At 64.8% G+C, this 57,671-nt stretch carries 42 protein-coding genes and 2 pseudogenes (2 of these 44 cut by a window edge); 17 read left to right on the forward strand and 27 right to left on the reverse strand.

From position 1 onward, the window contains the following. The 14 genes and pseudogenes from LOY22_RS14990 to LOY22_RS15055 form a co-directional block, all read right to left on the reverse strand. Window positions 1-3,680, reverse strand: partial view of an NEL-type E3 ubiquitin ligase domain-containing protein gene (locus LOY22_RS14990; protein WP_258593738.1) — the 5' portion only. 850 nt of this gene lie to the left of the window's left edge; only the first 3,680 of its 4,530 coding nucleotides appear in the window; the start codon lies at window positions 3,678-3,680; the stop codon falls past the left edge of the window. Next, on the reverse strand, window positions 3,677-7,933 hold the full coding sequence (locus LOY22_RS14995; protein WP_258593740.1) for an NEL-type E3 ubiquitin ligase domain-containing protein: 4,257 nt from the start codon (window positions 7,931-7,933) through the stop codon (window positions 3,677-3,679). The genes LOY22_RS14990 and LOY22_RS14995 overlap by 4 nt, the downstream gene beginning before the upstream one ends. 59 nt (window positions 7,934-7,992) lie before the next feature. Next, a complete protein-coding gene (locus LOY22_RS15000) occupies window positions 7,993-8,214 on the reverse strand; it encodes a DUF3079 domain-containing protein (RefSeq protein WP_258593742.1) in 222 nt (73 codons plus the stop codon). Between the two features lie 95 nt (window positions 8,215-8,309). Next, window positions 8,310-9,929 (reverse strand): methyl-accepting chemotaxis protein, encoded by a 1,620-nt coding sequence (locus tag LOY22_RS15005; protein ID WP_093381887.1) that lies wholly within the window; start codon window positions 9,927-9,929, stop codon window positions 8,310-8,312. A gap of 12 nt (window positions 9,930-9,941) precedes the next feature. Next, window positions 9,942-10,637 carry an anaerobic ribonucleoside-triphosphate reductase activating protein gene (locus tag LOY22_RS15010; protein ID WP_195884337.1) on the reverse strand — a complete coding sequence of 232 codons (696 nt, stop codon included), beginning with the start codon at window positions 10,635-10,637 and terminating at the stop codon, window positions 9,942-9,944. Further along, window positions 10,634-12,847, reverse strand: a pseudogene (locus LOY22_RS15015) (ribonucleoside triphosphate reductase). The gene LOY22_RS15010 and the pseudogene LOY22_RS15015 overlap by 4 nt, the downstream one beginning before the upstream one ends. Before the next feature lie 226 nt (window positions 12,848-13,073). Next, a complete protein-coding gene (gene moaA, locus LOY22_RS15020) occupies window positions 13,074-14,066 on the reverse strand; it encodes a GTP 3',8-cyclase MoaA (RefSeq protein WP_258593746.1) in 993 nt (330 codons plus the stop codon). Window positions 14,067-14,076: 10 nt separating this feature from the next. Further along, complete coding sequence (locus LOY22_RS15025) at window positions 14,077-14,901, reverse strand: peptidylprolyl isomerase (RefSeq protein ID WP_213604193.1); 825 nt, start codon at window positions 14,899-14,901, stop codon at window positions 14,077-14,079. A gap of 10 nt (window positions 14,902-14,911) precedes the next feature. Beyond that, window positions 14,912-15,592: a respiratory nitrate reductase subunit gamma gene (gene narI, locus LOY22_RS15030; protein ID WP_195884341.1), complete on the reverse strand. Its 681-nt coding sequence runs from the start codon at window positions 15,590-15,592 to the stop codon at window positions 14,912-14,914. After that, window positions 15,585-16,340: a nitrate reductase molybdenum cofactor assembly chaperone gene (gene narJ / locus LOY22_RS15035; protein WP_045198015.1), complete on the reverse strand. Its 756-nt coding sequence runs from the start codon at window positions 16,338-16,340 to the stop codon at window positions 15,585-15,587. Before narJ ends, narI begins: the two co-directional genes overlap by 8 nt. Window positions 16,341-16,342: 2 nt before the next feature. After that, complete coding sequence (narH, locus tag LOY22_RS15040) at window positions 16,343-17,881, reverse strand: nitrate reductase subunit beta (RefSeq protein ID WP_258593748.1); 1,539 nt, start codon at window positions 17,879-17,881, stop codon at window positions 16,343-16,345. Window positions 17,882-17,892: 11 nt separating this feature from the next. Then, on the reverse strand, window positions 17,893-21,660 hold the full coding sequence (locus LOY22_RS15045) for a nitrate reductase subunit alpha (RefSeq protein WP_258593750.1): 3,768 nt from the start codon (window positions 21,658-21,660) through the stop codon (window positions 17,893-17,895). A gap of 73 nt (window positions 21,661-21,733) precedes the next feature. Continuing rightward, window positions 21,734-23,131 (reverse strand): NarK family nitrate/nitrite MFS transporter, encoded by a 1,398-nt coding sequence (locus tag LOY22_RS15050; RefSeq protein ID WP_258593752.1) that lies wholly within the window; start codon window positions 23,129-23,131, stop codon window positions 21,734-21,736. Beyond that, window positions 23,118-24,413, reverse strand: a complete 1,296-nt coding sequence (locus tag LOY22_RS15055) for a nitrate/nitrite transporter (RefSeq protein ID WP_258593754.1) — start codon at window positions 24,411-24,413, stop codon at window positions 23,118-23,120. Before LOY22_RS15055 ends, LOY22_RS15050 begins: the two co-directional genes overlap by 14 nt. Window positions 24,414-24,728: 315 nt before the next feature. On the opposite strand from LOY22_RS15055, the gene LOY22_RS15060 reads away from it, so the two are divergent. The 3 genes from LOY22_RS15060 (at window position 24,729) to LOY22_RS15070 (ending at window position 27,942) form a co-directional block, all read left to right on the forward strand. Continuing rightward, a complete protein-coding gene (locus tag LOY22_RS15060; protein ID WP_258593756.1) occupies window positions 24,729-26,531 on the forward strand; it encodes a HAMP domain-containing protein in 1,803 nt (600 codons plus the stop codon). After that, window positions 26,528-27,175, forward strand: a complete 648-nt coding sequence (gene narL / locus LOY22_RS15065) for a two-component system response regulator NarL (RefSeq protein WP_093381868.1) — start codon at window positions 26,528-26,530, stop codon at window positions 27,173-27,175. Before LOY22_RS15060 ends, narL begins: the two co-directional genes overlap by 4 nt. Window positions 27,176-27,264: 89 nt before the next feature. Beyond that, window positions 27,265-27,942 carry a Crp/Fnr family transcriptional regulator gene (locus LOY22_RS15070; RefSeq protein WP_258593757.1) on the forward strand — a complete coding sequence of 226 codons (678 nt, stop codon included), beginning with the start codon at window positions 27,265-27,267 and terminating at the stop codon, window positions 27,940-27,942. On the opposite strand, the gene LOY22_RS15075 is transcribed toward LOY22_RS15070, so the two are convergent. The 7 genes from LOY22_RS15075 to norR all read right to left on the reverse strand — a co-directional run bounded on the left by LOY22_RS15075 (window position 27,939) and on the right by norR (window position 34,576). Next, entirely contained in the window at window positions 27,939-28,433 is a 495-nt protein-coding gene (locus tag LOY22_RS15075; protein WP_258593758.1) for an SCP2 domain-containing protein, read from the reverse strand. The two genes, LOY22_RS15070 and LOY22_RS15075, sit on opposite strands and share 4 nt — an antisense overlap. Continuing rightward, a complete protein-coding gene (locus LOY22_RS15080; protein WP_045197999.1) occupies window positions 28,427-29,317 on the reverse strand; it encodes a U32 family peptidase in 891 nt (296 codons plus the stop codon). Before LOY22_RS15080 ends, LOY22_RS15075 begins: the two co-directional genes overlap by 7 nt. 10 nt (window positions 29,318-29,327) lie before the next feature. After that, complete coding sequence (locus LOY22_RS15085; protein WP_093381865.1) at window positions 29,328-30,323, reverse strand: peptidase U32 family protein; 996 nt, start codon at window positions 30,321-30,323, stop codon at window positions 29,328-29,330. A 127-nt stretch (window positions 30,324-30,450) separates the two neighbouring features. Further along, complete coding sequence (gene glp / locus LOY22_RS15090; protein WP_258593759.1) at window positions 30,451-31,686, reverse strand: gephyrin-like molybdotransferase Glp; 1,236 nt, start codon at window positions 31,684-31,686, stop codon at window positions 30,451-30,453. After that, a complete protein-coding gene (gene moaB, locus LOY22_RS15095; RefSeq protein ID WP_093381863.1) occupies window positions 31,683-32,237 on the reverse strand; it encodes a molybdenum cofactor biosynthesis protein B in 555 nt (184 codons plus the stop codon). The genes glp and moaB overlap by 4 nt, the downstream gene beginning before the upstream one ends. Before the next feature lie 89 nt (window positions 32,238-32,326). Further along, window positions 32,327-32,974: a pyridoxamine 5'-phosphate oxidase gene (gene pdxH / locus LOY22_RS15100; protein ID WP_093381862.1), complete on the reverse strand. Its 648-nt coding sequence runs from the start codon at window positions 32,972-32,974 to the stop codon at window positions 32,327-32,329. An 81-nt stretch (window positions 32,975-33,055) separates the two neighbouring features. Then, window positions 33,056-34,576, reverse strand: a complete 1,521-nt coding sequence (norR, locus tag LOY22_RS15105) for a nitric oxide reductase transcriptional regulator NorR (protein ID WP_258593760.1) — start codon at window positions 34,574-34,576, stop codon at window positions 33,056-33,058. Window positions 34,577-34,743: 167 nt separating this feature from the next. Between norR and LOY22_RS15110 the strand changes: the two are divergent. Continuing rightward, window positions 34,744-35,178, forward strand: a pseudogene (locus LOY22_RS15110) (hemerythrin domain-containing protein); the annotation flags it as partial. 138 nt (window positions 35,179-35,316) lie between these two features. On the opposite strand, the gene LOY22_RS15115 reads toward LOY22_RS15110, so the two are convergent. The 6 genes from LOY22_RS15115 to vasI form a co-directional block, all read right to left on the reverse strand. Further along, complete coding sequence (locus LOY22_RS15115) at window positions 35,317-35,754, reverse strand: hypothetical protein (RefSeq protein ID WP_093381857.1); 438 nt, start codon at window positions 35,752-35,754, stop codon at window positions 35,317-35,319. A 17-nt stretch (window positions 35,755-35,771) separates the two neighbouring features. Then, window positions 35,772-36,962, reverse strand: a complete 1,191-nt coding sequence (locus tag LOY22_RS15120) for an NnrS family protein (RefSeq protein WP_258593761.1) — start codon at window positions 36,960-36,962, stop codon at window positions 35,772-35,774. A 203-nt stretch (window positions 36,963-37,165) separates the two neighbouring features. Continuing rightward, window positions 37,166-38,476, reverse strand: a complete 1,311-nt coding sequence (locus LOY22_RS15125) for a coproporphyrinogen III oxidase (RefSeq protein WP_258593763.1) — start codon at window positions 38,474-38,476, stop codon at window positions 37,166-37,168. 92 nt (window positions 38,477-38,568) lie between these two features. Further along, a complete protein-coding gene (gene tssM, locus LOY22_RS15130; RefSeq protein WP_258593765.1) occupies window positions 38,569-42,177 on the reverse strand; it encodes a type VI secretion system membrane subunit TssM in 3,609 nt (1,202 codons plus the stop codon). A gap of 7 nt (window positions 42,178-42,184) precedes the next feature. After that, window positions 42,185-43,615, reverse strand: coding sequence for a type VI secretion system protein TssA (gene tssA, locus LOY22_RS15135; RefSeq protein ID WP_258593767.1), 1,431 nt, complete (start codon window positions 43,613-43,615; stop codon window positions 42,185-42,187). After that, entirely contained in the window at window positions 43,603-44,277 is a 675-nt protein-coding gene (gene vasI, locus LOY22_RS15140) for a type VI secretion system-associated protein VasI (protein WP_249744425.1), read from the reverse strand. Before vasI ends, tssA begins: the two co-directional genes overlap by 13 nt. A gap of 298 nt (window positions 44,278-44,575) precedes the next feature. Between vasI and tssB the strand changes: the two genes are divergently transcribed. From tssB to LOY22_RS15205, 13 genes are all read left to right on the forward strand, one after another. Next, window positions 44,576-45,091 carry a type VI secretion system contractile sheath small subunit gene (tssB, locus tag LOY22_RS15145; RefSeq protein WP_045197973.1) on the forward strand — a complete coding sequence of 172 codons (516 nt, stop codon included), beginning with the start codon at window positions 44,576-44,578 and terminating at the stop codon, window positions 45,089-45,091. A 63-nt stretch (window positions 45,092-45,154) separates the two neighbouring features. Next, the gene (gene tssC, locus LOY22_RS15150) at window positions 45,155-46,633 is read left to right on the forward strand and encodes a type VI secretion system contractile sheath large subunit (protein ID WP_045197971.1); all 1,479 of its coding nucleotides are present in this window, start codon (window positions 45,155-45,157) and stop codon (window positions 46,631-46,633) included. Continuing rightward, the gene (gene tssE, locus LOY22_RS15155) at window positions 46,634-47,050 is read left to right on the forward strand and encodes a type VI secretion system baseplate subunit TssE (RefSeq protein ID WP_258593768.1); all 417 of its coding nucleotides are present in this window, start codon (window positions 46,634-46,636) and stop codon (window positions 47,048-47,050) included. A 7-nt stretch (window positions 47,051-47,057) separates the two neighbouring features. Further along, window positions 47,058-48,824, forward strand: coding sequence for a type VI secretion system baseplate subunit TssF (gene tssF / locus LOY22_RS15160; protein WP_093381841.1), 1,767 nt, complete (start codon window positions 47,058-47,060; stop codon window positions 48,822-48,824). Next, a complete protein-coding gene (gene tssG / locus LOY22_RS15165) occupies window positions 48,788-49,813 on the forward strand; it encodes a type VI secretion system baseplate subunit TssG (protein WP_093381839.1) in 1,026 nt (341 codons plus the stop codon). Before tssF ends, tssG begins: the two co-directional genes overlap by 37 nt. Further along, window positions 49,810-51,219 carry a type VI secretion system lipoprotein TssJ gene (tssJ, locus tag LOY22_RS15170; RefSeq protein WP_258593769.1) on the forward strand — a complete coding sequence of 470 codons (1,410 nt, stop codon included), beginning with the start codon at window positions 49,810-49,812 and terminating at the stop codon, window positions 51,217-51,219. Before tssG ends, tssJ begins: the two co-directional genes overlap by 4 nt. Window positions 51,220-51,256: 37 nt before the next feature. Then, entirely contained in the window at window positions 51,257-52,603 is a 1,347-nt protein-coding gene (tssK, locus tag LOY22_RS15175; RefSeq protein WP_258593770.1) for a type VI secretion system baseplate subunit TssK, read from the forward strand. Continuing rightward, on the forward strand, window positions 52,596-53,402 hold the full coding sequence (gene icmH / locus LOY22_RS15180) for a type IVB secretion system protein IcmH/DotU (RefSeq protein WP_093381832.1): 807 nt from the start codon (window positions 52,596-52,598) through the stop codon (window positions 53,400-53,402). Before tssK ends, icmH begins: the two co-directional genes overlap by 8 nt. 120 nt (window positions 53,403-53,522) lie before the next feature. Then, on the forward strand, window positions 53,523-54,035 hold the full coding sequence (locus LOY22_RS15185; RefSeq protein ID WP_045197961.1) for an Hcp family type VI secretion system effector: 513 nt from the start codon (window positions 53,523-53,525) through the stop codon (window positions 54,033-54,035). A gap of 75 nt (window positions 54,036-54,110) precedes the next feature. Beyond that, a complete protein-coding gene (locus tag LOY22_RS15190) occupies window positions 54,111-54,368 on the forward strand; it encodes a PAAR domain-containing protein (RefSeq protein WP_093381831.1) in 258 nt (85 codons plus the stop codon). Between the two features lie 18 nt (window positions 54,369-54,386). Continuing rightward, on the forward strand, window positions 54,387-56,753 hold the full coding sequence (locus LOY22_RS15195) for a type VI secretion system Vgr family protein (protein WP_258593773.1): 2,367 nt from the start codon (window positions 54,387-54,389) through the stop codon (window positions 56,751-56,753). After that, window positions 56,753-57,622, forward strand: a complete 870-nt coding sequence (locus LOY22_RS15200) for a hypothetical protein (RefSeq protein WP_045193994.1) — start codon at window positions 56,753-56,755, stop codon at window positions 57,620-57,622. Before LOY22_RS15195 ends, LOY22_RS15200 begins: the two co-directional genes overlap by 1 nt. Window positions 57,623-57,624: 2 nt before the next feature. Next, window positions 57,625-57,671 carry the 5' end (the start) of a DUF3396 domain-containing protein gene (locus LOY22_RS15205; protein ID WP_258593775.1) on the forward strand. It continues 1,510 nt past the right edge of the window, so only the first 47 of its 1,557 coding nucleotides appear in the window; the start codon lies at window positions 57,625-57,627; its stop codon lies beyond the right edge, outside the window.

The following is a 57,671-nucleotide window of genomic DNA, read 5'->3' on the forward strand; positions in this document are numbered from 1 at the left end:
AGCCACAGGCGCCGCGCCTTGCTCACTGGCGACTGATGACTACGGCGGCTGGCCAGGCGAATACCGGTGCGCTGCTGGTACTGCTCAAGCTGTTCAAAGGTTGCCTGCGACAGCGGGTTGTCATGCAGCGCCAGCCCGCGGTTGATCCAGCCCGGGGCGTCAAGCACCGCTTGCGGCAGGCTGTCGATCTGGTTGTTGCGCAGGTCCAGGCGGTAGCCGTGATAGCGGTTCAACAGCCCGTGCGGCCAGGCTTGCAGCCCGGTGTTGCGCAGTTGCACCTCCTCCAGGCGCGACAAACGTTCAAGGTCCAGCAAGGGCCCCACAGGATTGTCATTGAGGTTGAGGATGCGCAGTTGCGACAGCCCGGCCAGTTGCCGGGCCGCCTGCTGGTCGAGTTCGATGTGATTACCCGGCGCCAACAAGCGCGTCAGCGCCGGCATAGCACTCAGGGCGTCGGGCAAACGGGTCAGGGCGTTGTTGCCCAGATTCAGCTCGCGCAAGCGCTTGAAGGGCAGCAGGAAAGCCGCCGAGGCGTCGCCCAGGCCCATGTTGTGCAACTGTAGATCGACCACATGGTCAAAATTGACCTCGGCCGGCCAGCCAGGCAAGTCGCCGGTGTACAGCCCTTCAAGGCTCAGGCTGTAACCGATGACGCTGTGGTTGGACCAACGTTTGGGCGACAGCTTGCGCCAGGCACGGCGGATCAGCAGCGCCGCCTGCTGACGGCTGCGGCGCAGGGCCTGGCCCGCTTCATCGGCGGCTACTGACTGGCTCCAGGCCCGCAAGGTGCCGTCGAGCAACTGGTATTCACGCTGATAGGCTGTGATGCGCGCCGCGACGTCGACACCATTGCGCTGCAGTGCGTCGACAAAGGCATCGGCGTCGGTATCCGAGAGCCCCGGGTACAGCTGGCGGATATCCCGCACCTGGGCCGCGCGGCGCCCACCGAACAGGCCGCGACCACTCAAGGGATAGCCGATACGCCCATCGGCCAAGCGCTGTGGCGGGTTGAACCAGGGGCGTTGCCTGGGCGTCGGTTGCAGCCACTGCCCAACCTTGCCGCGGTGCAGGTGCAACAGCTCGCCAAGGCGGCTGCGCAGCGGCGTGTCCAGCGCCGCCTGTTCCGAGGCAGACAGCGCGTTGCTCAAGGCACTGAACAGATCAAGGTAAAACTCGCCCGCGTGCTCCCCAGCCTGGCGATACAGCTGGTATCCCGACTCCAGCCTGACGATCTGTACGCGACGGCTGCCGGTCGCTGCCGCGGCCGGGACGAGTCTGGGCCCTGACAGGCTGCCTTCGAACACCTCGATAGCCAACGCCTGCGGCCAGCCGGGCAGTTGCCCAAGCAGGGCCAGGATCAACCTGTCGCTGTCGCGGCTGCGCACCGATTGCAGGTACAGCCCTTCGACGGCGCGGCTGATCCGTACATCGTGCAACGGCGCCCGTATGCGGTTGGCCATCGCCAGAGGCACCCGCCATTGCTCCACCAGGCGTCCTAGCTCAACGTCACTGGCCGCCTCGAGCAGATCACCGACGAGGCTGCTGGGCAGCTCGGGAAAATCCACCTGGACCACGGACTCGGCAATGCCCGCCAGGCGCGTACGCAGGCCATAGCAATGGCTGAACAGCGCCTGGCGCAGCATGCTTGCGTGCCGGGCCAGCACCCCGGGCGCAGGGCTGCCGGTAGTGTCAGCGGGCAGGCGTGACACCAGGTAGTCACGCATCTGCGCCTCTGTGGTGTTCAGCGGTGCCCCAGCCGCAAGCTGTTCGATAAAACGCTCGATGTCCTGATCCAGACGCCAGCGCAACAGGCAGTCGCGCAGCAGGCCCGGAGACGCCAGGTTGTCCAGGTGCAAGCGGCGTAACTGCCCGCCATCAAGGCCGCTTATGGTCAGAATCTGTTCTTGCGCAGGCTCCGCCAACGTTGCCAGCTCAGGTAGCAGGCGCTTGAGCATGAACCGCGTGTCTTGCCACTGCAGCGGGTTCTCCCCGCCATGGCGCCACCCTCCCCGAGCGTTACCCTGCAGGAGCGGCGAATAGCGTTCGCCCCCCTCGGGATGGACGATGCGCCATTGCCCCAGCGCGCTGTCGTGCTGCACTGCGTAAACCCGGTCGTCCAGGGTGAGATAAGGGCCCGGGTCGCCGCCAATGAACCCTTGGACATCAGCCGTACCCGGTTCGATCCGGGCCTGGTAACCCGCCAGGTCGGGCTTCCACAAACGCGCCTGGCCTTGCCGGTTACTGACCGGTACCAGCGCCTCGATGAAGGCTGCGTGGCGCAGGGCTTTACTCACCAGGTGCACGCCGGCGCCGGCGACCGCAAGCAACGCCAGGTTCTCGACCACGTCGGTCAGGTGTTCGAGCGCCTTGTCGCTGTCGCCCTGAAGCCAGTCCTCAAAGCCTTCGAACAACTGCGAGGCCAATTGCGCAGCAGCCACGCCGAGCACTGCCGCACCCAGTACCGGCACAAACAAACCGGCAACATTGAGAAACAACAGGCCGGCGTTCTCGTAGGCATGCAGGCGTTCCACCCGCTGTTTTTCATCTTCGTCATCGGTAGGCACGGCCAGGGTGCGCGCATCGTTGCGGATCTTCGCCAACTGTTGGCTGGCAAGGGTACTGAACAACGGCCCGGCGAAGGCCGACAAGCCCATGCTTATTGCCAGCGGCGCGCCCGGCGCAGCGCGCTGGCGTTGTTCACCCAGGCTCGCGGCAAATGCCAGTTGCTCGGCCTGGGGCACGAAGCGCGTGAACCAGCGCGCGTAGCCGGGCGATTTCAAGCGCCCCCCCAGCTCACCCAGCATATCCTCCCGGGCACTGAACTGAACCAACGGACGTTGGGGGTCACCGGGGATGTACAATAGCCAGTTCAGTTGGCCAAGGCGCACCACGCCCGGCGATGTATCGAAGGCCGACTCCGGCAGTAGCTCGAAGACCACCATGCCTTTGAGCCTCACCCCACCCAAACGCACCTGCAGGGGGCGGATGACCGGGTCATCGCCCGGCTGCAGAAAATCTGCATGAATATGCTGCAGGAGTGCCGTGAAGCCGTACTCATCGAGCGCGCCACTGAGTACCGCGAGCAACGCGGCGACTTCCAGGTCGTGGTAGTGGCTGCGCCGCAGCATTTGCGTGAACTCGTCCGTCAGCACCTGATCCAGATGCAGCTGGTAGCGGCCACCCAGGTCGAGTGTGCGGCACAAGCCGGCGAAGGATTCGGGGGTCAATTGCGCCGAAGTTGCCAGCGGTCGCGCGAACTGCAGCCGGGCCTTGCCCGCAAGCCCGCCACTGGCCGCCTCGGCCGCGCTGAAGTTCTGTAGCGCCGCTTGTAACAGGCTGTGGCTGGAGACCACGGCGGTTGAACCCTGGCGCGGCAGCGACAGCAAGGTCGAGGTCCGGCTCAGGTGCCGGGTGTGGACCAGCTGGTTGTGCTCGACGTCAAGGTCCGCGCCGGTTTGCCTGCGCAATTGTTGCCGCAGCAAGGTGCGGGCGAAACCGTCGAGTGGTTGAATGTTCGACAGTACGCCAGCGACCCGGGTACGTTGCTGCTGGCTCAACTGCATTGCGCGGCTCAGGGCCAGCAGGCGCCCGGCCGGCGCCTGCAGCAACCATTGAGGCAGGTAGTCGTGGACCTGGCTGTCGTTCACTGGCACCAGCGCCTGCGGGCCTGGCATGTTCATAGCCCCTCCTCGCTCATGACGCCGGCGCTGGCCGCGGGGTGGAGCCCAAGGGCAAGGGTGGTCAACTGCAGGACCAGTTCGCCACGCGCCGCTTCCCGGGCGGCACCGATGCCATTGCTGCGCTGCAGGTACTGCTGGTCGGTAAGCTCGGCCTGCATCGCCTGCAGCGATTCCAGTTGCTGGAAGAACGCCTGGTCGAGCGCATCGAACGCCGCCTGCTGATGCGCCTCGATAAACCTGACCCAGAATCCCCGGGCCGCCACCGATGCCGCCAGGCGTGGCGTGCGCTCGGCCATGCGGACCTGGTCGCGCATGGTGTTCAAGGCATGCCGATCGACGCCGGCGACAAAGCGGTAGGCCATGTTCCGCGGCTGCCCGACCAGCTCCAGCTCGTCGGCAAGCCCGGTGCGAAAAGCCAGCAGGACTTCGATTTCGTCCGGGGCCATGCCCATCGCGCGGCGCAGCTGGATTTCCTCGGCGCTCAGGCGGTCCACTTCATCCAGGCGAAACAGCGAACGGGCCAGGTTCAGCAACGGTTGCTGGCGACTGGCTCCGCTAAGGCCACGGGTCGCGGTGAGTTCATGGGCGCGCACCTCCAGGGCGCTGAAGTTCAGGGCGACGCTGTCCGAGCAGCTTCGCGGCGCGCGGGCCAGGGCGAACAGTGCTCTGCGCAAGCGGGTATCGTCATAACAGCCCTCAAGCACCTCCCAGACACGGCGCGTGAGGTCCTGGCGCCGACGCCTGAAGTCAGCCGTCTCACGCAGGTCACCGAGCAGGCGAAACAGGTCAGCCGAGCCTTCCTCGCCCTGCAGTACCCGCCATTGCTCGGCGCGCTGCACGCGTACCTCATCTTGCGACCCAGACAGCCACTCCTCCTGCAGGTTGTCGAAGCGCGCGTGACTGAAGCCGGCGACCGCCGGCAGCAACCCGGCGCGTTCGAACGCCAGCAAGCGTTCACGGCTCTCGGCGTTGAGCGGGTTGTCGTGGAAGTTGATGCGTTCGAGGATGCGCCGCGGGGCGTTGAACAAGCCCTCCTGCAACACCACGATGGGGTTTTCGCGCAGGTCGGCGCTCTCCAGCGCCGGGCGGCTGAGCAAGCCGGCCGGGACCGTGGTGATGGCGGTACTGCGCAGGCGCAACAAGCGCAAGCGCGACAGCGCGGTCACATCCGGCGGGGACGCCAGCGGATTGTGATCCAGGTCGAGCACCTCCAGGCGGCCCAGCGATGCCAGCAGTTGATTGTCGGCCGGGGTCCAGGCAATCCGGTTGTGACTGAGGTTCAGCCAGGTCAGATGATTCAACCCGTCAATGCCTTCAGGCACTCGGGCGAGATCACCGTGCACCACATCAAGCCAGCGCAATGCGCTAAAGCGCTGGAGAAAGCCTGGCGGCAAATCGGTGATCTGCAAGTCATTGAGGGTAATCTCCGCCACATGAGCGAAGCTGATGCTCTCGGGAAGCTGCGGCAATGCACCTATCGGCTCGTGCTCGAGCAGCAGGCGATAGTCGGCGCCGCGATTGCGCACCCGCGCCGTCTGCCGGCGCCAGCAGCGACGCAAGCGCGCGGCGACCCGTTCACGGGCAGCGCCGCGGATCGGGTCGGCCGCTTGCCAGCTGTAGAGGGTTTCGTTGAGGGTCGCCAGCTCCTGATGCAGCGCCTGCAAGCCGCTCCACAACTCGCGGCCAGACACCCGCAACTCGGTGAGGAATTCGCCAATCTCGGCGTCGCTGAACGTGGGGTACAACTCACGCACGGCGCGATTGACTGCCTGCCGCCCGCCCACCCCACGCCCGCTCAAGGGGTAACCAATGCGCCCGTCGGCCAGGCGCTGCGGCGGGTGAAACCACTGCCCCGGCTCGCTCAGGCCGATAATGCCAGCCACCTCCTCGCGTTGCGCACCGCTCAGGGCCGCCAGCGTAGCGCTGCTGACCCGGCCCGGGCTCTGCAGGTGGACAGCTTCCAGGGCGCGATTGATGCGCACTTCGCGCATCAACAGGCGAGCCTCTTCCAGCATCGCCAAGGGCACTTTCGAGGTGTCCAGCAGGCTCTGCAGGTGATCGGCCCGGGCGTGGCTGCAGATCTCTTCAGCGACCACCAGCGGCAGCCCGGGAAAGTTGCGCTGGAGGATCTGCGCCCCGGCGCTCGGCTCCTGGCGCGAATGGGCATAGAGGAAGTCGAAGGCCTCGGCACGGCGCTGTTCAAGGTGCCTGGACAAGCGCGCGAGCAGTTGCTGGCGCTCGCTCAGGCCCTCGCCCGGGCTTGTCAGCAACGCCAGCTTGTCGGTCTCCTCCAGCGCCAGCAGAACCTGGTCCAGCCAGTCGCCACTGGCCGAAGGCACAGGGCTCAATTCGATGGTGCGCGGCAACGTCTGCGTTGCCTGGCCGAAGCGCTCCTCGCCCAGGGTCACCAGCACCTGTTCAGGCCAGCCTTCCAGGGCGGTCAACGCCCGCAGCAGCACAGGCGCCGGCTGGCCGACGTTACCCACGCTCAGGCTACTGAGCGTTGAAGCAAGCTGATGATCGAGCCGAACTCGCTCAAGGGCATCGACCAACGTCGCCGGTGGCGCTTCACCGTGCACCTGCCACTGCCTGATCTGTGCTTGCTGGGTGCCGGTGATTGCCAGCACGCGCTGCAGTTGCGCGTCCGAGGCCTGCTGCCATTGCCCGCCGAAGCGCTTGAGCATTGCCTCACTGCCCTGCCAGTGCTGCGGGCTGTCCCAGGCCGGGCGCCAGCCCGTGGCGCCGACCGTCTCCAGGCGATGGGCGAAGGCATTGTCCCGGTACGTCTGCAGGTCGGGGTTCCACAGGCGCTGACGCTGGTCAGCCAGTTCGACCGGCACCAGGCCATCGACAAAACCCGACCGCTGCAGCGCCTTGGCCAGCACCTTGCCGCCCGCCAGCAGCAAGGCGTTGGCCGCGAGGTTTTCCGCCACCCCGAGCATGTGGTTCATGGCGCCTTCACGGTCGCCCTGCTGCCAGTCTTCATAGCCGTGATAAACCTCGCCCAGCAGCTGCGCGACGGCTACCCCGAGCATCACTTCCCCGAGCCCGGGGACAAAAAAGCCTGCCAGGTTGGCCAGGGTCAGGCCAATCTCCTGGTACTCCTGCAGGCGCTGGCTGCGCTCTGTGCGGTCTTCATCATCGGTGGGCACTGCCAATACCCGGGCGTCATCCTCGATCTTGGCGATGCGCGCAGCAGACAGCGTGGCCAGCAGTGGCCCGGCAAAGGCAAAGTGACGACCATCAAGCTCGATCGCCGAGCCCGTTGAGCCTTGCGTGAGCAGCCGCCTCAGGGTCGTCAAGAAGGCACCGCGATCACGCTCACTGACAAAGCGGTGAAAGAAGCGTGCATAGCCGGCCTGAGCAAAGCGTGCAGCGAGCGCCGAATAGGCCGCGTCCCACGAGGTGTATTGCTTGAGCGGCTTGAGCGGGTCATCGGGTATGTACAACACCACGCTCAACACATCGGAGTAACCGTTGGGTTCGAACAACTGCTCGCGCAACTCGAAAGCCACCACGCCGACCAGGCGCTTACCCAGCAGGTTGAGGTGATGGGCAAAGCTGCTCAGGGTGGCATTGGGCACCAGCGGCCTGAGCGCCAGGGTGCGCAACAGGCATTGGTGGCTGGCGTCATCGAGATCGCCCTTGATCCAGGCCTGATTGAGCGCCACGGCCAGACCACTGCGCCAGCTCTGTTCGAGGGTCTTGTTGACCTGCCGGGCGCCCTCGGCGGCCGGGTTGAACACCGATTTAATGTGGGCCTGGTACTTGCCGCCCACATCCAGCTCCCGGCACAGGCGGGCGAAAGCCGCCACCGACAGCGGCTGGACCGTGCCGTGCTCGTCGATGATCGCGGTCTGTTGATCATGACTGCCTTCGACGGCTTCTTCAGCGGAAAAGTTGTGCAGCGCGGCATGCAACAGGCTCTGGTAGCGGGTCTGCACGCGAAAAACCGGCGGCAGTGACGCTTGCGGCAGGCCGTCGATAATGCGCCGCACCAGGCGCAAGCGCCAGGTGCGCACATTTACCCGCTGGGCAAAGCGCGCACTCAGCGCTGCGCTCAACAGTGGCGCGGCAAAATCTTCAGGAGACTGCAGCGAGTCCAGCAATGCCTGCATCGGCACCTGGGCGCGCTGACTATCGCCCATGCTCTGCTGCAAGGCTTGCACCGCGGCCAACGGCGCATCCCGTAACCAGCCTGGCAGGCGCTGGGCGATAAAGCTGTCGATCGAGGCATCGTCGTGGTCGTTCATGCTGACTTCCTGGTGTTGGAAAAGTCAGCAGCAGACCCTGGCCAAGGTCTGCGCGGGTGCTATTTAAGTAGTGTGGCCCGCTGCGCTGCGCCTTCGTTGTCGGCCGGCGACGCCAACCCGTAGTCACCCTGCTCGTTCCAGTCGTCACCGAACATCTCTGCCGGGTGCATGGTACGGTCGGCGCCGTTGCCGCAAGCCAGGGCGTTGGCCGCGCAGTAGCGATCGCAGCCCCAGCAGATGCGCTCGGGGTGCTTGGGGCTGACAGGAAAGGGCTTGGCCATGAAGTGCCTCAGGCGGCAATGGGCGAGCGTTCACGCTAGCGCCCAGTGCCGGGCTTGCCCTTGATACAGATCAAGGGCGCTGATCCAGACGGGCATCAAACCTTGAAGCGCGCCACGGTCTGGCTCAGGCTGCCGGCCATCTGCGCCAGGTCCTGGCCGGCGCTGTCGGTGTGTTGCGCCCCCAGCAGCACCTGTTCGGAGAGGTTGCGAATGCCCACCAGGTTGCGGTCCACCTCGCGGGCTACCAGGGCCTGCTCTTCGGTGGCGCTGGCGATCATCAGGTTGCGCTCGTTGATCTGCGAAATCGACCGGGTGATCGCCTCCAGCGCTTCGCCGGCACGCTGGGCCACATCCAGGGTGGTGTGCACCAACTCGCTGCTGCTGAGCATGGCGGTCACCGCTTCGCTGGTGTCCTGCCGGATGTTGCCTATCATCTGCTCGATCTCCTGGGTCGACACCTGGGTACGATGGGCCAGGGCCCGCACCTCGTCGGCGACCACGGCAAAGCCGCGCCCGGCATCACCGGCGCGGGCTGCTTCGATGGCGGCGTTGAGCGCCAGCAGGTTGGTCTGTTCGGCGATGCTGCGGATCACATCCAGCACCGTGCTGATGTCCTGCACACGCCCGGCCAGTTGCTGGATGCGCGCGGAGGTATCGCTGACGCCGTCGGCCAGGGTGCTGATCGAGGCGACCGTCTCGCGCACCTGTTCACGGCCACGCTGGGCGGTTTGTTCGGAGACCTTCGAGGCTTCGCTGGTACTCACCGCATTGCGCGCTACTTCGTCCACCGCGGCGGTCATCTCGTTGACCGCGGCTGCTGCCTGTTCGATTTCCAGGCCCTGCAGCTGCAGGCTGCTGCTGGTCTGGCTGCTGACCGCGCTGAGTTCCTCGGAAGAACTGGCGACCCGCTCCACCGAAGCTGCGATGTGCTTGACCATGCTGTTCAGGCTCTGCTGCATCTGCTGCATGTTGAGCATCACGCTGCCGTCGGCACTGCCATGGGTCGGCACGGCGATGGTCAGGTCGCCCTCGGCGATCCGGCTGAGCACCCGCGCGGCGGTATCCGGCTCGCCGCCCAGCGGCCGGGTGACGCTGCGGGTCACCAGCAGCGCAGCGGCGATCACCGCCAGCAGGCACAGCACGACCAGGCCGAGCATGTTCAGCCGGGCGTCGTTGTACAGGGCCTGGGCGGCCTGTTCGCGCTCGACGAAGATCTGCCCCTGCAAGGCCATCAGGCTTTCCAGGTGCTGGTATACCTCGTGCTCGGCGGGTACTACGTTTTGCTTGAGCTGGGTCATTGCCGCCTGCGCGTCACCCTGGCGGATCAGTGTCTGTACCTGGGTAAACGCCGCGACATAGGTTTCGCGGCTGGCTTTCAGCGCAGCGTAGGCGGCCTTGCCCTCGGGCAGGTGGAACAGCGGCTCAAGCGTTGCCAGGGCCTGGCTGATGCGCTGCTTGGTGGTGTCGATGGCCTGCTGCACCTGCAGGTTGTCCTTGTCGAGCAACAGATCGCGGGTGTTGCGTGCGTTGTCGCGCACCCCGGTGGCGATGACCATGATCGGTTCGATCTTCGGCCAGTCCTGTTTGACGATCACCACCGCCTGCTCTTTGAGCGTGGCCAGGTCATGCAATGCATAAAAGGCCAGGCCCAGAAGCGCCAGGGGCGCGATGGCAAAACCAATGAGGATACGTTGTGCTGTGGTCAATCTGGTCATTTCAAAGCCTTACTAGTCGCGTACTTCAAACGCGGGAAACAGCGTGTGGAGGGTGTCCCACAGCTCGGGTAGCAATCTGTGTGCCGAAGCACCGGGCAGCTGCGGGTCGAGCATGCGTGCCGTGCGTACCCGCTGCACGACGAAGCGTTGGACCCCAAGCGCATTCAAGCGCCGGGCCAGGGTGAGGAGTCGCGGTGGATCGATCAGGTGCCAGTGCACCGTGGTGCGGCATTCGTAGTCGACGCCGCTGGCCAGCAGGTATTCAAGACTGCGCCAGTTGGCCTGGCCACTGCCGCGCACGCCGGTAACCAACTGGCAATCTTCGGCCAGCGCCTTGACGTCAAAGCCGACCCAGTCGGCCCCAGGCAATGCCCGGGCAAACGCCTCGGGCTTGATCCCGGCACTGTGCAGGCCGATGGCAAAGCCCATGGCCCGCACCTGGGCCATGGCCTCTGGCAGACTGTCCTGCAGGGTTGCCTCACCGCCGCTGAACACCACGGCATCGAGCAGGCCGCGGCGACGCTGCAAAAACGCCAGCACCTGCGCCCAGGGCAGTTCATCACGGCCCCGGGGCGGGATCAGTTGCGGGTTGTGGCAGTAACGGCAGCGCCAGGCGCAGCCCTGGCAGAACAGCACACAGGCGAGCTTGCCGGGGTAATCGAGGGTGGTCAGGGGCACCATGCCCCCGACCCGCAGCGCTCGGCTCATGGATGCCCGGCCGTTGCCGCGCCCTCATTGAAGTGCAGCCGCTCGTGGTGCTCGGACTGTTTGCCGGGGTTGAACGCCGACACCGGGCGGTGATAACCCATGACCCGGGTCCAGACTTCGCACCGTTGGCGTTGCGCCGTCGGCAGGGTTTGCTGTGCAGTCATGATGAAGCTCCTTGCTGTTGAGGGTAAAACGGGTCAATGCACGCTGCCCTGCTGCTGGGCCAGCAGCAGCGCTTCGTCGCATTTGGGGCAGAACTCATGTTCGCCATCCAGGTAGCCATGCACCGGGCAGATGGAAAACGTCGGGGTGATGGTCAGGTACGGCAGCCGGAAGCGCTCCAGGGCCCTGCGCACCAGTTGCTTGCAGGCCTGGGCCGAGGAGATCCGCTCAGCCATGTACAGGTGCAGCACGGTGCCGCCGGTGTACTTGCATTGCAGCTCGTCCTGCAGTTCCAGGGCCTCGAACGGATCGTCGGTATAGCCCACCGGCAGTTGCGAGGAGTTGGTGTAGTACGGCGCCTGGCTGCAGCCGGCCTGGAGGATGTCGGGGAAGCGCTTGAGGTCTTCCTTGGCGAAGCGGTAGGTGGTGCCCTCGGCCGGGGTGGCTTCGAGGTTGTACAGGTGGCCGGTTTCTTCCTGAAAGCGCACCAGGGTGGCGCGCACATGGTCCAGCAGGTTCAGGGCGAAGCGCCGGCCCTGGGCGGTGTGCAGGCCCATCTGCTCGTCGCTGAAGTTGCGCAGCATCTCATGCAGGCCGTTGACGCCGATGGTCGAGAAGTGATTGCGCAGGGTGCCCAGGTAGCGCTTGGTATAGGGGTACAAGCCCGCATCCATGTGGTGCTGGATCACCTTACGCTTGACCTCCAGGCTCTCCATGGCCAGCTCCATCAGCGCATCCAGACGCTGCAACAGGCCGCTGATGTCGCCCTTGTACAGGTAGCCCAGGCGCGCGCAGTTGATGGTCACCACCCCCAGCGAGCCGGTCTGCTCGGCCGAGCCGAACAGGCCGCCGCCACGTTTGAGCAGTTCGCGCACATCCAGTTGCAGGCGACAGCACATCGAGCGCACCTGGTTGGGCTGCATGTCCGAGTTGAGGAAGTTCTGGAAGTACGGCAGGCCATAGCGCGCGGTCATGGCGAACAGGCGCTCGGCGTTGTCGCTGTCCCAGGGAAAGTCGTGGGTGATGTTGTAGGTCGGGATCGGGAAAGTGAATACCCGGCCCTTGGCGTCGCCGGCCTGCATCACTTCGATGTAGGCACGGTTGAGCAGGTCCATCTCCGCTTGCAGCTCGCCGTAGGCAAAGGGCATTTCTTCACCGCCGATCACCGGGATCTGCTCGCGCAGGTCCTGCGGGCAGACCCAGTCGAAGGTCAGGTTGGTAAACGGCGTTTGCGTGCCCCAGCGCGACGGCACATTGAGGTTGTAGATGAACTCCTGGAGGGCCTGGCGCACCTCTTCATAGCTCAGCCGGTCCTTGCGCACGTAGGGCGCCAGGTAAGTGTCGAAGGAGCTGAAGGCCTGGGCCCCGGCCCACTCGTTCTGCAGGGTGCCGAGAAAGTTGACCATCTGCCCCAGGGCGCTGCTCAGGTGTTGGGGCGGGCCGGCCTCGACCCGCCCGGGCACGCCATTGAGGCCCTCGTGCAGCAGGCTGCGCAGCGACCAGCCGGCGCAGTAGCCGGCGAGCATGTCGAGGTCGTGGATATGCAGGTCGGCCTCGCGATGGGCGCGGCCGATGGCTTCGCTGTAGACCTCGTCGAGCCAGTAGTTGGCAGTGACCTTGCCGGAAACGTTGAGCACCAGGCCGCCAAGGGAGTAACCCTGGTTGGCGTTGGCCTGCACCCGCCAGTCTTCGCGGTTGAGGTATTCGTTCATCGAGGTGGCGACTTCGACCAGGGTCTTGCGGTCACGGCGCAGGCGTCCGTGCTGTTCGCGGTAGACGATATAGGCGCGTAGCGAAAGGAAATGCCCGGCGTCCATCAGCACCCGTTCGACCCGGTCCTGGATCTGCTCGACGTGCAGCTTGGAGTAGCCCTCAAGGTGGGCAAGGACTGCTTCAAGCAAACCGTCTGCCTCGGCTTCGGCATATTCGCCAGTGGCCTTGCCGGCGGCGATCAACGCCTGGCGGATCTTGTCGGCGTCAAAGGCCACCAGGCTGCCATCGCGCTTGTGCAACCGGTTGTGCCCTACCCTGATCAGCGTGCTGTGCATTTGCCCTCCTGACACTACATATAGACGTTTATTGATTTGGAAACACAATATGCAGTGCAGGCTACGGGTAAAGCGGGTGAAAGAAATTGATCGATATCAAGACTGGCGGGATCCTGTAGGAGCGGGCTTGACCCGCGATGAGGCCGGTGCAGCCACCAACAAAGAAGGCACTGAAAATGCGAGTGCTGTGCACTCGATCGCGGGTCAAGCCCGCTCCCACAGAGTTTTAGCCGCCGCTCATGTTCATGAACCGCAAGATCTGCACCTCCCCCTGCGGGTTGAAATCATGGCGCAACGGCTTGCGGCGCAACGCCTGTTGCAGAGCGCTGATGATCGGTTGGTCATCCAGCGGATAGCGCCGCAACAAGCCGCGCAAATCCAGCGAATCCTCTTGCCCCAGGCACAGCAGCAAGCGCCCTTCCACGGTCATCCGCACCCGGTTGCAGCTGGCGCAGAAGTTGTGGCTGTTGGGCGAGATAAAACCGATGCGCGTTGCCGGGTGCCGGGCCAGGCGCACATAGCGCGCCGGCCCGCCGCTGTGCTCGGCGCTATCGAGCAAAGCGTGGCGGCTGGCAATCAGCGCCCGTACCTCGTCGCTGGCGCAAAACGACTCAGCGCGCGCACGGCCGACCTCGCCCAAGGGCATTTCCTCGATGAAGGTGATGTCGATGCGCTGGTCGATGGCGTACTGCAGCAGCGCCAACACCTCATCGAAGTTGCGCCCCTTCATCACCACGCAATTGAGCTTGATGCCTTCGAAACCGGCCTCGCGCGCCGCCTCGATGCCGCGCAGCACCTGATCCAGATCGCCCGTGCGGGTAATTGCCCGAAAGCGCTGGCCATCGAGGCTGTCGAGGCTGATGTTGATGCGCTTGACCCCGGCCTCTACCAGCGGCCGGGCCAGGCGCTGCAGCTGCGAGCCATTGCTGGTCATCACCAGTTCACGCAGGCCGGGCAAGGCGGCAATGTCACGGCACAGCTCGACGATACCCGGGCGAATCAGCGGCTCGCCGCCGGTCAGGCGGATCTTGCCCACGCCCTGGCCGACGAACAGCGTGGCCAGGCGCCGCAACTCTTCGAGGGTCAGCACCTGCTGGCGCGGCAAGAAGGTCATGTGTTTGGCCATGCAGTACACACAGCGAAAATCACAACGATCGGTCACTGACATGCGCAGGTAATCGATCTGCCGCCCGAAGCTGTCCTGCATCACAGTGCTCATCAGCGTCCCCTTATTGCACCAGCGGTGAATCGGCGCCCTGCAGGCGGATGCCACGAATATCGGCGGCGCCGATCAGGGTTTGCAGGTACTGCACCAGCGCCTTTTGCCACACGCCCTGCTGCAACTGGGTGCGGATCGCCGTGGCCACTGCCTCGTAGGGCAAGGCCTGGCCTTCGATGCGCTGGTCGACACTGACCAGGTGCCAGCCGTAGCGGCTTTCCAGCGGCTTGAGCGCGAGCCCCGGCGCCAGGGTGAACAGCTGGCGCTCAAGCTCCGGCACGGTCTGGCCCTTGCTGATCTGCCCCAGCTCACCCCCCTGGGCCTTCGACGGGCAGGCCGAGTACTTTTGCGCAAGCTCGGCGAACTGCTCGGGGAACTGCAACAGCCGCTCGTGGAGGATCTCGGCCTGCACCAGGGCCAGGCTGCGCGCCTCGGCATCGTCCGGCGCGCATTCGAGCAGGATGTGCCGTACCGCGAGCAGCGGCGCGCTGTGAAAGCGCCCGCGGTTGCTGTGGTAGTAGCGCAGGCAGGTGGCCTCGTCACAGCTTGGCACCTGCACTTCGCGCTCCAGCAGCAACCGCGTGGCCGCTTCCTCCGGGTTCTCGCCGGCGCCCACCTGCAGCGCCAGCCCCAGTTCGGCGATGCGTTGCTGCATCAGCTCGCGGATCACCAGGGCGCGGGCGGCCATGTACACGGCCTCCTCGCGATCGCTGGCCGGGTGGTATTGCAGCTCCTGGGCCAGGGCCTGCTGGCTGATGACCACGTCATTGACACTGATGACCGGCCACTGCTGTTCGCTGCTGGCAATCAGGTGCGCTTCGCTTGCGTGCGTCATGGCGACCTCCTCAGGCTTTCTGCCGGACAATTTGATAGCGCCGGCCCAGGTACCACACCGGCGCGCTGACGATGTGCACCAGGCGGGTGAAGGGGAACAGCACGAACAGGGTCAGGCCCAGCAGCACGTGCAGCTTGTACACCAGGCTCACCGGGGCGATTGCCGCCGCCGCATCCACCGGGCGCAGCAGCACGGTGTTCTGCGCCCAGTCGGCGAGCATGACCATCACCGAGCCGTCCATATGGCCGGTGGAGGCGACGATGGTCAGCAGGCCGAGTACCAGTTGCGCGAGCAATACCAGCAAGATGAGAATGTCCGAGGTGCTGGAAGTCGCCCGCACCCGTGGCTCGGTCAGGCGCCGGTGCAGCAGCATGATCAGGCCGATCAGGCACAGCAGGCCGAAGAAACCACCAGAAACCATCGCCAGCAGCTGCTTGTGCTCGGTGCTAAGCACATGGTGATAGACCGACGCCGGGGTCAGCAGGCCGACGAAGTGCCCGGCCAACACGAACAGCACGCCGACATGGAACAGGTTGCTCGCCACGCGCATGCCGCGCTTGTCGAGCATCTGGCTGGAGCCGGCCTTCCAGCTGTACTGCGAAAGGTCAAACCGTGCCCAACTGCCGAGCAAGCAGATCGCCAGGGCGACATAGGGATAGACCCCGAACATCAACAGGTTCCACTTAGACATTACCCACCTCCCCGGCCGGCGCAGCGGCCTGGCCTTGATGCTGAAAATCGACCCAGTGCAGCGGTACCGCGCTTTCTTCCCGGGCCTTGCCCGGCGCGCTTGGCAGTGAGCTGCAACGCTCCTGCTGCTCGGCCTTGAGAAAGTCCACTGCCTCCTCTTCCCAGATCTTGTCCAGGGCTTCGAGAGAATCATCGCGTTGCTCGGCGGCGACTTGCTCGCGCAAATCAGCCACCGCCTGGTGCGGCTCGGCGCCGGCAATCTGCAGCAACGCCCGGAAGCAACTGGCGTAGGCGCTCTCACGCTCCTCCAGGCGTGCAGCAAGCAGCGCCAGCAGGTGCGCGACATCGGCCAGGCCCTCGCGGGCCTCGAGGTCTTCGCGGGTCGAGAGGTATTCCAGGTACAGCGGGATGTAGTCCGGCAGCTCCTTGACGCCAATGGCAAAGCCCGCCGCTTGGTACTGGGCGAGCATGTCGACCATGGCCTGGCCGCGGTCGCGGGACTCGCCATGCACATGCTCGAACAACAGCAGCGACAACGAACGGCCACGGCCAAACAACGCGCCGTAATGCTCCTGGCCATCCATCAGGTCGTTGTTGCAGATCAGCTCCAGCAGCTCGAACAGCGCGCCGCGCTGGCGCGGGCTGATTTCCCGCGCCTGGATGATCGCCTGCTCCAGCTCGTCGCGGCCGGCCACCAGGGCTTCGTTCGGGTAATCGAGCAGCAGCGAAATCACTTTCAGGATGCGCATGCTCATTCCTCCCACAGCTGTACGGTTTTGAGGATCTCGCGGCGGTTGGCCTTCTTCGCCCCGAACAGGTTGGTGTCGGAGCTGCCGCTGCAGCCGCTGCCGAAGCTGAAGCCGCAACCGGAGCGCTCGGCGAAGGCATCGCTCATGGCCTCTTCGCGGTGGGCACTCGGTACCACGTAACGGTCTTCGTAGTTGGCGATGGCCAGGTAGCGGTACATCTCCTCGACCTGGTTGACGCTCAAGCCGACGTCCTCCAGCACCTTGAGGTCCTGCACGCCCTCGACCTGCTCGGCGCGCTTGTAAGCGCGCATGGCCAGCAGGCGCTTGAGGGCGCGTTTGACCGGCTTTTCGTCACCGGCGGTGAGCAGGTTGGCCAGGTAGCGCAATGGGATACGCAGGCTGTCGACGTCCGGGATTACCCCGTTCATGCCCACGGTGCCGGCAGCTGCGGCGTTCTGGATCGGCGACAGCGGCGGTACGTACCAGACCATCGGCAAGGTGCGGTATTCCGGGTGCAGCGGCAGCGCCAGCTGCCAGTCGACGGCCATCTTGTACACCGGCGAGCGTTGCGCGGCGTCCATCACCGACTGCGGTACGCCGTCCTCCAGGGCCTGGCGGATCACCGCCGGGTCGTTGGGGTCGAGGAAGATTTCCAGCTGCTTCTCGTACAGGTCGTGCTCGTTGGCGGTGCTGGCCACCTCGGCAATGCGGTCGGCGTCATACAGCAGCACGCCGAGGTAGCGGATGCGCCCGACGCAGGTTTCGGCGCACACGGTAGGCATGCCGGCTTCGATGCGCGGGTAGCAGAAGATGCACTTCTCGGATTTGCCGCTCTTCCAGTTGAAGTAGATCTTCTTGTACGGGCAGCCGCTGATGCACATGCGCCAGCCGCGGCATTTTTCCTGGTCGATAAGGACGATGCCGTCCTCTTCGCGCTTGTAGATCGCCCCGCTCGGGCAGGACGCCGCGCACGCAGGATTGAGGCAGTGCTCGCACAGGCGCGGCAGGTACATCATGAAGGTGTTTTCGTACTCACCGTAGATGTCGGCCTGGATCTGGTCGAAGTTCTTGTCCTTGCGCCGCTTGGCGAACTCGGTGCCGAGGATCTCCTCCCAGTTCGGCCCCCATTCGATCTTTTCCATGCGCTTGCCGGACACCACCGAGCGCGGCCGCGCGGTCGGCTGGTGCTCGCCCAGGGGCGCGGTGTGCAGGTGCTGGTAGTCGAAGTCGAACGGCTCGTAGTAGTCGTCCAGGCTCGGCAGATCGGGGTTGGCGAAGATGTTCGCCAGCACCCGGAACTTGCCGCCGATGCGCGGGTTGATCGAGCCGTTGGCGTTGCGCAGCCAGCCGCCCTTCCACTTGTCCTGGTTTTCCCACTCTTTCGGGTAGCCGACCCCGGGCTTGGATTCAACGTTGTTGAACCAGGCGTATTCCATGCCTTCGCGGCTGGTCCAGACGTTCTTGCAGGTGATCGAACAGGTGTGGCAGCCGATGCATTTGTCCAGGTTGAGGACCATGCCGATTTGTGAACGGATCTTCATGACAGTGCTCCTTATTCCATCTCGGTCGGCAGCGGACGGGGCAGCTCATCGCCGCGCGAACCGTCGAGCCAGTCGACCTTGGCCATCTTGCGCACCACGACGAATTCGTCGCGGTTGCAGCCGACCGTGCCGTAATAGTTGAAGCCATAGGCCTGTTGCGCGTAGCCGCCGATCATGTGGGTCGGCTTGAGCACCACGCGAGTGACCGAGTTGTGGTGGCCGCCGCGGGTTTTGGTGGTCTCGGCGCCAGGCACGTTCACGATCCGTTCCTGGGCGTGGTACATCATCACCATGCCCTCCTTGACCCGTTGGCTGACCACCGCCCGCGCAGTCAGCGCGCCGTTGGCGTTGAAGCACTCGATCCAGTCGTTGTCCTCGATGCCGGCCTTCTTCGCATCAATCTCCGAGAGCCAGACGATCGGCCCGCCACGGCTCAGGGTGAGCATCAGCAGGTTGTCGCTGTAGGTGCTGTGGATGCCCCACTTCTGGTGCGGGGTGATCCAGTTCAGGACGATCTCGGTCTCGCCGTTGCTGCGCTTGTCTTTTACCCCGGCGATGGTGCGGGTGTTGACCGGTGGCCGGTAGCTCATCAACTGCTCGCCGAACGCCTGCATCCACGGGTGATCCTGGTAGAACTGCTGGCGGCCGGTGATGGTCCGCCACGGGATGTTCTCGTGGACGTTGGTGTAGCCGGCGTTGTAGCTGACGTGATCGTCCTCGAGCCCCGACCAGGTCGGGCTGGAGATGATTTTGCGCGGCTGCGCCTGAATGTCGCGAAAGCGGATCGCTTCGTGGGCCTTGGACAGCGCCAGGTGGCTGTGGTCGATGCCGGTGAATTGCGACAGCGCCGCCCAGGCCTTGACCGCCACGTGGCCATTGGTTTCCGGGGCCAACGAGAGGATGACTTCCGCCGCATCGATCGCGGTATCGATCTTCGGCCGGCCCTGGCTGATGCCCGCCTCGACTTCGCGGTAGTTCAGCTCACCGAGAAACTTCACTTCTTCATCGGTGTTCCAGTTGATGCCCTTGCCGCCATTGCCGAGTTTTTCCAGCAGCGGGCCAAGCGAGGTGAACTGCTTGTAGATGTTCGGATAGTCGCGCTCGACCACCTGCAGGTTCGGTGCGTTCTTGCCCGGCTGCGGGGCGACGCCGGCGGTTTTCCAGTCGGTGCCGCCAAACGGCTGGGCCAGCTCGCCGACGCTGTCATGCATCAGCGGCACGGTGACCAGGTCCTGCTCGATACCCAGGTGCCCTTGGGCCATGGCCGAGAAGGCCTTGGCGATGCCCTTGTAGATCTCCCAGTCCGAGCGCGATTCCCAGGCCGGGTCAATGGCTGCCGACAACGGGTGGATGAACGGGTGCATGTCCGAGGTGTTCATGTCGTCCTTCTCGTACCAGGTCGCGGTCGGCAGGACGATGTCGGAATACACGCAGGTCGAGGACATGCGGAAATCCAGGGTAGTCACCAGGTCGAGCTTGCCGATGGCGCCGTCGTCGACCCATTCGGCCTCTTGCGGCTTGCAGTCGCCAACCTGGCCGATGTCTTCGTTCATCACCCCGTTGCGGGTGCCGAGCAGGTACTTGAGCATGTACTCGTGGCCCTTGCCCGACGAGCCGAGCAAGTTGGAACGCCAGATGAACATGTTGCGCGGGAAGTTGACCGGGTTGTCCGGCTGCTCGCAGGCAAAGCGCAGGCTGCCTTCGTGCAGGCCCTTGACCACGTAGTCCTTGGGCGCCATGCCGGCCGCGGCGGCGTCACGGCAGATGTGCAGCGGGTTGGTGTTGAGCTGCGGCGCACTGGGCAGCCAGCCGGCGCGTTCGGCGCGGATGTTGTAGTCCAGGGCGTGTTCGGGGAACTCGCGCTTGTCGGCCAGCGGCGAGAGCACGTCGTGCATGCTCATCTTCTCATGACGCCATTGCGAGCTGTGGGCGTAGAAGAAGCTGGTGCCGTTCATCTGCCGTGGCGGCCGGCTCCAGTCCAGGCCGAAGGCCAGCGGCAGCCAGCCACACTGCGGGCGCAGTTTTTCCTGGCCGACGTAGTGGGCCCAGCCGCCGCCGGTCTGGCCGACGCAACCGCAGAGCATGAGCATGTTGATCAGCCCGCGGTAGTTCATGTCCATGTGGTACCAGTGGTTCATCGCCGCGCCGACGATAATCATCGAGCGGCCACGGGTCTTGTCGGCGTTGTCGGCAAACTCGCGGGCGATCTGGATGGCTTTCTCGCGGCTGACGCCGGTGATCTGCTCCTGCCAGGCCGGGGTGCCGGGCACGCTGGCGTCGTCGTAGTCGCGGGCCACATTGGCGCCGCCCAGGCCACGGTCGATGGCAAGGTTGGCCGCCGACAGGTCGAACACCGTGGCCACCTTGACCTGGCTACCGTCGGCCAGGGTCAAGCTGCGCACCGGCACGCGGCGGTACTGCACGGCGTCGCCGGCGACATGCTGGAAGTGCTCGTGGCTCTCGCCGGCAAAGTACGGGAAGGCCACTTCGGCGACGTCGCCACCGATCAGGCTCAGGGTCAGGTCGATCTCGCGGCCTTCGCCGCCTTCACGGGCAAGGATGTTCCACTTGCCCTGCTCGCCCCAGCGGTAGCCAATCGAACCCTGGGGCGAGACCAGCTCGCCGTCGGCATCCAGGGCAATGGTTTTCCACTCGGGGTTGTTGTCCTGGCCAAGGTTGTTTGCCAGATCCGAAGCGCGCAGGAAGCGGTCCGGCTGATAGCCGTTGCCCGGCGCGGTGCCGAGCATCGGCTTGAGCAGCACCAGCACCGGCAGGTCGGTGTAGCGCTTGGCGTACTCGGTAAAGTAGGCGCTGGGCCGGTCGAGGTGAAATTCCTTGAAGATCACATGGTTGAAGGCCTGGGCCAGGGCGGCGTCGGTACCCTGCTTGGGGTTGAGCCACAGGTCGGTGAGCTTGGCCACTTCCGAATAGTCGGGGGTGATGGCCACGGTCTTGGTGCCCTTGTAGCGCACCTCGGTGAAAAAGTGCGCATCCGGGGTGCGGGTCTGCGGAACGTTGGAGCCCCAGGCGATGATGTAGTTGGAGTTGTACCAGTCGGCCGATTCCGGCACGTCGGTCTGCTCGCCCCAGACCATCGGCGAGGCCGGCGGCAGGTCGCAGTACCAGTCGTAGAAGCTCAGGCAGGTGCCGCCCAGCAGCGACAGGTAGCGGGCACCGGCGGCGTAGCTGACCATCGACATCGCCGGGATCGGCGAGAAGCCCACCACCCGGTCGGGGCCGTATTGCTTGATGGTGTAGACGTTGGCGGCGGCGATGATCTCGGTGACTTCATCCCAGCTGGAACGAATGAAGCCGCCCATGCCGCGCTTGCTCTTGTAGCTGTCGGCCTTGGCCTGGTTCTCGACGATGCTGGCCCAGGCTTCGACCGGCGCCAGGTTCTGGCGCGCCTCACGCCACAGTTTGAGCAGCGGCTTGCGGATCTTCGGGTACTTCAGGCGGTTGGCACTGTAGATGTACCAGCTGTAGCTGGCCCCCCGCGGGCAACCGCGCGGCTCGTGGTTGGGCAGGTCGTTGCGGGTACGCGGGTAGTCGGTCTGCTGGGTTTCCCAGGTGATCAGGCCGTTCTTCACGTAGATCTTCCACGAGCAGGAGCCGGTGCAGTTGACCCCGTGGGTGGAGCGCACGATCTTGTCGTACTGCCAGCGCGAACGGTAGACGTTCTCCCAGTCGCGCGACTCTTTGCGGGTTTCGCCATGACCGTCGGCGAACTCGCCCTGCTTGCGATTGAAGAACCGCAGTTGATCCAGTAAATGACTCATGGTGCTTTCCTCTCAGGCTTGCGGCTGCGGGGTTCTGCGCCCCGCCCGGGCAAGGTGTGAATTCGGGGTTCTGTCAGCAGGGGGTCGCAGCGCCTTTGCGTGCGTACCACCACCAGGTCACGACGATGCAGCTCAGGTAAAAGCCGACGAACAGGTAGAAGGCCATCTGCGGGCCACCGGTCAGGGCCATGGAAGTACCGAAGGTCTTGGGGATGAAGAACGCGCCGAAGGCGCCCATCGCCGAGCTGAAGCCCAGCACTGCGGCCGATTCCTTGCCGGCGTTCTTCAGCGCCTGTTCGCGGGCGGCGGCGCCTTTGCCGCTGGCGGCCTGTTCGTGCAGGGTGCGAAAGATCACCGGGATCATGCGGAAGGTCGAACCGTTGCCGATGCCGGTGGTGATGAACAGCAGCATGAACATGCCAAGAAAGCCGTAGAAGTTGCCGCTCTCGCCCTGGGCGGGGATGAACGCCAGCACGCCGAAGACCATGACGATCATCAGCACGAAGTTCCACAGGGTGACCCGCGCGCCGCCGAGCTTGTCGGCCAGCCAGCCACCGAGCGGGCGTACCAGGGCGCCGACCAGCGGGCCGAGGAAGGCGAAGGTCAGGGCATTGACCTGCGGGAAGGCGGTCTTGATCAGCAGCGGAAAGGCCGCGGAAAAACCGATGAACGAGCCGAAGGTGGCCAGGTACAGCCAGCACATCAGCCAGTTGTGCTTGCGCTTGAAGATTACCGCCTGCTCGCTGAACGAAGCCTTGGCGCTGGACAGGTCGTTCATGCCGAACCAGGCCAGCACCGTGACCAGGACAATGAACGGCACCCAGATGAAACCGGCGTTCTGCAGCCACAGCTGGCCGCCGTCGGCGAGTGCCTGCGGCTGGCCACCGAGGGCGCCGAACAGGCCGAAGGTGATCACCAGCGGCACACAGAACTGCATCACCGAAACGCCGAGGTTACCCAGCCCGGCGTTCAGGCCCAGGGCGGTGCCCTGCTGCGACTTGGGGTAGAAAAAGCTGATATTGGACATGCTCGAAGCGAAGTTGCCGCCGCCAAAGCCGCACAGCAGCGCGATGATCACGAACACGCTGTAGGGGGTGTTCGGGTCTTGCACGGCAAAGCCCATCCACAGCGACGGTGCCAGCAGCGAGGCGGTGCTCAGGGCAGTCCAGCGCCGGCCGCCGAAGATCGGCACCATGAACGAGTAGAACACCCGCAAGGTCGCCCCCGAGAGCCCGGGCAAGGCGGCCAGCCAGAACAACTGGTCGGTGCTGAAGCTGAAGCCGATGGCATTCAGGCGCACGATCACCGTGCTCCACACCATCCACACGGCAAAGGCCAGCAGCAGTGCGGGGATCGAGATCCACAGGTTGCGGGTGGCGGTCTGCTTGCCGCTTTGCCCCCAGAATGCGGGGTCTTCCGGGCGCCAGTCGTGAATCACCGGGCCTTGGTCAGGCTGTTTAAGAACCGACATGGTCTTCTCCTTGGGCAATGCTGGAAAACGGGGGCGTTACGGCTGCAGGCTGTCTGCCCAGCAGCGGGCGCTTGCGGATTTCGCTGAGGTACATCCAGGTGAGCGAGACCCAGACCACGCCGTACATCAACATGAAGCAGGAGGAGCGCACGCCGGTGAGGTCGACCAGCGCGCCGAACAGGATCGGCAGAATGAAGCCGCCCAGGCCGCCGGCCAGGCCGACAATGCCGGACACCGCGCCCATGTTCTGCGGGTAGTCGTTGGCGATGTACTTGAACACCGAGGCCTTGCCGAAGGCGAAGGCGATGCCCATGACGAACAGCAGCACGGTGAACAGCGCAGGGTTCAGGCCGATGTGAAAGTCCAGCGGGCCGTTGATGGTCTGCACCTGCAGCTGGGTTTGCGGGTACGAGAGCAGGAACAGGCAGATCCAGCTGACCCACAGCACCCACCAGGTCACGCTCTGTGCGCCCCAACGGTCCGACATCCAGCCGCCGACGGCGCGCAGCACGCCACCCGGCAGTGAGAAGCAGGCGGCCAGCAGCGCCGCGCTTTGCAGGCTGAAGCCGTATTCCTGGACGTAGTACTTGGTCATCCACAGCGCCAGGGCCACGTAGCCGCCGAAGACGATCGAGTAGTACTGGCAGTAGCGCCACACCGCAGGCTCGGCCAGGGCCTTGAGCTGCTCGCCAAGGCTCGCACCGCTGGCGCTGCGATGGGCCTTGTTGTCGGTACTGAGCAACCAGAACAGCAGCGCGGTAATGAACAGGATGGCGCTGAACACCTTCGGCACCAGCTGCCAGCTGCCGGCGGCAATCAGCGCCGGGGCGAGGAACTTGGTGACCGCGGCGCCTGCGTTGCCGGCACCGAAAATGCCCATGGCCAGGCCCTGGTTGTCTTGCTCGAACCACTTGGCAACATAGGCGATGCCCACCGAGAACGAGCCACCGGCCAGGCCGACGAACAAACCCAGGACCAGGAACTGCCAGTACGCCGTAGCGTGGCTGATCAGGTACAGCGGCAGCACGCAGGCGAGCATCAACAGGAAGAACACGCTGCGCCCGCCAAAGCGGTCGGTGAGCATGCCCAGCGGCAGGCGCACCAGCGAGCCGGTCAGTACCGGGGTGGCGGCCAGCAGGCCGAACTGGGTTTCGTTGAGCTGAAGCAGGTCCTTGATCGGCACGCCGAGCACGGCAAACATCATCCAGACCATGAAGCAGACGGTGAAGGCCAGCGTACTCATGCCCAATACCAGGCCTTGGCGTATTCGCGGTTGAGTCATCTCGGGTCTCCAGTCAGGTAGCCATGGCCGGCAGACTAGAGAGGCAAACCCCGATAAAACTTGACCCCGATCAAAGAAGCCCTGGCGCCCCTGGGCCTATGCTTGTACTGCCTACCTCCAACGAGGTAGCGCCGAAAAACCTCTAAACCCTTTGTTTATCAGGGCCTTGTCAAGTTTCTCAGCGCCATCGCAAGAAATATGACAGTTGCAAACTCTTTAGAGGTAGAGCGCCAGGGAAGGCTGCGAAACGATCAGCTGCAACACCCTGGAGGGCTCCATGTACCGCTTTACACTCATCGCCCCCGGCCGCCGTCCATGATCGGCTGGCTGCGCAGCTCGTTGCCCGCGCGCGCCGGCCTGGCGGTGATCCTGATTGCCGTGCTGGCCCTGGCCAGCTCGCTCAGCGCCGGCCTGATCGCCTGGTTCAGCCAGGGCGATGCGGCGGCGATCAATACCGCAGGCTCGGTGCGCATGGAGACCTACCACCTGAGCTGGAAGCTCGCCGCCGGTGCCGAGCCTGCCGAGCTTGAGCGCATCCGCGACAGCCTGCAGCAACGGCTCAACAGCCCGGCCCTGCAAGCGGTGCTCGAAGACGGCAAGAACCTTGAACTGCAGGCCAGCTACCAGCGCTTGCAGGACTACTGGCAGCACACCCTGTTGCCAGCCTTGCAGCGCGGCGACGCCGCCACGTTTCAGGCCAGCACCCTGCCCTTCGTCAACCAGCTCAACCAGTTTGTCAGCCTGCTGCAGCGCCAGAGCGAGCATAAGCAGGGCTGGCAGCAAGTGATCCAGGGCGCGGCGCTGTTCACCACCATGATCGTCCTGCTGTTCGGCCTGTACGAGCTGCAGTACAACGTCATCACGCCGCTCAAGGAATTGGTCGACGCCACCCAGCGCTTTCGCCGTGGCGAGTTCCAGGCGCGGGTCAATCATCAGTCGGCAGACGAACTCGGCGAATTGGCCACCCGCTTCAACGCCATGGCCGAAACCATCGAACACTCGCACCGCACGCTGCAAAGCCAGGTGCAGCAAAAAACCCTCAACCTGCAGCAGGCCAATGCCGCCCTTGAGCTGCTGTACCAGAGCAGCCGCAGCCTGGCCACGCGGCTGGCCAACGCCGAGGGCCTGGATGAGCTAATCCGGCGCTTTCAGCAGCGCTTGCCGGGCCTGCGCCTGTCGCTGTGCCTGCAAGGCCAGTTGCAGGCCCCGGCCCAGCAACTGCTGGCCCTGCATGGCGCCGCCAGCCGCAAGATCTGCGCCAGCAGCGACTGCGCCAGTTGCCAGCGCCACCAGCGCACCCTGCGCCATACCTTCAGCATCAGCAACCAGGGCAGCACCCTCGGTGAATTGAAGGCGCACTTTATCGACGGCCACGAGCCGCAAGCCTGGGAAACCGAGCTGATCCAGGCCCTGGCCAACCTGATCGGCACCTCGCTGTCGCTCAAGCGCCAGCGCGAACAGGACCATCGCCTGGTGCTGCTCGAAGAACGCGCGATCATCGCCCGCGAGCTGCACGATTCGCTGGCCCAGGCGCTGTCGTACATGAAGCTGCAGGTCAGCCGCATGCAAACCCTGATGCGCCGTGGCGAGCCGGTGGCAACCCTTGAGAACGTCACCGCCGAGCTGCGCGAAGGCCTGAACAACGCCTACCGGCAGTTGCGCGAACTGCTCACCACCTTTCGCCTGCAGATCCATGACGCAGGCCTGGTGCAGGAACTCAAGGACACCGCCGAGGAGTTCTCCCGCCGGGGCGAGTTCCAGGTGCACCTGCACGTCGACAGCCTGGCCTTCGAGCTGTCGGCCAGCGAACAGATCCACATTCTGCAGATCACCCGCGAGGCGCTGTCCAACTGCCTGCGCCATGCCCATGCGCAGAACGCCTGGCTGCAATTGCGCCAGCACGGCGAGCAGGTCTGCCTGTCGATCGAGGACGATGGCCGTGGTTTCAGCGCCACCCACGACCTGCGCGAACACCACGGCCTGAACATCATGGACGAGCGGGCGCGCAGCCTGCGCGGCCAATTGCAGATTGTTGGCCGGACGCCGCAAGGCACCCGGGTACAGATGGAATTTCGCCCGGAATTTCTCGGGCACTTGAACGAAGGTAACCCTGCATGAACCCCTCCCCGCGCTACCGGATACTGCTGGTCGACGACCACCCGATGATGCGCCATGGCATTCGCCAGATGCTTGAACTGGAAGACGACTTCGAGATCGTCGGCGAGGCCAGCCACGGCGAACAAGCCCTGGCCCTGATCGCGCCGCTGCAACCTGACCTGCTGCTGCTGGACAACAACATGCCGCAGATGAACGGCATCGAAACCCTGCGCCATCTGCGCAGCCAGGGCTTTGCCGGCAAGGTGCTGCTGTTTACCGTGTCCGATGCCGAAGACGATATCCGCGCTGCCCTGCGCCTGGACGCCGACGGCTACCTGCTCAAGGACATGGAGCCGGAGCTGTTGATCCAGTACATCCGCGATGCCATGAACGGCGCCCTGGTGATCAGCCCGGGGCTGACCCGGGTCATGGCCCAGGCCCTGCGCTCACCGCCGCGCCAGGCCGACGTCGAGCTCACCGAACGCGAACGCCAGGTGCTGAAAACCATCGCCAGCGGCTACAGCAACAAGGTCATCGGCCACAAGCTGGGGATCACCGAAGGCACGGTCAAGGTGCATGTGAAGAACCTGCTGCACAAGCTCGGCCTGCGCTCGCGGGTGGAGGCGGCGGTGTGGGCCCTTGAGCATCTGCGCCACAGTGCCTGAGCCGGCGACTGCCCCTTTGGAGGTAGACCGGCAGAGGCATAGGCCGCCGGCGCCACGGGTTCTACCATAGGCGCCAGCGGAGGTACGCCATGCTGACCCACCCTTCTAGCGTTCTGCTTTTACGTCGCCATCACCTGTTCAGCCAACTGCCGGAGAAAGTCTTCGAAGCCGTCTGCAGCCTGGCCATGCTCCGGCGCCTGGGCTGTCATGACACGCTCATGCACCAGGGCGACCCGGCCAAGCGCTTCTTCTTGCTGGTCAGCGGCCAGATCAAGCTGTACCGGCTCAGCGCCGAGGGCCAGGAACACCTGGTGGAGATCATCCAGCCGGGCCAGACCTTTGCCGAGGCGCTGCTGTTCAGCCAGGCGCGCAGCTACCCGGTGACGGCCACGGCGCTCAAGGATTGCCTGCTGATCAGCATCGACGGCGGCCACTACCGCAATGCCCTGGAAGACCAGCCGCAGGTGTGCCTGGCGATCCTGGCGAACATGAGCATCCACCTGCACCAGCGCCTCAAGGACATCGACACCCTGACCTCGGCCAGCGCCAGCCGGCGGGTGATCAACTTTTTGCTGCAGGAGTGCGACCCGGACAGCGGCCGGCTCGAGTTGCAGGTGTCCAAGCGCCTGGTGGCCTCCAAGCTGGGGATCCAGCCGGAGACCTTTTCGCGCACCCTGCACCGCCTGGTGGAACGCGGCCTGATCGCCATGGAGCGGCGCAGCATCCAGATCCTCAACACCGATGATCTGGCCGGCTACACGGGCTAGCCCGCGCGCCGGCGCTGCCCAGAGCTTGCCGCCAGGCCCTTGCCGGCGCGTTCCAGGTTGCGCCACAACCACACCGGCAGCACCTCGGGGTCGAGGCTGTCGATCAGGTTTTTAAGGGTCAGGCCCAGCTCGGTGTCGCCCTCGATCACCAGGCGGCGGCGAAAGAACAGGGTGTCCGGGTCTTCCTGCCGGCTGGCCAGCAACAGGAACTCGCGCCAATTGCCACGAATGGTCACATCGGCCCTGGCCCGCTCGGCGATCTGCAGGCCCTCGCGGTTGCGGGTCAGGTACCAGGTCAGGTCGAGGTCAGGGATGCGCAGGCACAGCCAGCGCCCGCGCAACAGGTCGAACTCGCCGTCGCGCAAGGGCTCGGCCAGGCAGCGGTTGAGCGCCTGCTGCAAGGCCGCGCGCTGGATCACAAAGGGCACCTTGCGCACCAACGGCAGGACCTTGTCGGCGCCTTTGAGCAGCCATTTCGTACGGTTCAGCACAGGCCCACCTCCTCGACCCGCAACATGCCCGCCTGGCCATGCCAGTAGCCGTTGCAGCCGTCGACACAGAGCGGCGGCGCCTCGCCCTGGCGCACCCGGGCAAAGGCCTCGATCACCTCGGCCATGCCCTGGGCGCGCGGGCTCAGGCGCAGCAGGTCGGCGCCGCAGGCTTGCAACCCGGCATAGTCGGCCAGCAGGTTGGTGACTTCGGCGGACATGGTCTGGATGCCGTTGAGGGTGAACAGCGCCTGGCCTTCCTGGCTGCTCAGGGCCAGGCCATCGGGGTAGTTGATGCAACAGAACTGGCAGTCATCCTTGGGCCGGTTTTCCGCCCGCGCGGTAAAGCAGCGCGCCGAGTAAGCCAGCGGCAGGTGGCCATAGGCAAAGACCTCGACCTCGGGCAGTTCACGGCCCAGTTCAACGGCCTGGTCGAGCACCGCGCGAATCAGCGCCGCCGAGCACTCCACCGGCGGCACCCAGCGGATCATCCCGCACTCGAGCAGCCTGGCCAGGGCGTGGCCGTTGTAAAGGTTCAGCGCCGGCCCGGCCACGAACGGCAGCTTGCGCTCGGCCAGGTACTGCACCGCGCCCATGTCGTTGGCCTCCACCAGCAACTCGCCGTTATCGCACAGGCGGCGCAGGCTGGAGAGCTCGGACGCAGCTTCGATCAGGGTCAGGCTCGACAGCACGATCTGCGCCGGGCTGCAGGCCTGTAGCTCGCGGCCCAGGCCCAGCCAGTGGTCGAGGTTCATCGCCCGGCGTTTCGAGCAGACGGTTTCCCCCAGGTAAATCACATCCAGGGGCAAAGCCGACATTTCGCTGTAGAAACGCCCCAATTGTTCCTTGTCCCAGTAGTACAACACGGGTCCCAGGCTGAGCTTCATGTGCAGTCCCTCATTGCCATGATCGATGGTAAGCACCCAGGGTGGTCTGGCTGCCTTCGGACAAACCGGCCAGCACCTGGCGCCACTGCGCCTTGACCGTGAAGCGTTGCGGCGCCAGGCGGTGGGCGTCGAGCGCGGCGCGCCAGACCTGGGTGACCTGCTCGACATACGCCGGGCTGCGCTGACGGCCTTCGATCTTGACCGCCTCGACGCCCATGGCGGCGAGCTCTGGCAGCAGGTCGAGGGTGTCGAGGCTGGTGGGCTCTTCCAGGGCGTGGAAGCGCTTGCCGCCGACCATAAAGCGGCCCTTGCACAAGGTCGGGTAGCCGGCGGGTTCGTCAGCTTGATAGCGGTCGATCAGCACCTCGCTCAGGCGCGCGCTGAGGCCATCGGCATCTTCGCTCCAGCGCACCGCCTTGGCCGGCGAACACACGCCGCACAGGTTCGGCGACTCGCCGGTGATGTACGAGGACAGGTGGCAGCGCCCTTCGGCCATGATGCACAGGCTGCCGAAGGCGAACACCTCGATCGGTACTGTGGTGCTGGCAGCGACCTGACGCACCTGGGCCAGCGACAGCACCCGCGGCAGTACGGCGCGGCGGATGTTGTAGTGCCGGGCGTAAAATGCCAGGGCACTGGCGTTGGTGGCCGAGCCCTGGACCGAGAGGTGCAGGTTCAGTTGCGGGTGGCGCTCGGCTGCGTAGCCGAGCACCCCCGGGTCGGCGGCAATCAGCGCATCGACGCCATGGTCGGCGGCGCGGTCTACCGCCCGCTGCCAGCGCTCCCAACCCAGCGGCTGCGGGTAGGTGTTGACTGCGACATAGAGCTTGCGATTGTGCTGGCGGATATGGCCGACGGCGGCGTCGAACTGCTTGTCGTCCATGTTCAGGCCGGCGAAATGGCGGGCGTTGGTGTCATCGCGAAAGCCGACATACACCGCATCGGCGCCTTGGCGCACCGCGGCTTTGAGCGCAGGCAGGTTGCCTGCCGGGCAGACCAGTTGCATGGGTTTTCCTCATCAAAGAAACCTATCTCCACTGGCCTGCGCGGTTGACACAGGCCCGGAGCACTGGAAAAAGCGCTGCCAGTCTAGCCAGCGCCTCCAGCAGAACCTTGACGGCAATCAAGGCCACTCACTGCATCAGCTCGGCAAATGACAAAAACTGTACGCTGTCGTGTTTGTGCACCTGTTGCTCGCACTCCACCAGCGCCAGGCCGTCGGCCCAGCAGGCGGCGCTGAGCATCGCCGAACTTTGCTGCGGGTGCAGTTGCACGCTGGACTGGCCGTTGGCCTCGGGCAACAAGCGCGCCCGCAGGTACTGGCGGCGCTTGTTACGCTGCAGCCAGTCAAAACCGGCCGGCAGCGCCACGGGCTGTGGCAGCACGTCACGCACGCCCTGGGCGCGCAGCAGCAAGGGCCTTACCACCACCAGCGCAGTGATCAGTGCTGCGGCCGGGTTGCCCGGCATGCCGATCCACGGCCGCCCCGCCACCTCGCCAAAGGCCAGGGGCTTGCCCGGCTGGATCGCCAGGCGCCAGAAGTCAACGCTGCCCAGGTCCTGGATGGCTTGCTTGAGGTGATCTTCCTCGCCCACTGACACGCCGCCAGAAGTCAGCAGCAAGTCGCACTCGGCCGCCGCCAGGTTCAGCACGTGCTTGCTGGCCGCCAGCTCATCAGCCATCACCCCGTAGTCATGCACCTCCACGCCCCAGCCTTGCAACAGGGCCGTCAGGCAATAGCGGTTGCTGTTGTAGATCTGCCCTGCTGCCAGTGGCTGGCCGGGTTCGCGCAGCTCGTCGCCGCTGCTCAGCAAAGCCACGCGCAAGGGCCGATGGACCTCGACCCAGGCCAGCCCCGAGGCGGCCAGCAGGCCCAGCTCCTGGGCGCGCAGGCGCTTGCCGGCCTGCAGCAGCAGATGACCTTCGCGCACCTCTTCGCCGGCCTTGCGCACATGCGCGCCAAGGCTTGCGGCCGGCAGCCAGACCTGCTCGCCGTCAACCCGGCACAGCTCTTGCGGGGCCACCGTGTCGGCGCCTGGCGGCAAGGGTGCGCCGGTAAAGATGCGCAGCGCCTGGCCTGGCTGCAATGCAGTACTGGCCTGCTGGCCGGCAGCGATGCGCCCGGCCAGGGTCAGGCAACCGCCCGCCGCAGGCAGGTCGGCGGCCCTGAAGGCAAAACCGTCCATGGCGCTGTTATCCCAGCCCGGCAGGCTGCGCGGGGCGTGGATATCGGCCGCCAGCACCCGGCCCAGGGCCTGCTCCAGCAAAACCATCTGCGCCGCCGGTGGTGGTGGCGCCTGTTCGAGCAAATGGCGGATCGCCTGGTCGACCGGGATCAACTTGCCGCTGTCGCACACGCGCCCGCTCATGGCCGCGTCCCACAGGCGTCGATGGCCTGCTCGGATTGAGCCTTGAGATGCGGGGCGAAATTGCACGGACCGGTGCGGCTGTCGAGCTGGCTGTCGAGAATCTGCGTCCAGGCCGTGCGACAGGCGCCGGGCGAGCCCGGCACGCAGCACACCAGCACGCCATTGCTCATGCCGGCCAGCGCGCGCGACTGCAGGCTGGACATGCCGATTTCGGCCAGCGACACCTGGCGGAACAACTCGCCAAAGCCCTCGACGTGTTTGTCCAGCAACGGCAGCACCGCCTGCGGGGTGTTGTCGCGGGCGGTAAAGCCGGTGCCGCCGGTAGTCAGTACCACCTGCACCTTGGGGTCGGCGATCCAGCGCGAGAGCGTGGCGCGGATCTGGTAGATATCGTCCTTGACCAGGTCGCGCTCAAGCAGCACATGCCCGGCCGCCTGCAGCAGGTCGACAAGGGTCTGCCCCGAGCTGTCGGTATCAAAGTTGCGCGTGTCGCTGATGGTCAGCACAGCGATGTTCAGGGGTTCAAACGTGCGTTGCGCCAGATGGGCCATGGCCTGGGCTCCGGTGAGATAGGGATGGGCCCAAGCCTGAACCTAAAGCCTGGGCGAACCTATTCCTCCTTGGAGGTATCTCTTCGGGTTCAGGGCGCCAGGCGCTGGCGCGTCCATTGCCCGCCCTGATGGCGGTAGTCGAGGCGGTCGTGCAAGCGGTCGGCACGGCCTTGCCAGAACTCCATGCGTTCAGGCCTCAGGCAGTAGCCGCCCCAGTGCTCGGGGCGGCGCAGGGGTTGTTCGACGAAGCGGCGAATGGTCTGCGCGAGCATTGCCTGCAGCGCGTCGCGGTCGGCCAGCGGCCGGCTTTGCGGCGACGCCCAGGCGCCCAGGCGGCTGGCTTCGGGGCGCGAATCGAAGTAGGCATCGGACAGCTGCGGGTCAAGCCGCGCCACCGGCCCTTCAATGCGAACCTGGCGCTCCAGCCCCGGCCAGAAGAAAGTCATCGCCGCATAGGGATTGGCTGCCAGTTCCTGGCCCTTGGCACTCTGGTAGTTGCCGAAGAAGGTAAAGCCCTGCTCGTCAACGCCCTTGAGCAGCAATACCCGGCAATGCGGGCGGCCAGTGGCGTCAACCGTGGCCAGGTGCATACTGTTGGCCTCCACCGGCTCGCGCTCGGTTTCGCGGGCCTGTTGCAGCCACTGGGCAAAGAGGCTCAGAGGCTCCAGCGGCGCTTCGGCTTCCTGCAGGCCACCGAGGGTGTAGTTGCGACGCATCTGGGCAAGGGACAACGGCATGGCGATGATCTCCTGGTTAAGTGTGCGCAGTCTGTAAGCAGCGCCCCGCCCGCACCTTGACCGCCATCAACGCCAGCGGCGTTACTTGAGGCGCAAGCGCCTGGCCAGTTTGTGCAGGTTGCTCGGGTCGAGCGCCAGCAGCCGCGCGGCGCTGGCCCAGTTGTCGCCGCTCAGGCGCAGGGCCTGGGCAATGGCCTGGCGCTGGCAGGCGTCGACGGCTTCGCTCAGAGAACTGAACGCCAGCGCCGGTGGTGCCCCCTGGTCTGCCACTGGCGCGGCTGCCGGCGCACTGTCGAGGTCGAGCACCTGCGGCTCCAGGGTAATGATCAGGTTGCGGCTGCCCTCGCGGCTCAGTTGCTTGAGCGCGGCGCGGCTGATTACATGCTCAAGCTCGCGCACATTGCCCGGCCAGTGGTAAGCCAGCAGCGCCCGCTCGGCCGCCGGCGACAGGCGCAAACCGCGCAGGCCCAGGCGGGTGCGGTTGAGCTCAAGGAACTGCCCGGCAATCATCAACACATCGTCGCCGCGCTCGCGCAGCGGCGGGATCGGCAGCGGATACACCGACAGGCGATGGTAGAGGTCGGCGCGAAACAGACCGTCGCGGATGCTGTCGGGCAAGTGCCGATTGGTCGCGGCGATGATGCGCACATCCACGTGCAGCGGCTTGTCGGCGCCCAGGCGCTGGATCTCGCCGTTCTGCAACGTGCGCAGCAGCTTGGCCTGCACGCTCAACGGCAGTTCGCCGACTTCATCAAGAAACAGCGTGCCACCGTTGGCCGCATCGAAGCGCCCGGCGCGGTCGCTGCTGGCGCCTGAAAACGCACCTTTGACATGGCCGAACAGCTCACTCTCGGCCAGGGACTCAGGCAAGGCCGCGCAGTTGACCTGGATCAGCGGCTTGTGGCGGCGCCGCGATAAACCATGCAAGCGGCGGGCGAACAGCTCCTTGCCGACCCCGGTCTCGCCCAGCAGCAACACTGGCAGTTCGGCGTCGGCGAGCAGTTCGATCTCGTTGAGCAACTGCTGCAGCACCGGGCTGTGGCCAAGAATCTCGCTCGCTTCCAGCGGCGCACGCAGGTCCTGGGGTTCGCTGCGCGACAGGCGCAGGCTGCGGTTTTCCTGCTCCAGGCGGGTCACCCGCAGGGCCGCTTCGATCTGCAAGGTGCAGCGTTTGAGTTCATCGCGGGCAGCGCTGTCGAAGGTCCCGGGGCGCAGTGCATCGAGGGTAATCGCGCCCCAGACCTGACCCTCGACATACAGGCTCACACCCATGCAGTCGTGCACGGCCAGGGGTTCGTGCACGGCGCTGTCGAGCAGGCCATCGTAAGGGTCCGGCAGGCGGCTGTCGGGTTCGAACCAGGTCGGCTCGCGCGAAGCCATGATCGCTGCCAGGCGCGGATGCCGGGCGATCACGAAGCGCCGGCCGAGGGCTTCGTGGACCAGCCCGACGCTGGCCTGCGGGCGCAGGCTGTCGCCCTCCAGGCGCAACAGCCCGACCGCGCCGCAGTTGAAGTACTCGCGCAGGGTTTGTACCAGGCGCTGCAAGCGCACGGCATTGGGCAGTTCGACGATCAGGTCGGCGGCCAGGCTTTCACGCAGCATGGTAGTTATTACCCTCTATGGTTATCGCTACCCGCAGGCAGGCGGGTAGATTTCACCACAAGCCCGGCGCCAGACCTTGATTTCGGGCAAGTAAAGCTGGCATGGGCGATGCAATCACCCTGGGACACTTTGCCAGCAGAGCAGGCCCCCTGATGAACCCGACCGAACTGATCGCCCATATCCTCACCCGCTACCACGATCGTCACCGTGAGCAACTGCCGGAACTGATCCGCCTGGCCCGACGCGTCGAGCAGGTCCATGGCGGCCACGCCCAGTGCCCCAACGGCCTGGCCGACCACCTGCAGGACATGCAGCAGGAACTTGAAGGGCACATGCTCAAGGAGGAACAGGTGCTGTTCCCCCTGCTACAACGGGGCATGGGTCGCCAGGCGGGTGCGCCGATCCAGGTGATGCGCATGGAGCACGACCAGCATGGTGAGGCGCTGGAGCGTTTGAGCTTGCTGACCGACGACATCAGCGCGCCGGAAGGTGCCTGCAACACATGGCGTACCCTGTACCGTGGGCTGGCGGAATTTCGCGAGGATTTGCTGCAGCATATTCATCTGGAGAACGATGTGCTGTTCGTTAAAGCCCTGGCTTGACGCACTGGCCTCATCGCGGGGCAAGCCCGCTCCTACAAATGGGTCTGTGTACGCCAAACCTGTGGGAGCGGGCTTGACCCGCGATCGAGCGCGCAGCAGTTGTAATCCAGGCAAGGGCCCGCCTGAGTACGGCGCAGGCTAATGCCAATAGAACATCGCCTTGGCCAGTACCACGATCACCAACATATGGCCAAGAATGCTGCAGCGAATCCAACGCGCACGCCCCTCGCTCAAGCGTCCGCGCTTGAGCCAGTACGCCAGCAACAGGTAATGGCCAATGATGCTCAGGGCCAGGACGATCTTCAGGCTCAGCAGGCTGGCAAAGCTGCTGGCCAGCGGCTGGCTCAGCGCCGCGCGGTGATGCCAGGCCAGGCCAAGCCCCGCGCCGTACAACAACAGCACCACACCATGCAGCACCTTGCGTGAACGCACCGACAGCGCCTGGTCTACCCCGGCCAGCGCCGCAGCCGGCACGTGGCGGCGCGCCGCCTGCCAGATGAGCAGTTCAAAAAACAGCGTGCCGATAAAGGCGATGGCTGCCAGTAGATGAACCACCAACAAATACGGATACAGCATCCTTCGCCTCCAGGCGCTTAACCAGGGTGCCCGTCGACCCGGGCGCGCAACAGCATCGGCGCATAGCGCCAGGCATACAAGGCAAACGCCAGCACCCAGCACACGCCCGCCAGCCACAAACCGCCCAGCGGCAGCCACAGTACCAGCAACACCCGGCTGACCCCGGCCAGATTGAGCAGGATGAACGCCAGGGTCATCCCCGCCGGCGGCTGCAACGCCCGCCCGGTATGGCCAAGGCTGACCCGGGCGATCATCGCCAGGATCAACCCAGCCATGGCGCCGATGGTCAGGCAATGCACCGCCAGGCTCGGATTCAGCGCCACGCCGAAATGCCACAGGGCCATGCCCAGGCAGGCCAGCACCAACCAGGCATAGGCCAGGTGCAGCGACCACAGCAGCGGCACCCGCCACAGCCCGTGGTCATACCAGCGCCACAGGCGTAGCCCGTGGCCGCACGCCAGGGCAGCAAACAGCGCGCCGATCCCGGTATTGGTGGTCAGCGCCGGCCCCGCCGCATACAACAGCGCCACCAGTGCCGAACCCGCCAGCAGCAGCCCGTCGAGCCACGGCCAGGGCACTACCGCCGCGGTGCGGCCCAAGCCGCGCTGGGTGAAGAACGGAATCACCCGCCCGCCAATCAGGCCCATCATCGCCCCGACCAGCCAGATGCCGCCGAGCACGCCCTGGCGCTGCCAACCGTCGTGCTCTTGCACCAGGCCATACACCGACAGGCCATCGACCGCCGTCAACAGCAGCAACACCATCACGATCGGGTAATTGCGTTTTTGCCGCACCTGCCACAGGGTGCGCCCCATCAGCACCGCCACCAACAGCGGGAAGCCCAGTTCCAGCAGCGCCAGCAACGGCCAGGGCGCATTCACCAACCATGCTACTCGCCCGGCCAGCCAGAGCAACGCCAGGCCGGCCAGCGGCTTGCCGCTCAGGCCCGGCTGGCCGGTCCAGGTCTGCACCGCCGTGAGCACAAAGCCGGCAATGATCGCCAGGCCAAAACCGAACACCAGTTCATGCCGGTGCCAGGCCAGCCAGCCGCCGGCCGGCTGCCAGTTGCCCAGGGTGCCGTTCAGGGCCGCCAGCCACAGCGGTATCGCCAGCACTGCCAGGACACAGCCCGCGAGGAACAACGGGCGGAACGCCAGGCGCAACAGCGGCGCGATGGCCAGCGCTTTACGCCGATCAAGTACTTGCATCAAGCCTCTCCTTACCTTGTTCCCGACAGCTCAGCGTGACCCGTCGGACTTGAGCAAGGTAGTGCAAGAGCCATGCCCCTCGCGGTTTGCGGGGCGCGGGCTCGGCCATGGGCTGAATTCGGGGTAACAATGACCCTGCCATGGTTGTTTCTACCCTTGTCATCCAGGGTATTTTCGACCCTCAAAAGAATAGTTGGCCAGGCTCAAAGACCGGCATCGTGATCGACCCATTGCTGCTGTTCGAACAGCTGGCAGATGGCATCCACGTTCACCCGCCCGGCGGGCAATATGCTGATGTGGCGCGCCGAGACCTCCACCAGCCCTGTCCGGCGCATGGCCTCCAGCTGGCGCCAGGCACTGGCGAAGTACTGGCGAAAATCCACGCCGTAGCGGGCCTCGATGGCCTCGATATCCAGCTCCAGGTCACAGGCCAGGCGCTCGCTGACGCCCTGGCGCAGTTGCTCATCGGCCTCGCAGCGCCAGCCGCGGCACGTAGGCAACTGATCGTTGCGCAACGGCTGAAGGTAGTGCGTCAGGGTCAGGGCGTTCTGCGCATAGAGCGCGTCGAACTGGCTGATCGCGCCCAGGCCCAGACCGACATGGTCGCAATAGCCGTGACGGGTAAACCCCTGGCAATTGCGCCGCAGGCGCCCGCGCTCCTGGGCGATCGCCAGGTCGTCGTCGGCGCGCACGAACTGGCCCAGGCCGATGTGTTGGTAACCTGCAGCCAGCAACTGGGCAAAGCACAGGCGCCGCATCAGCGCTTTGTGCTGCTCGCTGCAGGGTGCCTGCCGGGCACATTGGGCGTAGCGCGCCGGCGGCTGGCTGTAGTCGAAAACTTGCAGGCGGTCGGGCTCAAGCTCGATCAGGGTGGCAAGCTTGCGGGCAAAGCTGTCCGGGGTCTGCCAGGCATGGCCATAGCCGAGGTCGACACTCACTGAGCGAAAATCAAAGGTGCGCGCGGCATCGATCAGTGAATGGATCGGCGCCGGGTTCTGCCAGTCGGCAGCCGACAGCACACCGCCCTGGCCACAATCGGGCACACCGATACTGACCTGGTTGAAACCCAGGTCGCGCAACAGCCCCATGGTCGCCCACCGGGTGTGGTGCAAATCGACTTCAACAGCGTAGTCACCCAGTTCGTGTGGCAAAAAACTGAAGCGTTGGCGCAGTTGCTCCATCAACCGCTGCAACACCTCAAGGCCTGGAGTGGCACCGCTCAACCGGAACTGCTCGATGCTCTGGTCGGCCCCCAGGTGGCAGCCGACCAGGGCGATCTCCCGTTGCAGGCCGCGCAGGTAGGCGTCCTGCTCCAGCTCATCGAGCCCGGCCGCCAGTTGCACGCTTAGCGACAATGGCCGGTGCTGCTTGCGGCTCGCGCGCAAGGCGCGCAACACGTCCAGCGAACCGATGCCGGTGTGGAACCTGCGGGTATCGGCATGCCCGCCGGGCTCGCCCGGCCATTGCCCGTGCACGCTGACGGGCTGCGGGTGGCGATGGTGTAAATCAGGCATGGCGGGCTCCCAGGCGGGCTGCGGAGCCTCAGTGTCTGCCCTGAGCGGCGCACAGGCCTTGATTTGCATCAAGCGCGGCGCGGGGCGCACGGCTATGACTCATCATCGACCGCCAGGCCGCGGCGCGCCTCGAGCAAGGTCCTGGGCAAGGCAAACCCGGCGAAACTGCGCTGGGTCACCGGGTTGTTGGCCTTCTGTACCTCGACCCGGTAGCGCATCAGGCCATCGGCGACGGCAAAGGTCAGATCGACGCTGGTGTCGGTGCGGCCGTTGAGCTGGGCGCGGCTGAGCAGGCGAAACAGCGACCAGGGCCCACGATAGCTGAGGCTGGCGGTGTTACCGCTGCTGTTCACCAGCGTCAGCTGGCTGGCACTGGCACTGCCCAGGTCATTGGGCCAGACCAGCCCGGTGCGCTGCGGCGCGCCATGGCGGTACGGGACCAGTTGGCCATCGATGCTCAGCAGGCTGCTCAGGCGACTGCTGCTCAAGGCCAGGGGTTCGATGCTCAATTGCACTGCCAGGTGGCCGCGGTTGTTGAAGAAGGTGTCACGGATGCGTTCGGCATGCTGCAGTTGCTCCAGCACATCGCTGCGCACCAGGTAGCCACCCAGGGCATCGGAGTACAGGGCGTCGAGGTTGTCCTTGAGGAATACGCTCAGGTACTGGTCCTGAAACTGTTGCAAGCGCCCCTTGGGGCCGAAGAAGCTCTCGAAGTCTTCCAGCGAGGCATCCTCGCCAGCAGGCCTGAACGGGTAACGATTGGCCAGGCGCTCATGGTAGAAACTGTAGACCTCGCTGTCCCAGCGCTTTTCCAGCTCGCCCAGAGCGGCGATCATCAACACCTGCGCGGTCTGGTCGGCAAGCTTTCTGGCCTGCTGGTTGAGCGGTTCGGGCAAGCCGGCGGCGATCCGCTGCAGGTTGGCAATCGGGTCGGCGGCGCCCAGCGCGAAGCGCTGCAACACCGCTTTCAATGCCGCCTTGCCCGGGTCGGGGCTGTCGTGCACAGCCTTGGCGTAGTCGTACACCGCACTGACCGCACGCAGGGTTTCTTCATAGTAGGACGGCCGGTCAGCCTGGGCCGTGATCAACTCCGTCAGGCCGGAAAATGCCCGGCGGATCGCCACCGCCTGGGGCGGCCCATCCGTAGCCATTTGCGCACCGGCTAGCGGCTCAACTTCGGCCACCGGCAGCGATGCAAAGATCACCGTATTGTCGCGCAGGGTTTCCAGCAGGCGGCGCACCGGTGCGCCAGGCCCGGTCACCTGCTCCAGCACCGCCACGCCGTGGCCCAGGTCACGAAAATCGACGATCGAAACCTGGCTCAGTGCCCGGCGCCAGCTGTCCACATAGTCGGCGTGGTACAGGGCGCGAACGCGCTGGCCGAGCACCTCGCGGTCATGTTCGGAGTAATCCAGGCGCTGACGCTCGCCGAGTACCCATTGGTCGATCATTGCCAGCTCGATGAGGTTACGGCTACCCGACTCGAAGTAAGCCTTGTAGCCTTTGGCCGTGAGCAGCGGAGCCAGTAACAGGCTGTCGCCCTCACTGGCGGACGGCACCTGGTAGATGATGTCAAAGGCCGGGCCCACTTCGCTGCGCAGGTCCAGCGCCGGCTGCAGACGCGCCTGCGCCTGGCGCTTGAGAGCCAGATAAACCCGCTCGGCCATGGGCCGCTGACGCAAGGCCTGTTGCACCTGGGCGATTTTTTCGTGGTGCTGCGCCAGATCGGCGTCGGCGTACTTCAGCGCGTAGTCGAGGTGGCGCATCAGGTCGGCTTGCACCTGCCCCTGACCGGGGTAGGCGCGCTGCCATTGCCGAGCTGCCCACTGCTCGACAATGGCCGCCTGGCGATTGCCTCGATCTTCAATCATGCGGTACACGCGCAACGCCTGCAGTTGCTCGTCACTGCCGGTAGGCGCGGCGAAGACAGCTTCCAGGGCGCGGCTGGCGATGGCCGGCAAAAAGCGCTTGGACAGCAGCTTGAGGTAGGCTTCGTCCACCGTCGGGCCAATCTTCTTGCCCTGGTACAGGCCCATGTCGGACAGCAGCGGCCAGGCCTGACGATAGTCGCCGTACACCGACACCGCGTCACGAATCTGGTCCAGCGGCGCCAAAAGATTACGGCCAGTGGTGTCGACCTTGGCATCGATATCCCGTGCACTGAACTCCTGGCTTTTGGCCAGGACGCTGGCCGCCTTGTCACGGTTGACGCTGAAGTACAGCTGCCACAGCCCCACCGCCAGCAAGCAGCCCAATGAAGCGACGGCAAACCCGGCAAGCAACAGCCGGCGCTTGCTGCGGGCGACCTTGATGTTGTCGCCGGCCAGCCCCGCCTCCGGGTAGATGACGCGCTGGAACAGCTGCTGGGCGAAATAGACCACCTTGCCGCCGGCAGGCTTTACCTCGGCTGCCGGCGACGGCAGTTGATAGGATTTGCCGGCCTCGTCGACGAAGGCGTTGCTCAGCGTACCCTGCTGGTACACCGAGGAAAAGTACACCCCCCGTACCAGTGCCGGCGTGGTGAAGCGGTCGCTGCCGAGCATCTCGGCGAAAAAACCCAGCAGTGCCGGACGCAGGCCGGATAACTGGCGCACCAGCGCCACCAGCCGCTGACGCTCGCTCAACGAATGGGCCTGGGCGCAACTGTCGAATACCTGCGCCCCCAGAAGCTCGACAAACCTGTCGTAACGGCTGGCCAGCTCTTGCTGCCAGGCATCGAAGTCGTCCACTGCCGCCAGGCTGAAGGTGAAGCCCAGCAATGCTTCACGCCCGCTCGGCGAAAGCCGGGCAAAGCACTCTTCGAAACCTTCCAGCAGGTCGACCTTGCTCAGGGTCACGTACACCGGCAGGCGGGTGCCCAACTGCCGGGTCAGTTCATACAAGCGTGTGCGCAGCAGGTTCGCCTGGGCCTTGCGCTGCTCCGGCGCCTGGGTCAGCAAGCTTTGCAGGTCAATCACCAGCACCACGCCATTGAGGGCGCGACGGCTGCGGGTGCGGGCCAGCCAGTCGAGCAGGTGCAGCCACAGCCGCTGGTGAGTACCGACGGGGAGCCCCTGCTGAACGCTGTCTTCGCCCTCGGCACTGGCTTGGTGGGGCAATGGCCCTTCAGGCTGGCTGAGCAGTTCGCCCGGCGGGTCGAACAGCACTGCCTCGTCCCCTATCCACCAGTCGATCGGGTACGCCAGATCGGGATCCTGCTGGGCGCTGGCGCCCGCGCGGGTGACCTGAGACAGGGCGAAGCTCTGGTTGGAGCGGGTAATCAGGCTGGTCTTGCCGGCATTCTGCGCCCCGAGCACCAGGTACCAGGGCAGTTGGTACAGCGAGCGGCGGCGCTCCATGTTGTTGAGCAGGTGATCAAGGCTGCGCGCCAACGCCCGCTCCTGGGCCTGCACATGGGGCAGGCAGGGGTCGGCCTGGCGCGCCGCCTGCTGTTGGCGCTCGGCCTGAAACGCCTGGTATCGCCGGCGTACCCGCCAGGCCCAGGCCAGCAGCGGCGCTACCAGCACCACGACACTGGCCGCCACGCGCATGGGCAGTGGCGCCAGCGGTCGATGGTCATTCCAGACCAGTTGCGGGCCCAGCCACCAGATTGCGCCCAGCACCAGCAGCACGCCCAGCAGCACCAGCAACGTCAGTGACCGGTTGAACTGGCGCAGCATCGGCAGCCGCCAACGCTTGAGGTGACTCCAGACCCTATCCATATTTTCGCTACTCCTTGACTGCAGTGATCAGCGGGTCGGCGCCAGAGCGCTGTGCCACCTTCAGGTACAACTGTGGCTCCCAGCCCTGTGCGCTGGTCTCGCGCATCATCCGGGCAACGCCGGCATACAGATCGTCCGCCAGCCACGCCAGACCGCGGGCGGCCAACAGGTCGGCGGCAATCACCGTGGCATAGCAGCGCTGGCGTGGGGCCTGCTGCTCGGCTTGCAGTTCCTGCAAGCGCAACAGCACGACCTCGACGCCTTCACGATCAAGCTGGGTAATCAGTTCATCGCGCAGCCCGGCGAACTCCTGCACCGGGCTGTGCGCCGCCTCGGGCTGATCGGCGCCGCTGATCCAGGCCAGGGTCTGGGCATCGGCGAACGGCGTGCCGTCGCTGAAGCACAAGCTGGTCAAACCCGGTAATCGGCAGGCGAAGCGTTCGCAGGCCTGGCGAATGGCACCCGCCACTTCGTCCATGGCCAGGCGCGAAGCCACGCTGGCCGCCAAAAAGCTGCCGCGCAACCAGTAGGGTGAGGCGCCAACACTGCGCTCGATGCGCATCAGCAACGCGGGCTCGACGTTGTTGGCGGCCAGGGCGTCGTGGTAGCTGTCGACGATATCCCGGGGCACCGCGCTGAGTTCGCTGCGCCGCTCGCGGGTGACCGACGGCGCGGTGCGCACAGGGGTCCACAAGGCGAAGCGCCGCAACTGATAGCCCACCGGGTCGTAGGGGTCCTGCTGGTTGATCTGTTCAGCCATGTTCAGCAAGGCCCGGCGCTGTTCACGCTCATTGCCCACCGGCGCCGTGCTTGCGAAGAACGCCGGGCTCAGGCCGGCATCGGCAGCTACCGCGCGACCTGCCGGGGCCGGCAGGCAGCGTTCGCGGTACTTGCCCAGTTGCAATTGCAGCGCTTCGATCGCTGCGGGCTCGAGCCGCGTGGTTTCGATGCCGTCCAGCAAGCTGGCCAGGGCCTGTTCGGCGTCGGCCTGGTGAACCTCGGCAAAGCTGCTACGCTGCAGGCTCGGCAGGGCCTGGCCGAGCCCCTCGAGCAGGCGCAGCACCTGCTTGCGCTTGTTCAGGTAGCCGGTCGGCCCTGGCACCGGGTGAGCACTGTCCCAGTAATGCTCGACCATACCCGCCAGCAGCGTCAGGGCAGCGCTCCAGTGCCCCCACTCTGCGGTGCGCAGCCACACCACCTGCAGATGGCCGAGAATGCGCAGGTGCTTGCACTGAGTGGCAAGGTACTGACGCGAGGCTTCATCGATGTATGGCCAGTCGATAGTGTTCTCGCGCAGGCCGCCCAGCTTGACCATTTCCTGGTCGATGGCCTGGAAGGTTTCATCTTCCACATCAAAATAACCGGCGGGCCGGTCGGCCTCGATGGGCGCCAACAACTGCGTGAGAGCGCCGGCCGGGAGGTCGATCACCAGCGACATAGCTGGCGCTCCTGCTCGATCAGCTCACCCAAACCTTGCGCATCGAAAACCAGCCCGTCCAGTGCCGGGTAATCGCTTTTCACCCTCAGGCGCTGGCCGCCGCCCATGCGCCGCAGCAGGGCAATGGCTTGCAGCCCGCGCCCGGCGTCAACCACCAAACCGGCATCGTCGAGTACTTGCCACGGGTAGGCATCGGCCACCGGCTGGCCGTCCTTGAGCAGTTGCAGGCGGATACGGTTGGGCCCGGGCGGCTCATCCAGCACCAGTTGCACCCGGGAAATATTCGCCTCGCAGCTGATCGCAAGGTAAGGCCGCGGCGGCGCGACGCCCAGCGCCGGCGCGGAAATGATCATCCGCTGGCGGCTGTCATCATCGGCTTCGGGCCAGAGCGATGCGAGGAAGCGAAAGTCGTCCGCGGCGCGGCGCTGCTCATTGCGCTGCACCAGGTCGACGACAGCCGGTACCAGGCCTACCCGCGAAGCCGGGCTCGCCACCGGCGCCGGGCCCGGTGGCGTACCGGCGGCTTCGTCGAAACAGGCCAGGCGCTTGAGCGGCGAAACGATCGAGGTGCAGTCCGGCGCCGCCAGCGCACTGGCTGGCAGCAATACCGCTACGCACAGGCCCAGCCACCTGTATTGCCACTCCTTGCCCATAGCGCCCATCGCCACTCCTCAGTTGCAACTCATGCAAGTTTGCCGATAGTTGTTCAATCGAATAAAACGCATTTAAAGCATCACTCAATTAAAAAATGAAATGCAAGCTGCAACAGGTAAAAAATCAGCAAATCGCCAAATACAGGAAGAGCAAGTAAGAAATATAAACACAGTCTTAAACGCAAATCAGAACATTGGCGAATTGTCCTACGCATTAATCAGAACATTTTAGGAAACATCCGACATGACAAAGGGTATTGGATCCATTCCTAATATAAATGACCTACAGCCTGAAATGGATATTCCCATGTCTAAAATGCACGGTTCCGTCGCCCCCAAAGAGCGCATCAATATCAAATATGTGCCCGCTACCGGTGATCAGCAGGCAGAAGTCGAACTGCCGCTGAAACTGCTGGTCACCGGGGATTTCCTGGGCCGCGGCGATACCTCGAGCCTCGAGGAGCGCCGCCCGGTGCGCATTGACAAGGACAGCTTCAACGCCGTGCTGGCCGAGGCTGAGGTGGGTTTACAGATGGCAGTACCGTCAACACTGTGCGCCGACCGCGACAATGACTTGAACGTGCACCTGCACTTTCGCTCGATCAATGACTTCGGCCCGGATGCCATCGCCCGGCAAGTACCGGAGTTGAACAAATTGCTGCAACTTCGCGAAGCACTGGTCGCCCTTAAAGGGCCGATGGGTAATGTACCGGCCTTTCGCAAGCACTTGCAAAGCCTGCTCAGTGACGAAGCCACTCGCCAGCGCCTGGCCCAGGAACTCGACCTGGTCCTGGATGCAACAAATACGGTTACCGACGCATAACAACCGCGCAACTAACACTGACTCCCCCTACCCTGCATCCCAGTTATGAACGGAGAACCCACCATGCCCAAGGAAAGCGCTGCAGCCCAGGTCCTGACGACCGATGAACACGCCTCGCTGCTCGATCAACTACTGGCCAACACCACGATCCGCCCTGCCCAGGAAGGCTACGCCATCGCCCGCCAGGGGGTGGCCGCCTACATCAGCGAGATCCTGCAAAGCGGTGATCACCAGCAACCGGTGAACAAACACCGGGTCGACCAGATGATCAGCGAAATCGACCAGGCCTTGAGCCGGCAAATCGACCAGATCCTCCACCAGCCGCAGTTCCAGCAACTGGAATCGGCCTGGCGCGGTTTGAAGCTGCTGGTCGATCGCACGGATTTTCGCGAGAACATCAAGCTCGAGGTGTTGCATGTCACCAAGGAGGAGTTGCTCGACGACTTCGACAATGCCGGCGACATCACCCGCAGCGGCCTGTACAAGCACGTCTACAGCGCAGGCTTCGGCCAGTTCGGTGGCGAGCCGGTGGCAGCGATGATCGGCAACTACACCTTCGGCCCGTCGTCGCCGGATATCAAGTTGCTCGGCTACGTGGCAGCGGTTGGCGCCATGGCCCATGCGCCGTTCGTGATGGCCGCAGGGCCTGAGTTTTTCAACCTCAAGAGTTTCCAGGAGCTGGCCGCGGTCAAGGAAGTCAACGACATCTTCGAAGGCCCGGCGCATGCCAAATGGCGCGGTCTGCGGGACATGGAAGACGCCAAGTACCTGGCCGCGACCCTGCCGCGCTTTTTGTTGCGCTCGCCCTGGCACAGCACCGAGAACCCGATTCGCAGCTTCTGCTACGACGAGGGCATCGACGCCAATCACGATCACTACCTGTGGGGCAACACGGCGTTTTTAATGGCTTCGCGCATCACCGAAAGCTTTGCCCGCTACCGCTGGTGCCCGAACATCATCGGCCCACAATCAGGCGGTGCGGTCGATGACCTGCCGGTGCACCTGTTCGAAGCCATGGGCCAGTTGCAGGCCAAGATCCCCACCGAAGTGCTGATTTCCGATCGCAAGGAATTCGAGCTGTCCGAAGCCGGCTTCATCCCCCTGACCATGCGCAAGGACAGCGACAACGCGGCGTTCTTTTCGGCCAACTCGGTGCAAAAACCCAAGACCTTCCCCAAGACCCGCGAAGGCCAGCAAGCGCAGACCAATTACAAGCTGGGCACCCAGCTGCCCTACCTGTTCATCGTCAATCGCCTGGCCCATTACATCAAGGTGCTGCAACGCGAGCAGATCGGCAGCTGGAAGGAGCGCCAGGACGTCGAGCGCGAACTGACTACCTGGCTCAAGCAATACGTTGCCGACCAGGACAACCCGTCTGCCGACGTACGCAGCCGCCGGCCCTTGCGCGCCGCGCAGATCGAAGTCCAGGAGGTGGCCGGCAACCCGGGCTGGTACCAGGTCTCGCTGGCGGTGCGCCCGCACTTCAAGTACATGGGCGCCAACTTCGAGATCTCGCTGGTTGGCCGCCTGGACACCCAGTAGATGAGCGTCAACAGCCTGTTCGAACGCCTCGAGCCCGACGCCCCGCACTACCGCCCGGGCACGGCGCAGAGCCAGGCCCGGCAGGCGATCGAAGCGATCAAGCGGCACCTTGAACAGATGCTCAACGCCCGCCAGGGCTGCTCGCAAAGCAGCCCTGAACTGGGCCTGCGCGATTTCAACGGTGCCGCCCAGGGCAGCAACGACCTGCTGATCGCCATCAGCGCCGACATTCGCCGCTCGGTCGAGGCATTCGAGCCGCGGATCAAGGTCACCGGTGTGCGTTATCAGCCTGACCCGGACCTGCCGCTGGAGCTCAACTTTCGCCTCGACTGCCAGGTACGGCTCGAGCACAGGGAAGAACAGGTGCAACTGGAAGTGGCCATCCATGGCCACGACGGCTACACCCGGGTGAAGTGAGAAGACCATGAGCTTGAAACAACGCTTTGCCGATGAACTGCGTTACCTGCGCGAGCTGGGCCGCGAGTTTGCCGAAGACAACCCGCAGCTGGCGCAGTTTCTCGGCGATCAGGCCGGCGACCCGGACGTCGAGCGCCTGCTGGAAGGCTTCGCCTTTCTCACCGCCAAGCTGGGCATGAAGATCGACGACGACCTGCCCGAGCTGACCCATCCGTTGCTGCAGATGCTCTGGCCCAACTACCTGCGCCCACTGCCCAGCGCCACCATCGTGTGCTTCGAGCCGCGGCCTGACGCGATCACCCGGCGCAAAGTGCTGCCCAAGGGCACGCGGTTGTTCGCCAAGCCCGTGGATGGTGTGTCGTGCGAGTTTCGCACCTGTACCGAAGTCAGCCTGTTCCCCCTGGCCATGCAGGAGGTCAGCGATGCGCACAGCCGCGAGACCTCAATGCTGCGCATCGATCTCAAGGTGCTGACCCCGCAACCGCTCAACAGCCTGGAGTGCGAGCAACTGGATTTTCACCTCAGCGGTGACGACGCCACGGCCCAGACCCTGTACCTGTGGATTGCCCACTACCTGAAACGCCTGACCCTGCATATCGATGGCAACACCTACGGGCTGTCGGCCGAGAACATCGGCTTTCCCGGGTTCAGCGCCGAAGAGGCGCTGCTGCCCTACCCGCGCAATGTCTTCGACGGCTACCGGATACTGCAGGAGTACTTCGTCTTCCCCCAGCGTTTTCACTTCTTCAGCCTCACTGGCCTTGCCCGGGTATGGCCGGCGCTGAGCTGCGGGCAGATTCGCTTCGAGTTCGAATTCTCCCGGCCCATGCCGGCCAACATGCGCCTGTGCACCCGCGACCTGCAGCTGTACTGCGCACCGGCGGTCAACCTGTTCAGCCACGATGCCGAGCCCATTGCCCTCGACGGACGCCAGCTGGAGCGGCGCATCCGGCCTGCGGGCAAGCACCCTGAAGCGTATGAGGTGTTCAGTGTCGACCGGGTGGCCGGCTGGGATGCCAGCGACAAGGAACGCCAGGGCGAGCCACTGCGCACTTTCACCCCTTTCGAGTCGTTCCAGCACGAGATCGAACTCGCCCGCGGGCGCACCGCCCTGTACTTTCGCACCCACATCGAAGAATCCCATGGCCGTGATGGCCTGATCCATCGCATCGCCTTTGTCCGCGGCGACGAGAGCCTGTACATCGGCGAGCGCGAAACCGCCTCGATCGAGCTGACCTGCAGCAACCGCGACCTGCCCCAGGCCCTGGGGGTCGGCGATCTGTCGTTGTCGACCGAGGCGACACCTTCGTTCGCCACCTATACCAACCTGATCGCGCCGACCCGCGCCTACCGGCCGGTACTCGACAGCAGCCTGCACTGGACGCTGATTTCCAACCTGTCGCTCAACTACCTGTCGCTGCTGTCGGCCGAGCCGCTCAAGGCGGTGATTCGCGCCTACGACTTTGCCGCCCTGCATGACCTGCAGCAGGCCCGGGCCACACGCAAGCGCCTCAATGGCATTGGAAAGGCCCAGACCTGCGCGGTCGACTGGCTGATGAAGGGCCTGCCGGTGCGCGGCCTGCAGACCTGCCTGCACCTGGACCAGCAGGCCTTTCTCTGCGAGGGCGACCTGTACCTGTTCGCCAGCGTGTTGTCACGCTTCTTTGCCCTCTACGCCAGCATCAATTCCTTCCATCGCCTGGAAGTGATCAACACCACCAACAACGAGCACTATGAATGGCCACTGTTGACCGGCAGGCAACCCCTGATCTAGCCCAAGCGCTGCTGGCCGACGCCCGCAACTATTCGTTCCATCGCCTGCTCGAGCACCTGCACGCCCTGCACGGCGACGACCTCGAAGCGCTGCCTGCGGCCCTGGCCACGCGCCGCCGGGTTCGCCTGCAGAGCCAGGCCAGCCTCGGCTTTCCGGCGTCCGACGTAACCCAGGCGGGCGTGCTGGCCGACGACGGCAGCGGCAACCAGCGTTATCGGGTACAGACCAGCTTCTTCGGCCTGCAGGGCAGCGACTCGCCCCTGCCCGCCTACTACCTCGACCGCCTGGCTTACGAGCAGGCCCAGGAGCGCGGGATTCGCCCGGCATTCCTGGACTTTTTCAATCATCGCCTGCTGACCCTGCTGCACCAGAGCTGGCGCAAGTACCGCTACTACATCCGCTTCCAGCCCGGGGCCCGCGACCGTTTTTCGCGTTATGTGTTTTCTCTGATCGGCCTGAACGACAACGACCTGCGGGGTGCTACGCCCTTGCCCTGGGGCCGCCTGCTGAGCTTTGCCGGGCTGATCGCCAGCCGCAGCCGGCCGCCGTCGATGGTGTCCGGCATCGTCGAGCATTGCTTCGATGTACAGGGCGTCTACCTACGTGAGTTCGAACGGCGCACCGTGCCCGTGCCCTCGCGCCAGCGCCTGGTGCTGGGCGAGCGCAACGGCCAGCTGGGCAACAGCTTCGTGCTCGGCGAGCGCACCCGGACCCGCGCCAGCAAGTTCACCCTGGTGATCCCCAACCTGTCCCAGGCGCGCTTTCGCCAGTTTCTGCCCAGTGGTACGCAGTTCGCCCGCCTGCGCCAGTTGCTGGAGTTTCTGCTGCGCGACGTGACCGCCTACGATCTGGAGCTGCACCTGTGCGCAGAGGACGTACCGCCGTTCAACCTGCAGCGCCAGGGCGGTACCCACCTGGGCTGGACCAGCTTCATCGAGAACCAGCAACAGCGCCACCCTGCCGTGGTACGGATCAGGGGGCGCGCATGAAGCTGACCCTGGTGATCGGCAATCCGGCGCAGCTGCTGCATGGCTGCCTGCCCAGCCGGGGCATGGATTACCGCGGCGGCCTGATCGGCAGCCACGGCTGCGACTGGCTGCTGCGTGACCGCTCTGGCCGCGTGCGCCCGCAGCACTGCCGGATCCACTGGCATGAAGGCCGCTTCTGTGTCACCGACCTGTGCGACGGCACTTACCTCAATGGCCATGACCTGCCCCTGGGCCGCGGCGCCACCGTTCGCCTGAACGAAGGCGACTGGCTTAAGGTCGGTGTCTACCGGATCGTCGTGCACCTGCACAGCGCTGCCTGTACCGACGATGACCCACGCCACCTGAGCCAGCGTTCGCTGGCCGAGCTGCTCAGCGGGCACGAGGACGGCCTGGAGGACTGGCACGCCAATACCCGCCCGCTGCAGCCAGCGCCTGTGCCTGCCCCGGCCTTGTGCGCGGATTTCGATCGCCTGTGCCGGCCACTGGATCCGCGCGAACAGCACGACCCGTTGCTGGGCCTGGGCGCACCGCCGTCGATACCGCTGGCAACAGCCCATCGCCAGCCCGCACCCAACCACCGCCACCCGCCTGTTGCGCGTGGCAGGAAACACCCGGCAGCGACCAGCTCACTGCGCCTGGGACTGTTGCTGCTGGCAGCCCTGACCCTCGGCGGCTGCACACTGCTGGGCAAGCTCGGCCAGGTGATCGTCGACCCTTCGACGCCGGTGGGCGGGCCCGGTGATCAACCCAGCTACTACTCGCTGAGCCTGCACGCCAGCGATGACGTCAACCGCCGCCTGGTCAACCCCGGCAACGCGCCAATGGCCGCCGAACACCCCGCCGAGGCGCCCTACCGCCTGGACATCAAGGCCAGCAGCCCCCAGGCCCTGGCAGACAAGCTGCAAGCGGTGCTCGAGCATCTGTACGAAAACGCCCCGGCGCAATCACCCGTGCGTGAAGAACCTGCGCCTGAACCCCAGGCGTCCTGGGTCGAGGAGTCACCCCTGGGCGATTACCAGGCTGCCGGCGTCCACCTGGCTACCTCGGCACAGCACCTTGCCCCGCAACTGATTGCCACGCCGGTGGCGTTCAGGGTCCTGCAACTGAGCGACGACTCGTTGCTGATCAGCGCCAGTGCCCAAGCCCTGGCGCTCGACCTGAAACACGCCCTGGGCAGCACCTATATCCGCGTCGACGACTACCTGTTGCGGCCCGGCCAGTTCAAGTTCATCGACCCACAGCCCCTTGATGAGCAGACGCGCTTCGTCGCGGTGATCGCCGACTACCACAACGAGGAGGTCAGCCAGTGGAAGCAGCTGCTGCGCGTCGAACCCAAGGGCCGGCGCTACGCGCTGCTGGTCGAGCTTGGCCAGGCGCAAGTCGAGCTCAAGGGTGAAACCCGATGACGCCAGCTTGCGCCCCTTACCTTCAGAGAGCCCGACAATGAGTTCACGCAACCCGGTCATTTGGCACGAGGGTTTGTTCGTCAAACCCCAGCACTTCCAGCAACAGGCACGCGCTATGGAGGCCGCCGCGCAACAGCGGGTCGAGAGCCTCAACCCGGCGCCGTACGGCTTCAGCGAGCTGGAGCTGAACAACGAGTTCCTCAATTTTGCCAAGGTGGCGATCAATCGTGCGCGGGGCATCCTGCCTGACGGCAGCGTCTTCGACATCCCCGGCGACCTGGCCCCGCCGGCGCCACTGGAAATCAGCGACAGCGGCCTGGTCAACCAGGTGGTCTACCTGACACTCCCGCTCAAATCCTCCGCAGGCCTGGAGGTGCGCTGGCCCGAGCAGTACGCCAACAGCCGCTACATCGCCCAGCGCAAGCCTGTGCATGACATCCACAGCGAAAGCGGCGACCAGGTGGAAATGAACCTGGCGGTCCCCAACCTGCAACTGATGCTCGAACGCGATGACCGCAGCGCCTTCACCAGCATTGCCGTGGGCAGGATCCACGACAAGCGCCCCGACGGCAGCCTGGTGATGGACGAGCAGTTCTATCCCACCAGCCTGTCATTGCAGGCGGTGCCGGCGCTGCAGCGCTACCTGGGCGAAATCACCGGGCTGATGCGTGAACGGGCGCGCAACCTGGCCGAACGCATCGGCTCGCCCGGGCAGTCCGGGGTGGCCGACGTCACCGACTTCAACCTGCTGCAAACCCTCAACCGCTGGTACCCGCTGTTCCAGCACCTGAACCGGCAACGCCACATCCACCCCGAACGCCTGTACATCACCTTTGCCCAGGCCTGCGGCGAGCTGGTGACCTTCACCGATGAGAGCCACCTGCCCGAGGAATGCCCGGCCTATCAGCACGACAGCCTGCACCAGTGCTTCAAGCCCCTGGAACTTACCCTGCGCCGGGCCCTGGGCACGGTGCTGCAACCACGGGCGGTATCGCTACCGATCGAAACCCTGGAGTACGGCGTCATGAGCGCCGCACTGGGCGACAAGCGCCTGCTGGACAACGCCGAGTTCATTCTGGCGGTACGCGCCAACCTGCCGCTGGAGACCTTGCGCCAGCAGTTGCCGCGGCAGATCAAGATCAGTTCCAGCGAAACCCTGGGCCGGCTGATCAGCCTGCAACTGCCGGGCATCCCCTTGATCCCCCTGCCGGTGGCGCCACGCCACCTGCCGTTCCACGCCGGCTTCAGCTACTTCGAACTCGACCGCCACGACCCGGCCTGGCAAAGCCTGCACAGCGCCAGCGGCTTTGGCTTACACATCGCCGGTGACTTCCCTGAGCTTGAGCTGCAGCTGTGGGCCATCAGGAGTGAAAAAGATGCGTGATGCCAGCCAGGAGCCGAGCAATCAAGAGCTCCACTTTGACGCGGTGCCGCACAAAACCGGCAACCCCGCCGGCGCTCCCGGGCCGCTGCGCTGCGACCCGCAGTTCGACTTGCGCGGGCTGTCGTGGAACCCCCTCTGTGATGCCGCCATGCCGCTGATCGGGCTGGTCCTGCGCCTGCATAGCCTGGACGCGCACGATGAGGTGCTGGCCTTGCGCCAGAGCATTCACAACCAGATCGTCACGGTAATGGAAGAAGTCGCCCAGCTCGACTACCAACCCAGCACCCTCAAGGCCTACTCCTACAGCCTCTGCCTGCTGGTGGATGAAGTGGTCATGAGCAGCGCCTGGGGCTTTCATGGCGAGTGGCGACAGCAGCCGTTGCTCAGTGCCTTGCACCATGAATCCTGGGGCGGCGAAAAGTTCTTCACCCTGCTGGCGCGCATGTCCAGCGAAGCGGCCAAGTACCAGCACGTCCTGGAGTTCATGTACCTGTGCCTGTGCGTGGGCCTCAAGGGCAAGTACGGCAAGCAGGCCAACGGTGAGGTCGAGGTGCAGAAGATCATCACCCAGTTGCACGGCGTGCTGCGCCCGCTCAGGGGCGAAACGCCCACGCAGTTGACCGAGCCGCTGCGCAACATTGCCCCACGCAATTACCGGCTCAAGCGCAGCTTGCCGCTGTGGACACCCTGGGCCCTGGCCGCCGTGGTCCTGGTGGGCGCCTACAGCGCCTACGCCCTGCGCCTGAACAGCATCAGCGAACAGGTGCTGGTGTCGCTGGAACGGATTCTCAGCCTTTGAACGATTTTCAGCGCGCCACCGGGCGCCTGCAAAGCCTGGCCCATCGGGCCAACACACTCACCGTCATGGCGACGGTGGCGACCTGCGGGTCGTTCAATCGAACGCGACACGGAGCATGTCATGCCAACACCTGCCTACATCAGCATCCACGGCCAGAACCAGGGCCACATCACCAAGGGCGCCTTCACCGCCGACTCGGTCGGCAACGTCTATGTCGAAGGCCATGAGGACGAGATCCTCGCCCAGGAAATCGATCACCAGATCACCACCCCGACCGACCCGCAGAGCGGCCAGCCGTCAGGCCAGCGGGTGCACAAGCCACTGATCTTCACCAGCGCCCTGAGCAAGGCCTCGCCGATGCTCTACCAGGCCCTGGCCACCGGCGAAATGCTGCCGACCGTCGAGGTGAAGTGGTTTCGGACCTCGGTAGACGGCAAGCAGGAGCACTTCTTCACCACCAAGCTGGAAGACGCCACCGTGGTCGACATCCACACCGTGCTGCCCCATGCCCAGGACAGCGACAACGCCAACTACACCCAGCTGATCAAGACCAGCCTGGCCTACCGCAAGGTCAGCTGGAGCCATGAAGTGGCCGGCACCGAGGCCTCTGACGACTGGCGCAAACCGGCCTAACCGCTGCGCCCGTACCGTTGCGCCACGGCTCGCCTGTGGCGCACCCCTTTCCTGCTGCACCGATCAGGAGGCGATATGCCTGCCATCGTACTGCTTGGCCACAACCATCACTGCCCCACCTGCGGCCCGACCACGGTCGACAGTGGCGCCGACAGCTTCACCGTCAACGGCCGCGCCATTGCCCGGGTTGGCGACACCCTCGGCTGCGGCGCCAGCATCACCAGCGGCTCGTCGTCGATGACCATTGGCGGCCATTCTGTGGCCCGGGTCGGCGATACCACCGACCACGGCGGCACCCTGGAAAACGGCGACGCCAGCTGGCTGGTCGACTGACCCTACAAGGAGCCCCCCATGCCCCGCCAAAGCGACCTGCGCTTCACCTTCGAGCCCCTGCAGGGCGACGCCTTCGAGGTGGTCGAGTTCCGCCTCGAGGAAGGCCTGTCCCAGCCCTTTCGCCTGAGCCTGGAGCTGGCCAGCCACGATCCGGCCGTCGACTTCAACCGCGTGCTCGACCTGGCCGCGCTGTTCACCCTGTGGCGGGGCGACACCCCGGTGCGCTACGTGCACGGCCTGGTCAGCCTGTTCAGCCAGGGCGACACCGGCTTTCGCCGCACCCGCTACCGCGCCGTGCTCGAACCCAGCCTGGCACGCGCCGGCCTGCGCTCGAACTGGCGCATGTTCCAGGGCCAGAGCGTGCCCGAGATCATCCTCGCGGTGCTCGAGGCCCAGCGCCTGAGCGAGGTCAAAACCTACCTGTGCTTCGACCATCCGCCGCGCGAGTACTGCGTCCAGGCCGGCGAAAGCGACCTCGACTTCATCGCCCGCCTGGCCGCCGAAGAGGGCCTGCTGTACAGCTTCGAGCACCGTGCCGACGGCCATACCCTGTGGCTCACCGACCGCGTCGGCGGCCTGGGCACCATCGGCACCCACGAGCACTGCCCGGTGCTCTACCAGCCGCTGGCCGGCGGCGACAGCGCCGAGCCGGCCCTGCAGCGCTTTCACTACACCGAACAGGTGCGCAGCGCGCGCCAGGTGCAGCGCGACTACACCTTCACTCACCCCTACTACAACCTGCAGCACAACGCCGTCGGCGCCAGCGACCTCGACCACCAGCACAGCGACTACGAACGCTACGACTACCCCGGCCGCTACAAGCGCGACGCCAGCGGCAAGCCCTTCACCAAAACCCGCCTGACCGCGTTGCGCAGCGACGCCCGCCTGGCCCACATGGAAGGCGATGACGCGCGTCTGCAGCCGGGCCTGGCCTTCGACCTCAACGACCACCCGCGCGAAGACTTCAACGACCGCTGGCGCACCATCGCCATCGAGCACCACGGCACGCAGCACAGCAGCCTGCTCGAAGAGGCCTTCGGCAGCGACAGCGGCACCGCCTACCGGCTCAGCGCCAGCGCCATCCGCTGGGACGCCGACTGGAAAGCGCCGCTACGGCCCAAGCCGCGCATCGACGGCCCGCAGATCGCCAGCGTGGTCGGCCCGCCGGGCGAAGAGATCTACTGCGACGAATGGGGCCGGGTCAAAGTCAGCTTCCCCTGGGACCGCGACAGCCACCAGGACGACCACAGCTCCTGCTGGATCCGCGTCGCCCAGGGCTGGGCCGGCGCCACCTGGGGCGCCATGGCCATCCCCCGGGTCGGCCAGGAACTGATCATCAGCTACCTGGACGGCGACCCCGACCAGCCCATCGCCACCGGCCGCGCCTACCGCGAAACCAACCTGCCGCCGTATCAACTGCCCAAGCACAAAACGCGCATGACCATCAAAAGCCGCAGCCACAAGGGCCAGGGCTTCAACGAGCTGCGCTTTGAGGATGAGCTGGGGCAGGAAGAGGTGTTCATCCATGCCCAGAAGGACAAGAACGTTCATATCAAACACAACAATGGGGTGTTTGTTGGCAATGATCGCAGTGAGAAGGTCGAGCGCGATGAGCAGATCGAGATCGGCCACGACCGCAGCGAACGGGTCGGTAACGATGAGCGGGTTGAGGTTGGGCAGGATCAGTATTTGCAGGTGGGGCGTGATCGCTTTCAGACCATTGGCCGCAACCACTCGCTCAACATCGGTGGCGATCGTATCGAGGAGGTAGCCAACAATCGATTAGAGAAGATTGCCGCTGACTATCACTCCGAAGTTGGAGGCAACGCCCAACATTCGGTGAGAAACGCCTATCAGCTGTCTGCCCGCCACAGTATCGAGCAAAAGACTACCCGCTTCGAAGTTGCCGCAGGCGAGCGAATCGAGCTCAAGGCCGCTGGCGGGAGTATCACCATCGATTCCAGGGGCATCACCCTCGACGGATTGACCATCCATTTCAAGGGAACGGTGACCAGCGATGCAAACGGATCGGGTAATTCGTTTACCCATGCACCTCCCTCTCCCGCTCCACTCGGCAATTTCTTGGGCCGCTACACGCTGGTGAAGAACGATCAACGCGCCTTCTCAGGTTACCGGTACCGCATCAGCACTGGCGCGAGCGTACTCGCCGAAGGCTTGACCCGCACTTCAGGCGAAACCGATTGGGTGACAACCGAGAACGTCCAAGCCGTGCAGGTCCATAAGGCCGTCATGCGTGAAGACCAACGGATCACCGAGGACTGGCAGTCAAAAGTGGCTGCGATCGACTGGCAAGCTGCTGAGTACAGTGCCGATGAATTGTTTCCGGACGCATTGATTGACTATTACATGGGAGTAGATGACTGATGCCAGCCCCCGCCGCTATTGCGCGTGTAATCGAGGCCGCCTATCGCGCCTACAGGGCGCATCAGGTTTCTGAGGCAGTAAAGAGCGCAGCAGATCTGGCCGAATTCGCGCACGAGATTACTGAACGCAGAAACAAGATCAAGCAAGTTCTTCAAACCACCATAGAGAAGATGGCGCAGGAAGTTGACACTAAGAGTTCAACCTTTGCTCAAGTCGACCACGGTGGCAATAGCACCGTCTCCAGAAGAGGCAATGAAAATATAACGTTCAAGGAGTTCATTGAGCGCAAGGTTCCCTTTCGCCCTGCCATTAGCCAGGTGTGTACCACTGCGTTGCAAATCCCCATCAAAACACCTCGACGGATTCGCAAGAAGATGGGTGATGAATTGGTCAACAGCACAATCGAGATCGCACTCAAGCAACTCACTGCCTCATTGTTTTTCGAAGCCATTGACGAAGCGCTGGACTGGCACAGCCCACTCAAGGCTGAACCCAATTACAACCGTGCTAGCAGCAAAGCTCTGCTAGGTGAACCACCGACACGGCCCAAGCGCTTTGGCAAGGTGACGTCATTCTGGCCGCGACCTCGGGGAAGCCTTGCACCGGACTTGGTGGTAGTCGAGTACCGACAAGAACCCTTTGAAATCGAAAACGTTTTTGCGGCAGTCGAAATCAAGTTCCCCAGGGATTGGGCCAAGGCGATACAGATAAAGGAATACGTCGACCTCATGACGCCAAAATCCGGGGTGAATCGAGAGAAGATCGGCAAAGAAAAAGTAGCACTGCTGCGGGTTCCGGAAGATTGCACTGGCTTCGAAGCGGAAGAAAAGAAAAAAACTGTACAGAAAGGCAAAGGTGGAAGGAGCTAGCCATGAGCACTACGCACGAACTATTTGATGACGAAGAGCGCCGCGACTT

This window comes from Pseudomonas sp. B21-035, assembly GCF_024748945.1.
In the GTDB taxonomy this organism is placed as follows: domain Bacteria; phylum Pseudomonadota; class Gammaproteobacteria; order Pseudomonadales; family Pseudomonadaceae; genus Aquipseudomonas.

Coding starts and splice junctions, on each gene's coding strand:
- LOY22_RS14995 (WP_258593740.1), bottom strand. CDS start 7,933: ATGAACGACCACGACGATGCCTCGATCGACAGCTTTATCGCCCAGCGC.
- LOY22_RS15000 (WP_258593742.1), bottom strand. CDS start 8,214: ATGGCCAAGCCCTTTCCTGTCAGCCCCAAGCACCCCGAGCGCATCTGC.
- LOY22_RS15005 (WP_093381887.1), bottom strand. CDS start 9,929: ATGACCAGATTGACCACAGCACAACGTATCCTCATTGGTTTTGCCATC.
- LOY22_RS15010 (WP_195884337.1), bottom strand. CDS start 10,637: ATGAGCCGAGCGCTGCGGGTCGGGGGCATGGTGCCCCTGACCACCCTC.
- moaA (WP_258593746.1), bottom strand. CDS start 14,066: ATGAGCACTGTGATGCAGGACAGCTTCGGGCGGCAGATCGATTACCTG.
- LOY22_RS15025 (WP_213604193.1), bottom strand. CDS start 14,901: ATGACGCACGCAAGCGAAGCGCACCTGATTGCCAGCAGCGAACAGCAG.
- narI (WP_195884341.1), bottom strand. CDS start 15,592: ATGTCTAAGTGGAACCTGTTGATGTTCGGGGTCTATCCCTATGTCGCC.
- narJ (WP_045198015.1), bottom strand. CDS start 16,340: ATGCGCATCCTGAAAGTGATTTCGCTGCTGCTCGATTACCCGAACGAA.
- narH (WP_258593748.1), bottom strand. CDS start 17,881: ATGAAGATCCGTTCACAAATCGGCATGGTCCTCAACCTGGACAAATGC.
- LOY22_RS15045 (WP_258593750.1), bottom strand. CDS start 21,660: ATGAGTCATTTACTGGATCAACTGCGGTTCTTCAATCGCAAGCAGGGC.
- LOY22_RS15050 (WP_258593752.1), bottom strand. CDS start 23,131: ATGTCGGTTCTTAAACAGCCTGACCAAGGCCCGGTGATTCACGACTGG.
- LOY22_RS15055 (WP_258593754.1), bottom strand. CDS start 24,413: ATGACTCAACCGCGAATACGCCAAGGCCTGGTATTGGGCATGAGTACG.
- LOY22_RS15060 (WP_258593756.1), top strand. CDS start 24,729: ATGATCGGCTGGCTGCGCAGCTCGTTGCCCGCGCGCGCCGGCCTGGCG.
- narL (WP_093381868.1), top strand. CDS start 26,528: ATGAACCCCTCCCCGCGCTACCGGATACTGCTGGTCGACGACCACCCG.
- LOY22_RS15070 (WP_258593757.1), top strand. CDS start 27,265: ATGCTGACCCACCCTTCTAGCGTTCTGCTTTTACGTCGCCATCACCTG.
- LOY22_RS15080 (WP_045197999.1), bottom strand. CDS start 29,317: ATGAAGCTCAGCCTGGGACCCGTGTTGTACTACTGGGACAAGGAACAA.
- LOY22_RS15085 (WP_093381865.1), bottom strand. CDS start 30,323: ATGCAACTGGTCTGCCCGGCAGGCAACCTGCCTGCGCTCAAAGCCGCG.
- glp (WP_258593759.1), bottom strand. CDS start 31,686: ATGAGCGGGCGCGTGTGCGACAGCGGCAAGTTGATCCCGGTCGACCAG.
- moaB (WP_093381863.1), bottom strand. CDS start 32,237: ATGGCCCATCTGGCGCAACGCACGTTTGAACCCCTGAACATCGCTGTG.
- pdxH (WP_093381862.1), bottom strand. CDS start 32,974: ATGCCGTTGTCCCTTGCCCAGATGCGTCGCAACTACACCCTCGGTGGC.
- norR (WP_258593760.1), bottom strand. CDS start 34,576: ATGCTGCGTGAAAGCCTGGCCGCCGACCTGATCGTCGAACTGCCCAAT.
- LOY22_RS15115 (WP_093381857.1), bottom strand. CDS start 35,754: ATGCTGTATCCGTATTTGTTGGTGGTTCATCTACTGGCAGCCATCGCC.
- LOY22_RS15120 (WP_258593761.1), bottom strand. CDS start 36,962: ATGCAAGTACTTGATCGGCGTAAAGCGCTGGCCATCGCGCCGCTGTTG.
- LOY22_RS15125 (WP_258593763.1), bottom strand. CDS start 38,476: ATGCCTGATTTACACCATCGCCACCCGCAGCCCGTCAGCGTGCACGGG.
- tssM (WP_258593765.1), bottom strand. CDS start 42,177: ATGGATAGGGTCTGGAGTCACCTCAAGCGTTGGCGGCTGCCGATGCTG.
- tssA (WP_258593767.1), bottom strand. CDS start 43,615: ATGTCGCTGGTGATCGACCTCCCGGCCGGCGCTCTCACGCAGTTGTTG.
- vasI (WP_249744425.1), bottom strand. CDS start 44,277: ATGGGCGCTATGGGCAAGGAGTGGCAATACAGGTGGCTGGGCCTGTGC.
- tssB (WP_045197973.1), top strand. CDS start 44,576: ATGTCTAAAATGCACGGTTCCGTCGCCCCCAAAGAGCGCATCAATATC.
- tssC (WP_045197971.1), top strand. CDS start 45,155: ATGCCCAAGGAAAGCGCTGCAGCCCAGGTCCTGACGACCGATGAACAC.
- tssE (WP_258593768.1), top strand. CDS start 46,634: ATGAGCGTCAACAGCCTGTTCGAACGCCTCGAGCCCGACGCCCCGCAC.
- tssF (WP_093381841.1), top strand. CDS start 47,058: ATGAGCTTGAAACAACGCTTTGCCGATGAACTGCGTTACCTGCGCGAG.
- tssG (WP_093381839.1), top strand. CDS start 48,788: ATGGCCACTGTTGACCGGCAGGCAACCCCTGATCTAGCCCAAGCGCTG.
- tssJ (WP_258593769.1), top strand. CDS start 49,810: ATGAAGCTGACCCTGGTGATCGGCAATCCGGCGCAGCTGCTGCATGGC.
- tssK (WP_258593770.1), top strand. CDS start 51,257: ATGAGTTCACGCAACCCGGTCATTTGGCACGAGGGTTTGTTCGTCAAA.
- icmH (WP_093381832.1), top strand. CDS start 52,596: ATGCGTGATGCCAGCCAGGAGCCGAGCAATCAAGAGCTCCACTTTGAC.
- LOY22_RS15185 (WP_045197961.1), top strand. CDS start 53,523: ATGCCAACACCTGCCTACATCAGCATCCACGGCCAGAACCAGGGCCAC.
- LOY22_RS15190 (WP_093381831.1), top strand. CDS start 54,111: ATGCCTGCCATCGTACTGCTTGGCCACAACCATCACTGCCCCACCTGC.
- LOY22_RS15195 (WP_258593773.1), top strand. CDS start 54,387: ATGCCCCGCCAAAGCGACCTGCGCTTCACCTTCGAGCCCCTGCAGGGC.
- LOY22_RS15200 (WP_045193994.1), top strand. CDS start 56,753: ATGCCAGCCCCCGCCGCTATTGCGCGTGTAATCGAGGCCGCCTATCGC.